The organism is Microbulbifer salipaludis, assembly GCF_017303155.1.
GTDB lineage: Bacteria > Pseudomonadota > Gammaproteobacteria > Pseudomonadales > Cellvibrionaceae > Microbulbifer > Microbulbifer salipaludis.
Window position 1 is genome coordinate 1 of record NZ_JAEKJR010000002.1, and the last position, 57,671, is coordinate 57,671.

General features: G+C 58.6%; 34 protein-coding genes and 1 rRNA gene. 21 read left to right on the top strand and 14 right to left on the bottom strand.

Translation table 11 applies throughout. The features are described from left to right. Window positions 1–114: ribosomal RNA gene (gene rrf, locus JF535_RS05785) — 5S ribosomal RNA — on the top strand; the annotation flags it as partial. 192 nt (window positions 115–306) lie between these two features. Here the strand turns inward: rrf and JF535_RS05790 are convergent. After that, entirely contained in the window at window positions 307–585 is a 279-nt protein-coding gene (locus JF535_RS05790; RefSeq protein ID WP_207000276.1) for a hypothetical protein, read from the bottom strand. 246 nt (window positions 586–831) lie between these two features. Here JF535_RS05790 and JF535_RS05795 point away from each other — a divergent pair, with 246 nt between their 5' ends. From JF535_RS05795 to JF535_RS05815, 5 genes are all read left to right on the top strand, one after another. Then, window positions 832–1,821: a hypothetical protein gene (locus tag JF535_RS05795; protein WP_207000277.1), complete on the top strand. Its 990-nt coding sequence runs from the start codon at window positions 832–834 to the stop codon at window positions 1,819–1,821. 17 nt (window positions 1,822–1,838) lie between these two features. Then, window positions 1,839–2,318 (top strand): DUF11 domain-containing protein, encoded by a 480-nt coding sequence (locus JF535_RS05800; protein ID WP_207000278.1) that lies wholly within the window; start codon window positions 1,839–1,841, stop codon window positions 2,316–2,318. Window positions 2,319–2,377: 59 nt separating this feature from the next. Next, entirely contained in the window at window positions 2,378–3,415 is a 1,038-nt protein-coding gene (locus tag JF535_RS05805; protein WP_207000279.1) for a DUF11 domain-containing protein, read from the top strand. Window positions 3,416–3,481: 66 nt separating this feature from the next. Next, entirely contained in the window at window positions 3,482–9,595 is a 6,114-nt protein-coding gene (locus tag JF535_RS05810; protein WP_207000280.1) for an OmpA family protein, read from the top strand. Beyond that, window positions 9,592–12,039, top strand: a complete 2,448-nt coding sequence (locus tag JF535_RS05815) for a prealbumin-like fold domain-containing protein (RefSeq protein WP_207000281.1) — start codon at window positions 9,592–9,594, stop codon at window positions 12,037–12,039. Before JF535_RS05810 ends, JF535_RS05815 begins: the two co-directional genes overlap by 4 nt. A gap of 178 nt (window positions 12,040–12,217) precedes the next feature. Here the strand turns inward: JF535_RS05815 and JF535_RS05820 are convergent, their stop codons facing one another. The 3 genes from JF535_RS05820 to JF535_RS05830 all read right to left on the bottom strand — a co-directional run bounded on the left by JF535_RS05820 (window position 12,218) and on the right by JF535_RS05830 (window position 14,925). Next, complete coding sequence (locus tag JF535_RS05820; protein WP_207000282.1) at window positions 12,218–12,934, bottom strand: outer membrane beta-barrel protein; 717 nt, start codon at window positions 12,932–12,934, stop codon at window positions 12,218–12,220. 100 nt (window positions 12,935–13,034) lie between these two features. Further along, on the bottom strand, window positions 13,035–13,688 hold the full coding sequence (locus JF535_RS05825; RefSeq protein WP_277987235.1) for a replication protein P: 654 nt from the start codon (window positions 13,686–13,688) through the stop codon (window positions 13,035–13,037). Then, the gene (locus tag JF535_RS05830) at window positions 13,600–14,925 is read right to left on the bottom strand and encodes a DnaT-like ssDNA-binding domain-containing protein (protein ID WP_207000284.1); all 1,326 of its coding nucleotides are present in this window, start codon (window positions 14,923–14,925) and stop codon (window positions 13,600–13,602) included. The genes JF535_RS05825 and JF535_RS05830 overlap by 89 nt, the downstream gene beginning before the upstream one ends. A 222-nt stretch (window positions 14,926–15,147) precedes the next feature. Between JF535_RS05830 and JF535_RS05835 the strand changes: the two genes are divergently transcribed. After that, window positions 15,148–17,400 carry a heavy metal translocating P-type ATPase gene (locus JF535_RS05835; protein ID WP_207000285.1) on the top strand — a complete coding sequence of 751 codons (2,253 nt, stop codon included), beginning with the start codon at window positions 15,148–15,150 and terminating at the stop codon, window positions 17,398–17,400. Next, the gene (locus JF535_RS05840) at window positions 17,400–17,768 is read left to right on the top strand and encodes a cupredoxin domain-containing protein (protein ID WP_207000288.1); all 369 of its coding nucleotides are present in this window, start codon (window positions 17,400–17,402) and stop codon (window positions 17,766–17,768) included. The genes JF535_RS05835 and JF535_RS05840 overlap by 1 nt, the downstream gene beginning before the upstream one ends. 69 nt (window positions 17,769–17,837) lie before the next feature. Here JF535_RS05840 and JF535_RS05845 read toward each other — a convergent pair whose 3' ends face one another. From JF535_RS05845 to JF535_RS05860, 4 genes are all read right to left on the bottom strand, one after another. After that, a complete protein-coding gene (locus tag JF535_RS05845) occupies window positions 17,838–18,365 on the bottom strand; it encodes a DUF411 domain-containing protein (RefSeq protein ID WP_207000290.1) in 528 nt (175 codons plus the stop codon). Between the two features lie 59 nt (window positions 18,366–18,424). Then, window positions 18,425–20,305, bottom strand: a complete 1,881-nt coding sequence (gene nqrF, locus JF535_RS16940) for an NADH:ubiquinone reductase (Na(+)-transporting) subunit F (protein ID WP_207000292.1) — start codon at window positions 20,303–20,305, stop codon at window positions 18,425–18,427. Next, entirely contained in the window at window positions 20,302–21,033 is a 732-nt protein-coding gene (locus JF535_RS05855; protein ID WP_207000294.1) for a hypothetical protein, read from the bottom strand. The genes nqrF and JF535_RS05855 overlap by 4 nt, the downstream gene beginning before the upstream one ends. A gap of 108 nt (window positions 21,034–21,141) precedes the next feature. Beyond that, complete coding sequence (locus JF535_RS05860; RefSeq protein WP_422880002.1) at window positions 21,142–21,912, bottom strand: 4'-phosphopantetheinyl transferase family protein; 771 nt, start codon at window positions 21,910–21,912, stop codon at window positions 21,142–21,144. A 225-nt stretch (window positions 21,913–22,137) separates the two neighbouring features. Between JF535_RS05860 and radA the strand changes: the two genes are divergently transcribed. Next, the gene (gene radA, locus JF535_RS05865; RefSeq protein ID WP_207000298.1) at window positions 22,138–23,532 is read left to right on the top strand and encodes a DNA repair protein RadA; all 1,395 of its coding nucleotides are present in this window, start codon (window positions 22,138–22,140) and stop codon (window positions 23,530–23,532) included. A gap of 54 nt (window positions 23,533–23,586) precedes the next feature. Here the strand turns inward: radA and JF535_RS05870 are convergent, their stop codons facing one another. The 4 genes from JF535_RS05870 to JF535_RS05885 all read right to left on the bottom strand — a co-directional run bounded on the left by JF535_RS05870 (window position 23,587) and on the right by JF535_RS05885 (window position 27,185). Further along, entirely contained in the window at window positions 23,587–23,961 is a 375-nt protein-coding gene (locus JF535_RS05870; RefSeq protein ID WP_207000300.1) for a hypothetical protein, read from the bottom strand. After that, window positions 23,958–24,941 (bottom strand): hypothetical protein, encoded by a 984-nt coding sequence (locus JF535_RS05875; protein WP_207000302.1) that lies wholly within the window; start codon window positions 24,939–24,941, stop codon window positions 23,958–23,960. The genes JF535_RS05870 and JF535_RS05875 overlap by 4 nt, the downstream gene beginning before the upstream one ends. Window positions 24,942–25,191: 250 nt before the next feature. Further along, the gene (locus JF535_RS05880; protein ID WP_207000304.1) at window positions 25,192–25,572 is read right to left on the bottom strand and encodes a DUF6249 domain-containing protein; all 381 of its coding nucleotides are present in this window, start codon (window positions 25,570–25,572) and stop codon (window positions 25,192–25,194) included. Window positions 25,573–25,739: 167 nt separating this feature from the next. Then, entirely contained in the window at window positions 25,740–27,185 is a 1,446-nt protein-coding gene (locus JF535_RS05885) for a coniferyl aldehyde dehydrogenase (protein WP_207000306.1), read from the bottom strand. Between the two features lie 468 nt (window positions 27,186–27,653). Between JF535_RS05885 and JF535_RS05890 the strand changes: the two genes are divergently transcribed. From JF535_RS05890 to JF535_RS05940, 11 genes are all read left to right on the top strand, one after another. Then, window positions 27,654–28,754 carry a sn-glycerol-3-phosphate ABC transporter ATP-binding protein UgpC gene (locus tag JF535_RS05890; RefSeq protein WP_207000308.1) on the top strand — a complete coding sequence of 367 codons (1,101 nt, stop codon included), beginning with the start codon at window positions 27,654–27,656 and terminating at the stop codon, window positions 28,752–28,754. Then, complete coding sequence (locus JF535_RS05895) at window positions 28,748–30,997, top strand: extracellular solute-binding protein (protein ID WP_207000316.1); 2,250 nt, start codon at window positions 28,748–28,750, stop codon at window positions 30,995–30,997. Before JF535_RS05890 ends, JF535_RS05895 begins: the two co-directional genes overlap by 7 nt. After that, window positions 30,994–31,878 (top strand): sugar ABC transporter permease, encoded by an 885-nt coding sequence (locus JF535_RS05900; protein ID WP_207000318.1) that lies wholly within the window; start codon window positions 30,994–30,996, stop codon window positions 31,876–31,878. The genes JF535_RS05895 and JF535_RS05900 overlap by 4 nt, the downstream gene beginning before the upstream one ends. Before the next feature lie 371 nt (window positions 31,879–32,249). Continuing rightward, entirely contained in the window at window positions 32,250–35,213 is a 2,964-nt protein-coding gene (locus tag JF535_RS05905) for a TonB-dependent receptor (protein ID WP_207000320.1), read from the top strand. Window positions 35,214–35,325: 112 nt separating this feature from the next. Next, window positions 35,326–36,888 (top strand): tryptophan halogenase family protein, encoded by a 1,563-nt coding sequence (locus tag JF535_RS05910; RefSeq protein ID WP_207000321.1) that lies wholly within the window; start codon window positions 35,326–35,328, stop codon window positions 36,886–36,888. Beyond that, window positions 36,888–37,898, top strand: a complete 1,011-nt coding sequence (locus JF535_RS05915) for a cupin-like domain-containing protein (protein ID WP_207000323.1) — start codon at window positions 36,888–36,890, stop codon at window positions 37,896–37,898. The genes JF535_RS05910 and JF535_RS05915 overlap by 1 nt, the downstream gene beginning before the upstream one ends. A gap of 32 nt (window positions 37,899–37,930) precedes the next feature. Next, entirely contained in the window at window positions 37,931–39,424 is a 1,494-nt protein-coding gene (locus JF535_RS05920) for a tryptophan halogenase family protein (RefSeq protein ID WP_207000325.1), read from the top strand. A 174-nt stretch (window positions 39,425–39,598) separates the two neighbouring features. Beyond that, a complete protein-coding gene (locus JF535_RS05925; protein WP_207000328.1) occupies window positions 39,599–41,149 on the top strand; it encodes a glycoside hydrolase family 16 protein in 1,551 nt (516 codons plus the stop codon). A 202-nt stretch (window positions 41,150–41,351) separates the two neighbouring features. Beyond that, window positions 41,352–46,814: a di-heme oxidoredictase family protein gene (locus JF535_RS05930; RefSeq protein WP_207000330.1), complete on the top strand. Its 5,463-nt coding sequence runs from the start codon at window positions 41,352–41,354 to the stop codon at window positions 46,812–46,814. Between the two features lie 84 nt (window positions 46,815–46,898). Beyond that, window positions 46,899–47,993 (top strand): serine hydrolase domain-containing protein, encoded by a 1,095-nt coding sequence (locus JF535_RS05935; protein WP_207000332.1) that lies wholly within the window; start codon window positions 46,899–46,901, stop codon window positions 47,991–47,993. 211 nt (window positions 47,994–48,204) lie between these two features. Next, window positions 48,205–51,681, top strand: coding sequence for a glycosyl hydrolase (locus JF535_RS05940; protein ID WP_207000334.1), 3,477 nt, complete (start codon window positions 48,205–48,207; stop codon window positions 51,679–51,681). 127 nt (window positions 51,682–51,808) lie between these two features. Here JF535_RS05940 and JF535_RS05945 read toward each other — a convergent pair whose 3' ends face one another. Then, entirely contained in the window at window positions 51,809–52,975 is a 1,167-nt protein-coding gene (locus JF535_RS05945) for a helix-turn-helix domain-containing protein (RefSeq protein ID WP_207000336.1), read from the bottom strand. A 450-nt stretch (window positions 52,976–53,425) separates the two neighbouring features. Between JF535_RS05945 and JF535_RS05950 the strand changes: the two genes are divergently transcribed. After that, window positions 53,426–55,966: a glycoside hydrolase family 3 protein gene (locus tag JF535_RS05950; protein ID WP_207000338.1), complete on the top strand. Its 2,541-nt coding sequence runs from the start codon at window positions 53,426–53,428 to the stop codon at window positions 55,964–55,966. A 138-nt stretch (window positions 55,967–56,104) separates the two neighbouring features. Here the strand turns inward: JF535_RS05950 and JF535_RS05955 are convergent, their stop codons facing one another. Beyond that, window positions 56,105–57,265, bottom strand: coding sequence for a helix-turn-helix domain-containing protein (locus tag JF535_RS05955; protein WP_207000340.1), 1,161 nt, complete (start codon window positions 57,263–57,265; stop codon window positions 56,105–56,107). Window positions 57,266–57,671: the final 406 nt, after the last annotated feature.

The window sequence follows — 57,671 nt, forward strand, 5'->3', positions numbered from 1 at the left end:
TGACGACAATAGAGTTGTGGAACCACCTGATCCCTTGCCGAACTCAGAAGTGAAACGCAACATCGCCGATGGTAGTGTGGGGCTTCCCCATGTGAGAGTAGGTCATCGTCAGGCTTCTAAATAAAAGAAAGGGCCACCCATTTGGGTGGCCCTTTTTTTATTTGGGATACGGTGAATTACTGCCACTACCTCGCAGCGCAAAGCGCTGCCATGTGAAAGCCCATTCTCCGAAGGAGCAGAGGCTAGGGCGCCGAAGGCGTCGCGCCGCGATGGCGAGCGGAGCTCGACACCCAGTGTAGGTCATCGTCAGGCTTCTATTCCAAAAGCCCTGATCGCTAACGCGGTCAGGGCTTTTTTATTACCCGATTTTTGCAAAAACAAGCGTGGCGTTTTTTTAGTCGTTTTCTCAAGGTCAGTAGCCACGCCACTCGCATCCAATATCCCGTAGTTATCCCCAGGTATATCCATGGAAACTGTGGGAAAGTCGGTAATCCACAGGCTCTGAATTGTGGAAGTTTGCATACCGGAAGTGGCCAGCCGGGGGATGCAGCTTCCAACAAGAATGGTGGCTAAAAATAGATCCAAGCGTGGTTTCTGGGGTGTCAGGTCTTCTTCGCAACTTGCTGCTGGAAAATTGATCAGGTGTTACTTGCAACCCAGGCTTATTGGCGGAACGCGTTCTTTTCAGGCTTTTCTTCTTTCATTAGTGTCTTGGAGCGGATAAAATCTGTGTCTCAGGTCACAAAAATTCAAAAACAAGGCGCATGGGTGAACGGATCCAGAGTGTTTCCACAGCTAGCGCACGCCGGTGAGAGTTTAGGGAAAGTAGGGATGTCTTTACAAAGATGGTTTTTTGGGGGAGCTGCGCTGCTTCTTTCGGCCCAGGCGTTGGCGGTCGGCACCGGTGCCGGTACCACCATCAGTAACACCGCCTCCGCCACCTATACCGATACCTTGGGTACTCCCCAGTCCGTGAGTTCCAATACCACCAGCCTCCGTGTGGATGAGTTGCTGGATGTCACTGTCGCTTCCAATGATGCGGGCTATATCCCTGCTTCATCGCCGGAGAGCGGCGCTGTGTTGTCCTTCACCGTCACCAATACCGGGAACGGGGGTGAGGCCTATGACCTCGCAGTAAACTCTGCGCTTACTGGTGACCAGTTCGACCCTCAAAATACGCTGATATACATCGATAGTAACGGCGATGGCCTCTACGACGCCGGTGACGCGCTGTATGACTCAAGTACGCCCCTGCAACTTACTGCGGATGAATCAATCGCGGTCTTCGTGGTTGCCGACATTCCCGATGCACAGTCCAGCAGTGACCTGGGCCTGATAGAGCTGACTGCGGAATCTATTACCGCACAGGCTAGTGCCGGTAGCGATGCACCGGGTACCGTGTTCGCGGGGCAGGGTGATGGCGGCGGCAATGCGGTGGTAGGTAGCAGCGGTGCCGCAGCGGCCGCCCAGAATGGCTACCAGATTATCCTGGTGCAGCCCGCCTTCACCAAGAGTCAGAGCGTGGTCGACCCCTTCGGGGGCAGTGCCGCGGTCCAGGGCGCGATCATTACCTATACCCTCACCTTTTCTGCCAGCGGAGTTGGCGACATTACGGATGTGATCCTGAGTGATGACATCCCTGATAATACCAGTTACGTGGCAGGCTCCATCACCCTGAACGGTGCAGGTAAAAGCGATGCCGCTGACACTGATGAAGCGCGGTTCGATAGTAGTACGACTCCGCCGTTTGTCGAAATCAACATTGGCACGGTCACCGCACCGGCCACCTACACGGCCACTTTCCAGGTGGAAATTGACTGATTGCTAGTGAGGTTCAGATGAAAAAAATCTTTGGGGCTTTGGTCCTTGCTGTCGGGTTGGTGACGGCGGCGGTGCCGGCTTTCGCTGCAGTAGAGTTGGAAACCCGCGCATTTATTGAGGTGGCTATCACCGATACGAATGGTGTGCAAAGCAAAGAGCTGCAGCCGGTTGAACGTGCGCAGCCGGGGCAGGAAGTGGTATTCGTTATCACCTATCGCAACACTGGTGAAGAGCCAGCGGAAAACCTGGTAGTAAATAACCGGGTACCAAAAGAGATGGTGTACGTAGCCGATAGCGCTCAGGGTGAGAGTGCGCTTATTCAGGTTTCCGTAGATGGCAACCGTTTTGGCTCTCTGCAAAGCCTGCAGGTCACAGAGGCCGACGGTTCCGTTCGCGCTGCGAAGGCATCGGATGTGGTGGCGCTGCGCTGGACTTTACAGGGTGCGGTTGCTCCTGGTGATTCCGGCAGTGTGCGGTACCGGGCAGTTTTGAAATAATCCGCGCTAATGCGGTGGCTCATATCAAGTATTAAAAATGGAATCGGGGTGGAGTGAAAATGTTTACCAAAAAATTAACGTTCTATTGGGCTGTAATCGGGTTACTTGCGGTGGGTGTGTCTCCACTGGCGTTTGCCGCGGGTACTACCGCAGGTGATACGGTTTCCAATACCGCGACCGTCTCCTACCAGGTGGGTGGCGTGGATCAGGCAGATGTTGACAGTAATGAAGCGACATTCACTGTGGATAGAGTGATCCGTATGACGCTCGATCAAAACGATAGCCCCGTACTCACTGTCCCAGGTGCGACGGCGATTGTGACCAGTTATACGCTTACAAATACTTCGAATGACATTTTGGATTTCAGCCTGAGTGCAGCGAACGTCACTACCGGAACATCGACCGGATTCGGGGCAGACTCCATTGATGGCGCTGCTGTTGCGGTGTATGTGGACAACGGTGATGGTGTTTTCAATGCCGCTGACGATACAAGTACCAGTGTTGATAACCTTGATGAGGATGGTACTGCCACCATTTTTGTGGTGCTCAACGTGCCGTCCACCGCTATAGATGGGGATATCCTCGGTGTCCTGCTAGGAGCTACCGCACTGGATTCAGATGGCTCTGTGCTGAGCGAAACTAGCGGTGCGAACACGGCTGGGATAGATACCGTATTTGGCGACCTGAGTGGCGCGGTTGACAGCAATGGTGATGCACAGATTACTGTATATGGCGCTTATGAAGTGGGCAGTGCGACCCTGAGTGTAGCAAAAAGCTCTACGGTAATTAGTGATCCGTTCAACGGAACCACCGATCCCAAATCTATACCGGGCGCAGTCATTGAGTACTGCATTGTGGTAGAAAATAGTGGTAGCACTGACGCCGATACTGTTGAAGTAAACGATCCTCTTCCAACCGAAACTACTTATGTGGCTGGCAGCGTTATGACCGGAACTGGTGCTGCTTGCGATAGTTCCGCGACAGATACCGGTTTTGGTTCTACCTCTGGCACGCCGGTTGACACCGTTACAGCATCGTTCGGTACTGTAACTTCTACCAGTGCTGTATGGGTCAGCTTCCAGGTAATCCTGAACTAGTCACCTCGCACCGGGTGGCATTAGCCACCCGCTCCGCTTCCCAGCGGTGCGCGATGTATAGCCGTCATGGTTGATACCCTCCTGGCCCAGCACTCACTCGTGCCCGGGGGACGTAAGTCCGCCGGGCTTTGTTGCGCCCGGCGTTTTCTGTTGGGGCTGGCAGCGATACTGTTGCTAGGGTTAATCCTTCCGTCCACTTCTCTGCGCGCTGCGGATATCGAAGTGGTCAATACCGCCCGCGCCGGCTGGGTATACCCGGGCGACTCGGCCTCCCGCTGGCTCGACTCCAATAGCGTTAGCCTGGGCGTATTGGAAACCCCAGCGTGTACCCCCTCCTCGGTCGCCTTTTACCAAAATGTCCCGTCCGCGTTTTCGGCCCCCGACAGTGTCAGCCGTAACTTCACAGGTGGCAGTTATGTTGATGCCTCGGGAGCACGCTTATCCTTGCCGGTACCCACCGCACTGGATGGCAGTGCGCTGTCGCTGCAGGCTTTAGAGTCTCGTGCTGCGACGGTATACCACGGTGGTGAGCCGGTACTGATTGCGCTCGAAGATGGCAACCGTAATATTGATGCCTCGGTGCGGGAATTCGTGGCGGTGGAACTGTCTGTCGATTATTCGGATACCGTATCCGGCGCAGATACTGGTTTGCCTGAGCGAGAACAGCTATACCTGTACGAAACCGGCCCGGATACCGGTGTCTTCGCGGCTGCCGTCAGGAGTAGTTTTTATCGCGCTGATCGACGCCCGCAGAGCGGCGATGGTCAACTGGTACTGGGTGAAAACGCACAACTCTCGCTGAGCTACCAGGACCCCATGTGTTCTGGAGAAGTTGCACGCGCCGGCGCATTTGCCGATCCGCTTGGCATGGTATTCGATTCCGTTGATGGAACACCTCTTGCCGGTGCTACGGTATCGCTAGTGAATGCCGGCGATGGCTCGCCGGCCATCGTTTATGACGATGACGGTGTAACGCCGTTCTCCAATACCCAGGTTACCGGCGGCAGCGGTAACCCGAGTTTCCGTTTCCCCTATGTTCCGCCGGGTAGCTATCGCCTGACGGTGGTACCCCCCTCGGGCTACACCGCGCCTTCCACCGTTGCCGACAGCGAAATGCCACCAGCGCCTGACGGTTTTCCTTACCGGGTAGTGACCGGTTCCCGGGGTGAGACATTTTCTGTTTCAGTGAGTCCGGCTCTGGCCATGGACGTACCTGTGGATCCTTCCGCGGCGGGCCTGCTATTGGAGAAAAGCGTCTCGAAAAGCGCCGCTGCCGCTGGTGATTACCTGCAATACCGCCTGCAGCTACAGAGCCTGATTTCTGCTCCCGCCAGCGAGGCATTGATTGTCGATCGCCTGCCGGCGGGCATGCGCTACCGTGCGGGATCCTTGTACCTCGATGGCGAAAAATTAGTGGAACCAACGATTGGCGCCGATGGCCGCACGCTTGAGATTCCCTTGGGTGCGCTGGCGGCCGATGCCCAGTTGGAAGTGCGCTATGTCGTTGAGGTGACCGCCGGCGTACCGACCGGTGAGGCGGTCAACACCGCTACCGCCACTGCTCTCAATCCGGGCGGTGGTGCTATGACTTCTAACCTGGCGCAGGTAGCGGTAACGATTAGCGAGCCCTTCATCAGCGACCGCTTCACCCTGGTCGGCGGTGTTTACGGGGGGGGTTGCGACGTCCCTTGGAGCGAACGCAAAGGCTTGGCGAATGTGCGCGTGCTGCTGGACGACGGCACCTATGTGGTCACCGATGCGGATGGCCGTTACCACATGGAGGGGCTGCGGCCGGGTACCCACGTAGTCCAGCTGGATATCGCCAACCTCCCGGCAGGCTGGGAGCCGGTCTCCTGCGTGGACAACACCCGCTTTGCCGGCAGCGCTTATTCCCAGTTTATCGATGCCCGCGGCGGCAGCCTGTGGCGCGCCGATTTTCAATTGCGTCCGTCCACTGCCGGGTTGCGTCTGCAGACCCAACAGGAACAGGTGTTGCCGCTGCTGGAAGAAGTGGCGCCGACCAAGTACACGTTCCGCGGCCGTTTCGCTTCTGGGGACGACCAACTGTTGCCTGAGTCGGCGGCGGAGCTGCAGGCGCTGGTGGAGACGTTAAAAGGTGGTGAGGTATTTGGGTTGGAAATTGTCGGCCACACCGACAGCCAGCGTCTCTCCCGCCGCGCCAGAGCAAAATTCCGCGATAACAATGGGTTGTCCATGGCCCGCGCCAGCACGGTGGCCAATGTGCTGGGGGATGCGCTGGGCCTTTCCGCCGAGCGGGTCACCGTGGGTGGCATGGGTCCAAGCTTGCCGCTGGCAGACAATTTCACCTGGGAAGGGATGGCCCGCAATCGGCGGGTCGATGTTCTTGTATATGGCCGTACTGGCCCGGCGAAAGTTGAGGTAGGCAAGCGCCTGCAACGTACTCACACGGTGGCGCTGGATACCAGTGGCGGCACGTTTACCAATCTGCGCGTTACCGCCATGTTACCCGCGGGGATGCGCTATCTCCCCGGCACCGCGCGCCTGGACGGGAAACCCGTGGACGACCCCCGTCAGAGTGGTGTGGTGCTGATGTGGCGTCTCCCGGACGACACCGAAGCGCCGCAGCGCAAAAGCGCGGCCTACGCTCGACAATTCACGTTTGAAACGGAAGCGCTGCGCCGGGATCAGGCCGATGCCGGCCACTGTGAGGCCGGAAACACCATCAAGGTCAACGCGCTGGTGGATACCGCCATTGGAGAAAACCTGCGCCTGCCGGTTGCGGAAAACCGCCTCGATTGCAAATCAGCGGCGGATAAAGAACCTGGTGCGCCTGAAGCTGCAAGTGACAGCGGTCGCCTCACCGTCAACCTGACCGACCCGGCCACTTACTCGGCGCCCGATGACCGCGCAGCGGGCGAGAACGAAAAGGCCTCTTCCGCAGCCGCAGCGGGTGCGGGCGTGGACTGGCTGGCGCAGGCGGCGGGTGAGCAGGGCTTTCTGTTTCCGCAGGAAAGGCACAACCCGCGGGCACCGGCGGTGCGCGCGGTGGTCGCCCACGGTGTCGGTGAGCGGGTGGAGCTTACCGTCAACGGCAAGCCCGCCCCGGCACTTAGTTATGAAGGTATTGAAACAGCGCCCCGCAGCGGGGTTGCCATCAGCCATTGGCGAGCACTGCCACTGGAGGAAGGTGATAACCAGCTTCTGGCAAAGGTGTATGACGATAGCGGCCAATTACTCGCCAGCTACCGCCGTGTGGTGCACTTCGCCAATACCCCGGCGCGGGCCGAGCTGTTGCCGGAGCGCTCCGATCTGCGCGCCGATGGCGTGTCGCGCCCGCGTATCGCGGTGCGCATTCTGGATCGCGATGGGTTCCCGGTGCGCGACGGCATCACCGGGAGTGTGGCCATCAGTGCCCCCTATGAGGCGTGGCAGAGCCAGAGCGATAAACAACAGCGCAAACTGGCGGGGCTGGGTGAATTCCAGCCCCAGTACCGGGTGGAGGGCGACGAGGGTATTGCCTGGATCGAGCTGGCCCCCACCACCCGCTCCGGCGCATTTACCCTGGACTTCCGCTTCCACACCGGCGTCGACACCCGCCGTGAGCAACAGCTACACGGCTGGATGTCGCCCGCTGCCCGGGACTGGGTTGTGGTTGGCTTTGCCGAGGGGACCCTCGGCTACAACACCCTCAACGAGCGAATGGAATCTCTGCCGGTGGGGGAGGACGAAGGCGTCTATACCGATGGCCAGCTGAGCTTCTACGCCAAGGGGCGCGTGCTGGGCGAGTGGCTGTTGACCATGGCTTACGACAGCGATAAGCCGCGTGAGCAGGCGCTGATGTCGCCCATCGACCCGTCCCGCTATTACACGCTCTATGGCGACGGTACCACCCAGGTTTATGGCGCCGCCAGCCGCGAAAAACTTTACGTAAAAATGGAACGGGGCCAGTTCTACGCCCTGTTCGGTGACTACGAAACCGGCCTGGTGAAAACCCAGCTGTCCCGTTATAGCCGTACCCTGAGCGGTTTCAAGGCGGAAGACGGCGACGGTCCGTTGGTCTACACAGTATTTGCCGCAGACACCGAGCAGAGCTATGCCCGCGATGAAATTCAGGGCGACGGCACCTCAGGCCTCTACCGCCTCAGTTATCCGGGAATCCTGCTCAACAGTGAACGGGTGCGTATCGAAACCCGCGACCGCGTGCACCGCGAGCAGGTATTGAAAACCGAAACCCTGACCCCCTACATCGATTACGAGATCGATTATGCCGCGGGCACCCTGTTTTTCCGCGAGCCGATCTTCAGTCGGGACCTCGACTTTAATCCGGTGTACATCGTCGCCGAATACGAAACCAGTGGCGGCAACAACCGGGCATTCACCGGTGGTGGTCGTGTTGGGCTCAACCTGCAGGATGAGACGCTACAGGTAGGTGTCAGTGGCCTGCGCGACGAAGGTATCGACGGGAGCGTGGACCTCGCCGGAGCCGACCTGCGTTGGTTCTTTGGTGACGACAGCGAGCTGCGCCTGGAAGCCGCGCAGACCCGTGGCGACGACGCCGCGCGCGACGGCGAAGCGTGGCTGGCGGAAGTGGAACACCACAGCAGCCGCTACGATCTACTCGCCTACAGCCGCCAGCAGGATGCGAAATTTGGCCTGAATCAGCAAACCGCGGGGCAGTCCGGCCAGCGCAAGTCCGGCGTGCAGGGGCAGGTTCATTTGGGCGAAGAATGGTCCCTGCAGGGAGAGGCTTACCGACAGCAGAACCTGACCAACGACGCGCGCCGCAATGCCGCCGAGGCGCGCATGCGCTATGAAACCAATGCAACACGGATCAGTTTCGGTGCGCAGCACGCCGCCGATGAGCTACCGGCAACCACCGCCGGCGAGGCACCGATTGAGGCGAATTCCAGTCAGGCACTATTTGCTGCCAGCCGCCAGCTACTGAATGGCCGCGCCGACCTGTCGCTGCAAACCGAGACCTCCCTCGGTGGTGGCCGCAATGAGAGCGCCGACTACCCGGATCGCTATCTGCTGGGCGCCAGCTACGCGCTCACCGACTATGCCCGGCTACTGGCTGGACAGGAATTCAGTGACGGCGATAGCGGTAATACCCGCGCCAGTCGTGTGGGCGTCCAGCTCACGCCGTGGTCCGGAGGTCTTGTTACTTCCACCCTGAATGAGAGCCGGGCCAGTGGCTATGGCCCGCGTCGTTATTCCCAGCTGGGGCTGAGCCAGGCGGCAAACCTGAGTGAGCAGTGGCGCCTGGATCTGGGCCTGGATGCCAGTCATTCCCTGGACGAAGACACGTCATCCCCGGATTTGAATACGACTACCGGCAACAGCGCCTTCGGCCAAGCGTCTGTCAGCAATATCACTGAGGACTTTGTTGCCCTCAGTGTCGGCGCCGCATGGCGTGGCGATGTGTGGGCCTGGCGTGGGCGGATGGAATCCCGCCGCGCAGACAGTGGTGATCGCGTGGGAATGAGCAGTGGCTTCCTGCGTCAGGCGCAGGCGGGTATTGCCTTCTCGAGCACCCTCGAGGCATTCCATAACGATACGGAGCAGGGCGCCAGCGGTGATCTCGCGAGCCTGGACCTTTCCTGGGCGTGGCGGCCGCTGGACAGCCACTGGTCGATCCTCAACCGCCTGGAATTCCGTTACGAGCGTGTTGAAAATACGGCCGTCGATGGAGGCCTGTTCGGCTTCGATAGCCTCGCCGCCGACAATGCCCGCAGCCGCCGTGTGATTAATAATTTTGCCCTCAACCGGATTTCCCGCCCCTGGAGCGGTGAAGACCGCACCGGCAACCTGTTCCAGCGTTACCAGCGCAGCCAGCTGTCGCTGTATTACGGCGCCAAATATGCGCAGGACAATTTCGACGGAGTTGAATACGACGGATACACCGACCTGCTCGGCGTCGAGGCGCGCTACGACCTTAATGACTGGATGGACCTGGGACTGCAAGCCAGTGCGCTCAATTCCTGGGAGGCCGGCACGCACCTTTATTCCTTTGGCCCGCAGCTGGGCTTCTCTCCGGTGCGGGATGGCTGGATTACCTTGGGGTGGAACTTCCAGGGGTTCCGCGACCGGGATTTCGAGGCCGCCCGCTACACGGCCCAGGGCCCGTACCTGCAACTGCGGTTCAAGTTTGACCAGAGCACCCGCTTCGGCAGCGGTAGCGAATCGGGAGAGCAATGATGTTGGCGAAGACAACGCGTAAACGGATCGCCGTTGGCGCACTCGCGCTGCTGGCTATGCCGACGGCCGCTCAGGTTATCACCACCACCAACGCAGAGCAGGGGCTGTCGTGCGCGGGTACGCGCTATGGGAGTGACCTGAACTGCAGTGCCGGCGAATTTACCGTAGAGCCGATATTCAGCGCTGAACCCGGCACGCCACCATTTTGCGTGGCCGGCGAAGAATTTTTGTTCCGGGTGGATGTCGGCCTGTCCGGCAGTAATGCCGACCGCTACGATGTCGGCTTTTTTGTGGGCGAAGCGGGTAACGATCCCCGCTTAAGCGACGCTTCTCAATCCTGTTCGGTAGCATCATTCCCCACCAGTCCCCTGCCGTGGTTTGATAAAAATCCTGCGAATACGGCCAACAGCTGTGGTGACTACACCGCACGTGGAGACGACGACGTTCGCGTGGATAAAATCCGCGTGCTGTGTCAGGGGGATGCCGCCACCGGCGCGCTCCAGGTACCGTTTGTTCTGACCTACAACCAGAATGAACAGGCAGCCTGTGCGGTGCCGTCCGATGTGCAGCCCGGCTCGAAGTCGAAGTGTAACAGTGGCGTCAGTCTGGTCAGTGGCGACGTCCAGGTGTTTTCCGGGGCGCATGTGGACGTCACCAAGCAGACCGAGCCGGATGGCGATGGCCAGGAATTCACTTATACCGCGAGTGGCCCCAGCGGTTCCAAGGTGATTGTGCGACTCGCCGATGGCACCTATACCGACACCATTGCCAGTGCCGGCAACACGGCCAGCTTTACCCTGAGCGACGGCGAGACTGCGCGGGTTTTTATCACTGCATTGCCGATCGCACAGCGTCTGGTGATCCGCGAACAACTGGAGACCGGCTGGGACAGCACTGCACTGATCAACTGTTCCGACCAGCGCGGCGATCCGGTCGTCAGCGTGGACGAGGCCAACCGCAGTATTACCGCGGACCTGGATGAAGATAACTCGGCCGCCGCCTGCACCATTACCAACCGCAAATTGCCGCAGGTGACCGTTACCAAAACCAGCCTCGGTGACAGCGGCAGTTTTACCTTTACCGGCTCCAATGGCTGGAGTGACCAGACTATCAGCACCCCATCTGCAGGTGCATCGGTGAGTAGCACTGCGCAGTACCTTGCCGCACTGGGGGTGGCTACGGATCTGGTAGAGACGCCTCAAGCGGGCTGGCGCCTGGCGAGTGTAAATTGCAGTGGGCTCGGCAGCGGTGGCAGTGCCAGCGCGGACCTGGCAACGCAAACCGTTACCCTGGATGCCGCGGCGGTGTCTGAGCCGGGGGCTGAAATCGGTTGTACCTTTACCAATGTGCGCCAGCGCAGTCTTACCGTTACCAAACAACTGACTCCGATCAGTCCCTGGCCCGGTGGCGACAGCGGCCTGTTCGTGATGAATGCCAACGGCACAACAGGCAGCGAGGGTGGCGACGGTGCCAGCGCCAGCGAGCTGGTGGATGTGGGTGCGAGTGCGACCTTCGCCGAGAGCGCGGGCTCCGGTACCGATCTGGCCAATTACACAGCCAGTTACCGCTGTGACACCACGCCGGTCACCAGTGGCAGTGGCACCAGCGGCACCCTCACCATGCCCAACACGGACGTGGACTGTACCTTCACCAACACCCGTCGCTCCGCCACATTGACCTTACGCAAGACCTGGCAGGACGGTGCCAGTGGCGATACCGCGACGGTGATCACCAGCGGATTCAATAACAACGCCAGCACCGGTGCGGTGGTTTCTGCGGGCAATAACAGCGTTGATGGCATCCCGGTGACTGTCTACGCGGGGGAGAGCGGCACCATTGCCGAGACGTTCTCGGTGGGCGACCCCGGGCTCTACAGCCTGGCGATCGATTGCAGTGGCGGCAGTATCTCCGGCAGTACTCTCACGGTGCTGCCGGGCGACACCAGTATCCTGTGTACCGCCACCAATAGCCGGGTGCTGCCATCCCTCAGTCTGCTGAAGTGGGTTGTTACCCTGTGGGATCCGGTGAATGGCAGTGTCAATCCCAAGGCGATCCCGGGTGCGGTGAGTCAGTACACCCTGCGCCTCAGCAATAGCGGCGACGGCAGCACCGACAGTGACAGCCTGGTTCTGGGCGATGCCTTGCCTGATCATGTGGATCTGTATGTGGGAGATCTGGGGGCGGCGGGTTCCGGGCCTGTCGGCTTCAGTGATGGCACACCGGCAAGCGGGCTGAGCTGGGTGTATTCCGCGCTGGACAGCGACACAGACCACGTGGAGTTTTCCCAAGATGGTATCGACTGGGGCTATGTGCCGACACCGGATGCCGATGGGTTTGACCCCTCGGTGCGCCATATCCGCCTGAAACCCGCGGGACGGATGAATGGACAATCCGGCGGCAATGACACCTGGGTGGAATTCACGTTCCGGGTGCGTGTGCGCTGACGTTTTTTTAGGCTTCTTCAGCGAGGCGAACAGTCACGTGGTTCAAGGCATCTATTCGCAACTTATACACAGGACTGTCCCAAGTTTCTGTGTGTAATCCCGGTTGTGGAAAAGTGTGGAATCACTATTCAAATCAAGTTCGGACCACCGGTGTTGCCTCGTGTCCTTGATCTGCGCGTTAGAAATGTACGCTCCAGCCCAGTGAGGCTGACTCTACGTCGTGCTTCCCGAGAAGCGCATCACTCCCGATTTCCGGGAACCATTCCCACTCTGCCCGCAGGGACCAGCGGTTCCTGAAGCTGTAACTGACACCCGCACCATACCCCCAATGGAAACCGCTGGTGCTCTCCGAGAAGGTGCCGTCCACAGGAAACAGGACGGGCTGCAGGGAGCCGTCTTCCAACTGGAACACGGCGAGCGCATCCCCTCGCTGTCTGGAGCGCAGCTGGCCGAGCCAGAAACCGCCGCCGACCTTGCCGAAGACACTGACACCGGATCTTCCGACGGGCAGATGCCCCACAACGAACGCATTACCCATGCGGGTGGTGAGTGTTTCCTTGATGTTCAGATAAGGCAGCTGTGGATTGCTTATGCTGAACTGCGCCGTTGTGGTAGCGGCCTGACGCAAGTCTGCCTCCACGGCAAAGCTGGGGCTCCAGCGCCAGCCGGCATAGAGTTTTGCGCCCGGCCCACTGTCGGTGCAGTTCGCCAGCTGCGCCGTTTGTTGTTCGCCGTTCAGGCCGTCAACAAACGCTCGTGCGTTGTGGCACAGCGGATCCTGGGCCGTGTGTTGCAGGCTGATACCGCCATAGCGGTGGGAATAGAAGTCGGCACTGGCGAGGCTGCTGCCCAGCAGTGAAAGGGGTACCACAAGCAGAAGGGGAAGCCTGGCCATGGCGATACCTGCTCTGGAGTCGAAGAAAGGTTTATGCAGGCCCGGTTCCTAACACCCCAGGAAAGTGACCTTAGGGCTGGCACACAAGCCAGCCCTCACATCATATTTTGAATTGCGCGCGCAATTCCGCCAACTTCTTGGCATTTTCGGCTTTGGACAGTGGTTTGGCTGGCTGATGCTCCAGTTGAACCTGCTGCGGCGCGGGCAGGCTCTCACCGGCCATCAGTTTTTCGCAGATTTTCTTATAGTGGCTGGCGAACACCGGGTAGGCCGAGGATTCCGGGTTGTTGGCGAGGAAAAACCAGTCTGACGCACGCCCCGCGTGGTATACCGCCGGGTGGCTCCACTTGTTATTTGCTTTTGGGCTGGGTGCGTTACAGGCTTCGCGATAAGCGGCGCGCGGGTCGGGCAGGCCGTGCTCCCCCTCTGCGCAGAATTGCAGCATCTTGTGGATGGTGGGCAGGTACTCGGACTGTTTGATGGCGCGCTTGGCGCCAGCGACCATTTGCTCGGGCGAGAAGCCCGCGAGGGATTCCAGCCACAAGCGCTTGGCGTGGTTGAGTGTCTGAACATCTTGGAAGGCCGAGTTGAACTGGTTGTGATAACTCAACTTGAGGAGACCGAACACCTCATTGAGTGCGCGTTTGCGCGCCTCAAGCTCCGGACTACCAGTTTGTGTCTGTGACGATGTCCCAGACCGGTGTGTCCCTGGTTCGCTGGTTACCTGAGTGCCCGGATTCTTTTGGCTTGCCATGATTCTGTCCTATCGCGAATTTATTGCGCTCAGCCCACTGGTAGCGGGCGTGCCGTACGAATACCGAATCCCAGCTTTTGCGGGCAGCACCCTGCTCGCGCCAGTAAAGTCGAAATTCCGGTACCAGGCCGAGAACAAATTCGCGGTCGATTTCACATTGATTCAAAAGGTGGCCGAGGCAGTCCGTGGACGGCTGCCAGTTGCGCGAGATGGGCTTGGCCACCGGGTTTTTCTCGATACCCTGGCAGTAGTAAGCCCACTCGGTACGCGCGTAATCGATAAACTGCTCGCCCCAGCGTGCGCTGTGGCCACCGCGCTCCAGCCATTTATAAATAAATTCCGGCAGCAATTCTGCGGCAAAATTGGGGTTGATAGCCAGTCGGCGCAATTGCTCCCAGGTATTTTCACTGGGTTGCCAGTCGCGTGTCATCGGTTCCGGCTTGCGCTTTTCAATAAATGGGGTGTCCTGCTTTTCCCAGTCTTCCGTTACCCAGTCATTGAATTCCAGGTCCCAGGAAACGGACTGCTTGCCGCTGTTGCGGTGGTACTCGACAAACCGCTGCAGGCAGCGCCGTACAAATGTGCTCGGCACTCCCTCATCGGAGAGTCTCCGCAGGGTCTCCTCACCCGGATGCCACTGCTCGGGAATGGGTTGCTTGCGCCCCTGGGTCGCACGAAAAGACTCCCACTTGGTCTTCACCTGCTTCAGGAACAGGGAACCAAAGGAGTGCCGGCTTTCGCCGCGGTCCCGCCAGTAGGTGACGAACTCGGGCAGTTGCTCGCGCACGAAATGTTCCGGCACACCCAGCTGCGCGATACGCGCCATGGTCTCGGAATCTGGCTGCCAGCTCGGAGAAATGGTGTTGGCTGCCCGCGGTGCCGGGGCCTGGGGTGCTGGGGCAGTTGATTCCGCGGCGGTCTGTTGCCCGGAGGCGCCACTCAGTGCAAATTTGAGCATCGCACTGCTGCCGTAGGGCGCTGCGCCCAGCAACAGGGCACCCTGATTGCGCAGGCTGGTGGAAACCCGCTGAATGTCTGCCGGCTCCCAGAACGGCAACAGCCGTTGCAGTTGATCGCCGTCTGCGGTGTACCAGTCCCGGCCGGGATGTGACTCCACGGGCAAGAAGGGTATCAGGTCACCCAGTGCCGCCAGCAATACCGCCTCCTCCAGGCCGAGGGTGGCGGCCAGAGTGGGGGAGATGACGAGGGGACGTTCCGGGAGCAGGGGGTGTTTCATGCCGCGATGATACCACCCGGGAGGAGGCTACCGGGAGTGGATTTGATACGGTGTGCCCGGCAGGCGGCTGACCTTCTGGTCGACGCGCATGCGCCGGCAGACAGCGGGCCGCGCCGCTAGGCTGAGGGCAGTTCTTCCCCGGCCTGGTTTACCCGGCCCCCTGGAACCCTTTCACCTGAAACCCTTTAAAATGCCGGCATCTAACCCCTGGTGGAGAGCAATATGACTGAAACATCATCGATGTCCCCACAGACCTTCCGCCTGCAGGGGGTGAGCTGTGCCGGCTGCGTGAAAAAAATCGAGTCCGCACTGGGCCGGGTGTCCGGTGTCGAAGATGCCCGCGTAAACCTGGGCGACAAAACCCTGGTGGTCCAGGGTAGCGCGACTGCGCAGGCATGCATTGCCGCGGTGGAGTCCGCCGGTTACGGCGCGGAGGCGGTGCAGGTGAATGCCCGGGTGTTGCGCGCGCAGCAGCGGGAGGAGGAACAGGCGCACTACCGGCAACTGTTGTGGCGCTCGGGTATAGCGCTGGGGCTCGGAGTTCCCCTGATGATCTGGGGGCTGGTGACCGGCGAGATGGGGGTGCACAACACCGCTCAGCAGATAGCCTGGGGCAGTGTCGGCCTGTTGACACTGGCGGTGCTGGTTTTCTGTGGTGGGCACTTTTTTACCGGTGCCTGGCGAGCCTTCCGTCACCACAGTGCCACCATGGACACCCTGGTCGCGCTGGGTACTGGCACCGCGTGGCTATTTTCCATGCTAGTGGTATTGCTCCCGCATGTACTGCCGGAGTCGGCACGTCACGTGTACTTTGAAGCCAGTGCGATGATTATCGGCCTGATCAACCTGGGGCAGGCGTTGGAAGTGCGTGCCCGCGGTCGCACCAGTGCCGCGGTGGAAAAGTTACTGCAATTGCAGGACCCCAATGCGCGTGTCATTCGCGACGGCGAAGAAATAGATATTCCCATTGACCAGGTGATGGTCGGCGACAAGCTGCGCGTGCGGCCCGGAGAAAAAATCCCGGTGGACGGCCGCGTGATCGAGGGCGAGAGCCTGGTGGATGAAGCCATGCTTACCGGCGAGCCGCTACCAGTAAAAAAAGCGGGAGGTGATGCGCTCACCGCCGGCACCCTGAATAAAAATGGCAGCCTGGTATTTGCGGCGGAAAAGGTGGGGGCGGATACCCGCCTGGCGCAGATTATCCAGATGGTAAAAAACGCCCAGAGCTCGCGGGTTCCCATCGCGCGCCTCGCGGATACCATCTCATCGATTTTTGTGCCGAGTGTCATGATCATCGCGGTGGTCGCTGCACTGGTCTGGTACAACTGGGGCCCCGATCCGAAAATCGCGCATATGCTGGTGGTGCTGACTTCGGTGCTGATTATTGCCTGCCCCTGTGCCCTTGGGCTGGCCACGCCCATGTCGGTGATGGTGGGCGTCGGCAAAGGGGCGGAAAATGGCGTACTGGTACGCAACGGCAAGGCCCTGCAGCAGGCCACGGATCTGGACACTCTGGTGGTGGATAAAACGGGCACGCTGACCGAGGGCGCGCCGAAACTGACCGATATCGAGTGCGACGGCGATGCGGATGCGCTGTTGCAGCAGCTCGCGAGCCTGGAAAGTCGTTCCGAACATCCGCTGGCAGAGGCGATTGTCAGTGCCGCCCGGGAAAAACAGCTGTCGCTCTCGGATGTACAGGGCTTCGAAGCCATTACCGCGCATGGTGTCCGTGCTGAGGTCGACGGCAAAACCGTGCTGCTCGGCAACCGTAAATTGATGCAGCGCGAAGGTATCGACCCGGGCAAGTGGACAGAAAAGGCCGAAGCGCTGGCGGAGCAGGGGCGTACCGCCATGTATGCGGCAGTGGATGGCGCCATGGCCGGCATCATTGCGGTGGCAGGCCCCATTCGTGAGGATGCACAAGCCGCAGTTGCACGTCTGAAAAAGCTCGGGCTGCGCATCGAAATGCTGACCGGGGACAACCGGGCGACGGCCGAGGCCGTGGCCAGGCAGCTGGGTATCGATCACGTACATGCGGATCTGCTGCCGGAGGACAAAGAGAAGATTGTCGCGGATCTGCAGAAAAACCACGCCAAGGTGGGCATGGCGGGCGATGGTATCAACGACGCCCCGGCACTGGCGCGGGCAGATGTGGGGTTTGCCATAGGTGCGGGCACCGATGTTGCCATCGAGTCTGCGGATGTGACCCTGATGCGCTCGTCGCTGCACGGCGTTGCGGATGCTGTGGAGCTTTCCCGCGCGACCCTGCGCAACATCAAGCAGAATCTGTTTGGTGCGTTTATTTACAACACCCTGGGTATCCCCATTGCCGCCGGTGTGCTTTATCCCATCACTGGCATGCTGTTGAGCCCGGTCATCGCCGGTGCGGCGATGGCGTTTTCTTCGGTTACCGTGGTGAGTAATGCCAACCGGTTGCGGTTTTTCAAACCGTCACAGAACGGAGGTACCGCATAATGGAATCCGTAGTGATTAACGTGCTTGGGCTTGCCGCGATTGTATTGACGGTATGGTGGTTTTGGCTTGCGCCCAAGGGCAGCAGGCAGCCTGCGGCGGGTGTCGCCGAGGCGCTACAGATACTGGTCAAGGATGGCGTATACGAGCCCGACCGGATTCGCATTGCTGCCGGAAAAGCAACGGTGCTGAAATTCCGGCGGGAAGACGCATCACCCTGTGCGGAGTGGGTATTGTTTCCCGATCTGGAAATCAGTGCACAGCTGGCGGTCGATCAGGTGACCGAGGTGCAACTTCCCGCAGCGGATGCCGGCGAGTATCCGTTTCACTGTCAGATGCAAATGTATCGCGGCACCCTGATCGTTGAGTAAACGCCTGTGAAAAAAGGCCCGGATGACCGGGCCGGCGAGTCATCTGGGCTTCTCGGACTCACGAATACTTCAGTGTTGTTGCTCAAAGTGATCGATACTCGCGTACACAGAGGTGCTGCCGTCCCGGTTGAGCTGCAGTACCTTGTATGGCGTAAAACGGTCACCCACTTCCATGCCGGGGCTGCCCAGAGGCATGGCCGGCACTGCCAGGCCGCGTGCACCGGCCGGCGGATTCTGCAGGAACTGGCGAATCAGCTTTGCCGGAATATGCCCTTCGAATACATAACCGTCCGCTGACACACTGGTGTGGCAGGACTGCAATTCCGCGGCAATTTCGTATTTGTCCTTGATGGCGTTCAGGTCAGAAACATCCTGGGCGTCGATCTTAAAACCATTGTCCGTTGCGTGTTCCACCCACAGTGTGCAGCAGCCACAGGTGGCACTTTTATAGGTGGTCAATGTCGATGCCGCCTTCGCGGCGACGGTGCTGGCTCCGTCTTCACGCCCATCGTGATCGCGGTCGCTTTTGGCACAGGCGGTCAGGGCGAGCAGTGCAGAAATGGCGAGGCCACGCAGGAAAACTTTCTGATTCATCATTTTTTCAACCTTTTGCTCACAGTATTCGTGACGGGAAACATGGAGTAACGAGCGTTGGATCAATTCCCAAAATCATCAAACGCAATCTGTTCTTCCTGTACACCGAGTTCCGTCAGCATCGCGATGCAGGCGCGCAACATGGCCGGTGGGCCGCACAGGTAGAACGCGCAATTGCCAATGTCCGGGTGCTTGCGCAGGTAAGTTTCGGCGGCAATATCGCTGATAAAGCCGGTGGCTCCTTGCCACTGATCTTCTGCACGCGGTTCCGACAGTGCCAGCTGCCATTGAAAGTTGTCGTGTGCCTGTGCCAGCGCGTCGAACTGATCTGCATAGAATACTTCCCGCATGCTGCGCGCACCGTACCAGAAGCGGATTGACCGGTTGGTGCGATGGTTGTGCAGTTGATCCAGAATCATCGAGCGCAGTGGCGCCATGCCGGCACCTCCACCGATCAGGACAATTTCACGGGTGCTGTCCTGCACGTGGAAACTGCCAAACGGTCCGTGCAGTTGTAGTTGGTCGCCGGGCTTCAGGTTGAACATGTAGCTGGAACCGGCGCCGGCGGGCAGCCCTGTGCGGCCTGCGGGCGGTGGCTGGATGCGCACATTCAGCAGGATCTCTTCACCGCGCTCCCCGGCAATGGTTTCCCCCGGTGCGTTGGCCATGGAGTAGGAGCGACGCAGTGCGGTACTGTGACTGGCGCCTGCGGCAGTCAGCCAGGGTTGCCAGTCGTCGCGGAAGCGCGCGTCCACCGGGGTGTCGGCCAGGCGCAGGGTGTGCGGTGGCACCTCCACCTGCACGAAGCTGCCAGCGCGGAATACAAACGGGCGCGGCCCCAGCGGCGCCAGACGAATCTCCTTGATGTAGGGGGTGAGGAAGCGGGTTTCCCGCACCTCTGCGCGGTATATCTCCGCCTGCAGCACACTGTGATCCAGCGTAAGCTGGGTGGCCGCGGTGGCCCGTTGCTGGCAGGCGAGGCGCTTGCCCAAGGCCAGCTCGGCGGCCGACAGCAGGGATTTTTCGCTGCCGGTGATGGGGGCCTCCGGTGACAGCTGCACCAGGCACAGGCCGCAACTGCCACCGCCGCCGCAGTTGGAAGGCAGCTGCACGCCCTGGGCCGCAAGGCCGTCGAACAGGTTGGCACCGCTAGGCAGCGCCAGCTCCTGCACCGGGTTGGCGGCGGGGTCGAGCAGGGTGACGGCGACCTTGCTGCGGCGCAACTTGGCCACCAGGTTGAAGTCGTGGCGGGAGAAACTGGAAAACAGCATCACGCAACCGGAAACGGACAGCAGCAGGGCGCCGATACCGAAGATCACCACGAACGGATTGTTGAAATCCTGGCGCTCGGTGTAATCCATGATGTGCAGCATCCAGAAGATATCGAACAGCCGCCAGGTATCGTTGCGCCGCTCGAGCAAGCGGCCGTCCTGCGCGGAGATGTACAGGCTGGTATTGCCCTGGTCCGCGATATCCACACGCCATACGGGCCCGTGGTGACGACGGGATTCCAAATTGGGTTGCGGCAGGTGTTGTGGCGTGCCGATCAGACGATCGTCGCCGGCGTAGTCGTGTGCCGCGATAGCCGCCGCCAGCGGAGCATCGATCACCAGCAGGTTGCCGGTGCGGGCATCGCGCAGCTCCACGCGGTCGCCGGTCTGAACCCGGTAAACCGGGCGGTCGAAACCCGGCTGCAGGCGAATATCCACAAGCGGCCTGTCGGTGTTGTGGTACAGGCTGGCGATCTCGGCGTGCGAGCGCAGCAAAGCATGGGCGGACTGGTCCGAGGAAAGGGGCCCGGCCGGATGGCGCTCCGCCAGATGGCGGCCGCCGACCACGTTGGAATCGAGCAGGGCAAAGCCGAGGCCGCTGACCAGCCACAGCACCAGCTGCAGGCCGATTACCAGGCTCAGCCACTTGTGTGCAGCTTTGATGAAAATCACCCTGCACCTCCCGCTGTGGCGGCGTTGCCAGGGGCCTTGCCCCGGCGCGCAAAGCTGTAGAACAGCAGGATCAGGCCGGCCAGTACGCCGGTCAGGCTGACGATGGAAATGACCAGCAGCAGCGGGTTGTGGATATCCGCACGCTCCTCGTAGTCCATGATGTGCAGCATCCAGAAGAAATCGAAGGCGCGCCAGTAATTGTGGCGGCGGGTGGCCAGCGCGCCGGTGCTGGGGTCGATGTACAGGCTGGTGCCGTAGCGGTCGTCAAAATTGACCCGCCACAGGGGCAGCGCGCGGGACGGTACTTCGGTAGGTGGGTTGCTGGTAATCAGCTCGGCAGAGGCGGCGGGCAGTTCGCCAGAATAGTAGTGCTCCGCCAATGCGCGTGCGCGCGTGCTGTCGACGGGCGGTACTTCGCGGCCGCTGCGGGCGTCAACCAGGTGTGCGCCTTCGCCAGTTTTCACCACATAGTAGGGGTTGCCCTGCAGCGCCTTGAGCTGGATGTGTTTGACCCCGCGGTAGCGCTCAAGTATTTCCGCGGTGGGCGCCAGTTGCTCCAGATTTGCCGGCAGTGGCTCGCTCAGATTCTTGACCAGGTGATCGCCGTGGATGAAGTCCAGATCCATCACCACCATATAAACGCCGCTCAGGGTCCACAACAGGGCCTGAATGCCGACAAACAGAAACAGCCATTTGTGGATTTTTCTGGAAAGAGATGCGCGCCCCATTATTATCGCTCGCCGGATGCTGCTGGATATAAAGTATACGAATGGCGCCAGTTTATCGGTGCGATGGGAAAAAGTCTTGCGGCGCTTTTTCGGGGGGTAGTCTTGGGATTAGTCAAAACCCCGGTGTATACCCGCCTGTTGCAGTTCCTCCAGCGCCGGGTCGGTGCCCGCCAGTGCCACATGCAGTTGCGTGGTATCCGGTAGCGGGTGCATGGCGTAGTAGAACTGCCAGGGGGCGTCCCGGTCGGCGAGGGTTTCGTCGAAAGAGACACCCTCCCCCAGGTGGTAGCCCGCCAGGTTGATCCGCCCCAACCCCTCGGAGATGCCGGTCCCGCGGGCCTTGAAAAAGGCCTCTTTCATGGTCCACAGCCGGTAGAAATGCATGGGCATCAGTTCCAGCGGCGGCGATTCCAGCAAGGCGCACTCCTGGGGGTGGAAGTAGTGGCGGGCGATCCGCAGGAAGTCGCGCGGTTTGCGCGGCTGCTCGATATCAATGCCGATGGGCGCCTCGCAGGAAACCGCCAGCGCGATCCACTGGCCGCTGTGGCTGAGACTGAAGTGCAGTTCCGGAAAATCCACTAACAGTGGCTTGCCGCTGGGCAGGCGATCGAACTGCAGCTGTGCAGGCGGCTGCCCGCTGATTTTTCCGAGTACCTTGCGCAGCATGCCACGACTCAACAGAAACTGATGTCGAGCCTCCGCGTGCCTGTAACTGCACTGGCGTCGGAGTTCTTCAGCCGATAACAGGGTGGCGAGCGCCAGAGCCTCTGGGCTGTCAGGAGCTATTTCATCGCTGCGTAGCAGCCAAACTGCGGGAAGTGTCATAGAGCCAACAAAACGTGTGCTTTGTATTAATGCTAATCGTTGCGCACTCGGCATGCCACCGGGGGAGTGCTATGCAGCTCACCGCTGGGGATTGGCTTGAGGTGCTTGAGGTATGCTTGAGGTAGAAGTAGCGTGAGATAAGCGCGGCTTGAAGGCAGGGGCATTGGGCTGGCCATCAGGGAAGGGTAAACTCTGCGGCTTCCGCCGGGCGGCGTACGGTCCGTTCTGCGGCCACTCGTAGACCCAATTTAATTCAAGAGTCCCGCAAGGGGAGAGCCTTTGGCCAAAAAAACCAAAACCGCATTTGTGTGCAATGAATGCGGAGCCGACTACAGCAAATGGGCAGGCCAGTGCGGTGCCTGTGGGGCGTGGAACAGCCTGAGTGAAGTGCGGCTGGGGCCAGCGCATACGGACAGCCGTTCCGCCAACTTTACCGATGCCCAGGCCGGCTACGCTGGTGCCGCGGGGCAGGGCAAGGTGCAGAAGCTGTCCGAGATTGACCTCAGCGAGCTGCCCCGTATTCCCACCAATGCCAGCGAGCTCGACCGGGTACTGGGGGGCGGGCTGGTGCCCGGGTCGGTGGTGCTGATTGGTGGCCATCCCGGTGCGGGCAAGTCCACGGTGCTGCTACAGACCCTGTGCCACCTCTCGCAGACTCTGCCGGCGCTCTACGTGACCGGTGAGGAGTCCCTGCAGCAGGTGGCTATGCGCGCCAAGCGTCTGGGCCTGCCGGCAGACCACCTGCAGATGCTGTCGGAAACCAATGTGGAGCAGATCTGCCTCACCGCTGGTGAAGTAAAACCCAAGGTGATGGTGGTGGACTCCATCCAGGTCATGCATATGGCCGAAGTGCAGTCTGCACCGGGCTCGGTGGCGCAGGTGCGCGAGAGTGCCGCCTACCTCACCCGTTTCGCCAAGCAGACCGGCACCGCGCTGATTCTGGTCGGGCACGTCACCAAAGACGGCAGCCTCGCCGGGCCCAAGGTGCTGGAACACATCATCGACTGCTCCATCATGCTCGAGGGGACCCACGACTCCCGCTTCCGCACCTTGCGCGCGCACAAAAACCGATTTGGTGCGGTGAACGAGCTGGGGGTGTTTGCGATGACCGAGCAGGGGCTGAAAGAAGTCTCCAACCCCTCCGCGATTTTCCTGCAGCGGGCGGAAGAAATTGCCGCGGGTTCGGTGGTGACTTCCGTATGGGAGGGCACCCGCCCGTTGCTGGTGGAACTGCAGGCGCTGGTGGACGACAGCAGCCTCGGCAATCCCCGTCGGGTCGCGGTGGGCCTGGACCAGAACCGTTTGAACATGCTGCTGGCTGTATTGCACCGCCACGGCGGTGTGCTGGTCGGCGACCAGGATGTGTTTATCAACGTGGTCGGCGGTGTGAAAGTGATGGAAACCAGCGCCGACCTCACCCTGCTGATGGCGGTAGTCTCCAGCTTCCGCAACCGCGCGCTGGATCGGGACCTGATGATTTTTGGTGAAGTGGGGCTCGCCGGTGAAATCCGCCCGGTACCCTCGGGGCAGGAACGGTTGCGGGAAGCGGCCAAGCATGGCTTTAGAAAAGCGATTGTGCCGGCAGCAAATCGCCTAAAAGCTGATATCGAGGGTATGCAGGTAATTCCGGTGAAGAGCCTGTTGGAAACGCTTGATGCGCTGGGAATGCATTAGATTGATATGGCGAAATAATTGGCTCGTCCAATAGCTTGACTATCAGGTAAGTGGCTAGGAAAAGAAATTTAATTTATCTAACCCGATCAACGCTAGCATGCTCATCGCTGATCCCATGAACGACCAGAAAAATATAATGGCGATGATTTTATCAAAAAAATTTGTGTGCTTTTTGATGAGATCTGAATTTGCATGTAAAAATGATAGTTGACCGCTTTCCAGTACTTTGTGAATTTTACTCGGTGTGGCGAGAGCCTGAGCTACATTTAAGATGTCCCAACCACTCGCGAATTCAAGGCCGAGATCGCTCCTTGTTTCAGGGTTTTTTCGTAGTTTTCGTACAGTTACCTGTCCGAAAACTACATATAAAAATAGGCTGAAAAACATAACTGCAGCGCAACAGCCAAGTAGGAATGTAAATGTACTCATGATTCGACGCCGCTGATTGCACCCATTATTCCTTCATACCACGCATCGGCGTTTGACTGCGTAACCTCATTCACGGCCATCGCTGCACCCGCTGATGCTCCAGCTATTGCCAGCCCACCAATGACCAGTCCAACCCAGCCAATCGGTGTGGCGACAACTAGTATGCCTAGAACGGCAGCGCCAATTTTTGCTGTCGCCACTCCAGTCCCGGCACTTAGTCCAAAACTCAGTGATTCTCTAAATAGATCCTTCTCCCACTCTCCGCCAGTCTGATAGCTATTGTGGACCTTGCCCACACGAGACCCAAAATCAATTACTGCCAACCCATTGCCGAGTAGCTTGGTGTGCTGGCTCAACCTTACCAGTCTGTGGGCGTCAATCTCACTACTGAGCTGTAGTTTCGCCACATTACGGCTGCTACCAGCGATATTGGTGCCGCGTTCAGCGCTGGTCAGCGGGGTGCCGCGGCGGGAGCGAATGTGACTGGTTACCATATGCAGCTCGGCGCGGAACTGCGCCTGCATACGGTTGAAGGCATGGTGTGCCCTTTGCTTCAGTTGTGCCTGATAACCGGCTTTGCTCTGTTTCGCCTCGCGGTAAGTGAGTAGCGCTACTTGGTACTCCTTGACCGACTTTGCAAAACCACTGATACGCTCTCCGTAAACGCTGGTTGAGGCACCGGTCAGGGCAATATTGTAATCCTTGAGTTGCTCCATCATCGCGGCGATGGCCACGGTGTTGTCTTCACCAAAGGTAAGCGCCAGCTCGGTTACCGGTTTTGATATGTGTTTCGGTGCCAGCAGTGACTGAATACGCTTGCCCTGGGCATCGTTATGGCCGTTCAGCAGGTAGGGGGTATTGGCTTTGGCAGATTGGGGGGCAGAGCTATGGAGTTCGGAATACTGTTGAAAATTGGCGTTGCAGGCCAGCTGGATAGCTGGCGCACTGAGCGGCCGATTGCACAGGAGAAGCGTAGTCACTTTCAGGTCCTTTTGAAAAGTGCGTGAAGCGAAAGCGCAAATTCTACTGATGATGCAGACGATCTTGAAGTGATATTCGGAGTATGAACGTACCAGTTAGGTTGGGGCTTGTCGGAATAGACCATTCCCTGTGGGCAGGATTTCTCAGCACGGAATGGATAAGCAGTTTTTTCAGGTCTGAGTGGCTGCGGATGTGGATACGGATGCGGCGATCGGCGGCCACCCAATACCTTGGGGGCCGCCCACCTGGTTAGTGTGCTTGCGGTTTGGCGAGGTAGTGCATTGCAAAATACGCGACGCCGATCGCGAACGGAATTGCGGCGGCCGCGAGTGTTCCCATGAACGCATGGTTGCTCGGATCGGGAGTAAGCAGGCCGATCAGTCCGAGGCCTACGGCTACCGCGGTCCAGACGATGCCGCGGCGCAGGTCTTCTTGCGGGTGCGAATTGTTGGCGCTCAGGCTTTCTATCAGTTCCGCAGGTACATCGGCGCCTTTTTCCAGGGCCAGGCGCAGGGTTTGCTGTGTCTCACCATTTTTTTTCGCAAAGTAACCGAGCAGCATCCGTAGGGACAGACCGATGAGCAGGAAAAGACCAAAAGGCACCAGCAGTGCAAGGGTGGATTCGTTCATTGTGTTCTCCAGTTGTTGATACGCATCTTGATGTGTTGCCGATAGGATGCGTTGGCCGGCGACTTTGGATGCAACTGGAGTGAAAATTCGAACGGCCAGGGCTTACCCACCGAGCGCACCGGCGATGCCGGAGCGCTGGGTCACAGGTTAGTAGCGCCGACGTTTACCTATTTGGTCAGGCGCAGCATCAACTTCATCATACTGCTTGCAAGCTTGCCGTAAGGCGGCATCAGCAGTTTCAGTGGATCCAGCGGGCCCTGGTAGAACACCGGGCGCAGTTTGGAGAAGGTGAGGAACCCCTCGTAGCCGTGGTAGTGACCCATGCCGCTCTCGCCCACGCCACCGAAGGGAATGTCGTGCTGGCCCACATGTAGCACCGCGTTGTTGACGCTGACGCCCCCGGACATGACGTGGTCGATGTAGTAGTCCCGCAGGTCGGCGTCTTTGGTGAACGGGTAGATGGCCAGTGGGCGGTCACCGCGGTTGATATAGGCCGCAACTTCCTCGCGGTTCTTGTAGGTCTTGATCGGCAGCAGTGGGCCAAAAATTTCCCGCTGCATGACGGTCATGTCTTCGGTCACGTTGATCAGCAGGTGTGCGGGGAATTTTTTCAGCGTGTCGCCGCGGTCGCCCTGGCCATCGGTAAGGTCGATGGCGGTGGCCCCTTTTTGCGAGGCGTCGTCCAGGGTCTGCCAGATACGCTGGAAAGAGCGCTCGTCGATCACCGACGTATAGTCCGGATGGTGGATATCCGGGTAGCGCTTCTTGAATACCTGCTTGGCTTTGTCGATAAACTCAGCGAGTTTTTCTTCGGGTAACAGTAGATAGTCTACCGTGGTGCAGATCTGGCCGGCATTGAACAACTTCCAGAACAGGATGCGTTCAACGGCGGTATCGGTGTCGTAGTCGGGGCCGACAATGGCCGGGGATTTGCCACCCAGTTCCAGGGTGACCGGGGTGAGGTTGGCCGCGGCCGCAGCCATGACTTTGCGGCCGGTGGTTCCCGATCCGGTAAAAATCAGGTGATCAAACTTGAGCTTGGAAAACTCGACACCCACGTTGCCGGTTTCTTCGAGGAAAACCAGCTTGTCTGCGGGGAAATAATCCACGCTGATGCGCTTCAATACCGCCGTGAGGTTGCGGGAATTCTCCGACATTTTCACCATGGCGCGGTTGCCGGCAGCGAAAATGTTGATCAGCGGACCGATGGACAGATTGATTGGAAAGTTCCACGGCACGATTACGCCAATCACACCCAGTGGCTGAGGGATGACCTTCGCCGCCGAGGATGGGAAGGCCGTAAACTCCACATGCCGTCGCTGCGGCTTCATCCATTTTTTCAGGCGCTTGATCGTATCTTTTATGCCATCAAGTGCCGGAAATATTTCCGCGAACAGGGTTTCATGGTGGGAGCGATTGCCGTAGTCCGCGCTGACCGCCTGTACCAGCTCGTCCTGGTGTTCGCGAATCATGCGCGCCAGGGCCTGCAGGTCACTGATGCGTTGAGCGCGGTCGGGCACCGGGTTGGCCAGATACGCCTGGCGTTGCTGGTCTAACAGGTCGGTCAGGTTCTCTGTGGTGTGGTGGTCGACAGCTTCGGCGATCTGGTTCATGGGCGTGGCTCGGTATTTGTTTCAACAGTGTTTATTGGTCGCGTCGGTAGCGCCGGCTCCAAAATTTTTCGCGACGACGGATGATTGTACGACAAGGGGACTGCGTACTCTGGATGTTTGCGGACGTAATTCGATACCGTGCAAAAAAAGTCCCTTACTGCCAGCATACTGTATTTGGCATACGCGGCGTTGACCGAACAGTTCACTGGATTGACTTTTTGCGGCGAAGACCACGTATTTTGTGGGTGTTTTGGGGGAGGGTATCCCTTAGCCGGCCGTGTGGTTGGCATGCATTGCCTCAAGATGAGAACTGACGCTGGTTGCAGCAGAATACCGCCGTATATCCTATTGATGTTCCTCTGGTAACGCGGGCAATTCCATTTGTGCGATGGCTCGTCTATTGTGAGTTCTCGCGTCAGCTGTATGCAGCGGTGCCCGGACGCGCGGATGATCGAAGAGACCTAGCACGTGGCGAATATTGAATTCAGAAATGTCAGCAAGCGTTATGACGATGGCCCGCTTACCGTGCCGGGGCTCGATCTGGACATTCGCGATGGCGAGTTCATGGTGCTGGTGGGCCCGTCCGGCTGCGGCAAGTCCACCATCCTGCGCATGATTGCCGGGCTGGAATCCATCTCTTCCGGCGACCTCTATATCAGCGGTCACCGGGTCAATGACCTGCCCCCCAAAGACCGGGACATTGCGATGGTGTTCCAGAACTACGCCCTGTACCCGCATATGACCGTGTTTGACAACATGGCCTTCGGCCTGCGGGTGCGCAATTTTCCCAAGCTGGGTATCGAGCGCCGGGTGCGTGAGGCGGCGGAGACCCTCGGGCTCGCTGATCTGTTGCAGCGCAAACCGGCCCAGTTGTCCGGCGGTCAGAGCCAGCGGGTGGCCCTCGGGCGCGCCATGGTGCGCGATCCGCAGGTGTTTCTGTTCGATGAGCCCCTGTCCAATCTGGATGCGGAGCTGCGTGTGCAGATGCGCAGTGTGATCAGTCGCCTGCACCGCCAGCTGGGCACCACCTCGGTGTACGTCACCCACGATCAGGTGGAGGCTATGACCCTGGGCACACGTATCGCCATCCTGAATCAGGGGCGCCTGATGCAGGTGGGCACGCCCCTGAGCCTGTACAACGATCCGGACAACACCTTTGTGGCCGGCTTTATGGGCTCGCCGCCGATGAACCTGCTACCGGTAACCAACGATGGCCGTCACCTGACTTGCGCCTTGCTGCAGCTGCCGCGGGCGGATCTGGCAGGGCAGGGCGCAAAGCTGTTGCTGGGGCTGCGCCCGGAAAAGCTGGTCTACGCCGCCACCGCACCCGCCAACTGGCCGCGCCTCAGCGGTGAAATCGAACTGGTAGAGAGCCTCGGCGCGGAAATGTTGGTGCACCTGCAGACAGGTGGCGCGCAGCTGGTGGCGCGCCTGCCCGGTTTGCGAGTATTCACTCCCGGAGAAACCCTGCAGCTCGCCTTTGATCCTGCCGCGGTGTATCTGTTTGAGGTGGAAAGCGGGCAGCGTATCCGCACGGACATCAATCCTGCCGGGGCCGCCTCGTGCTGAAGCGCCTGAGTGCCGCCCTCTGCCTGCTGGTGCAGTGGGCACTGGCGTTGGATGCGTGCGCGGTGGAAACGCTGACCCTCTGGCACGGCTACCGCGGCGCCGAGCGCGCCGCCTTCGAGCGACTGATTGAGGACTACAACCACAGCCAGGTTAATGTCGAGGTCAAGGCGCTGGCGGTCCCGTTCGGGGGCTACGCCGACAAGCTCTCGGCCGCCTTGCCCCGCGGCCAGGGACCGGACCTGTTTGTATTTGCCCACGACCGCCTCGGCGGCTGGGCCAGTGCCGGCCACACGGTGGCGCCGATCGACCGCTATGTGAGTGAGCGGGTACTGCGCCGTTTCGCGCCTAACCTGATCGATGCCATGACCTTCGGCGGTGACCTCTATGGGCTGCCACTGGCGTTCAAGAGTCCCGCGTTGATCCTCAATACCGACCTGGTGCACACCGCGCCCGCCACCACCGACGCGCTGGTAGCCGAGGCCCGTCGCCACACCGACCGCAACCGCGGGCGTTTTGGGCTCGCCTACAGCTATACCGAGCCGTTCTTCCATGGCGCGCTGATGAACAGTTTTGGCCGCGGGCCCTTTGATCGCGGCGGCAACCTGGACCTCGACAGCGAAGCCAATGTCCGCTCGATCGAGATGCTCGCACACTGGGCGCGCGATGACCGGATACTGCCGGAGGAGCCCACCAGCACACTGGTGACCAACCTGTTCAACCAGGGGCGTGCGGCGATGGTGATCAGTGGCCCCTGGATGCTCGGGGAAATTGCCCCCGAGGTGAACTATCGCGTGGTGCCACTGCCGATCAACAGTGAGAGCGGCCGGCCGCTGGCACCCTGGGTGGCAGTGGAGGGGTTGTTCCTTTCCCCCTGGGCGGAAAACCCGGCGGCGGCGGTTGAGGTGATGGACTTTCTTACCCGCCGCGGGTCTGCGGAACGAATGGGCATTGACGGCGGGCAGTTGCCGGCCAATATCAGCGCCTTTGCGCATCCGCAGCTCGCGGCCAATGACGCTGCCATGGCGTTCCGGCGCCAGCTGGAAGTGGCGGTACCCATTCCCAATCTGCCGGCCATGACCCTGATCTGGGTGCCGCTGGAAAACGTGCTGAAGAAAGTCGTGAAGGGCGCGGCGCAGCCGGAGGCGGAGATGCATCAGTTGCAGCGACAGCTGAGTATCGACCTGGCGCGGCTTGAACGCTCGCGGGTGCGGGGCGAGTCGCCGGCACAGATGCCGGCGTGGCTGTGGCTGATTCCTGTTGCGCTGGTGCTGCTGGCGCTGTGGGCCTGGCGGCGCTACCGCCTTCAACTGGCCGCCGGCTGGCGGTCCAACCGCACCGCTTACCTGTACCTGATGCCCGCGGTGCTGGGCATGCTGGTGCTGGTATTTTTCCCGCTGCTGTACGGTCTGCTGCTGTCGTTTACCGATACCACCGTGTTCAATGAACAGGCGCCCCTGTGGTCGCGCTTTATCGGCTTGGACAACTATGTGGCGATCCTCGGTGACTTTGACCTCTGGCGCGGTCAGGGCGGCGAGCGCAGCCTCGACTTCGACAACTTTTACTGGACCCTGCTGATCACCATTTTATGGACCGCCTGCAATGTGATGGTGTCCGTGGGGCTGGCGCTGGTACTGGCACTGGCGCTGTACAAGCCGATTCCCGGCCGTGCCTGGTTCCGCCTGATCCTGATCCTGCCCTGGGCAATTCCGAATTACATCACCGCGCTGGTGTGGAAAGGCATGTTCCATCCCCAGTTCGGAGCCATCAATCAGGGGCTGCAGGTGCTGGGTCTGGCCCCGGTGGCCTGGTTCGACACCATCGGCGCGAGCTTCTTTACCGGGGTGGTGACCAATGTGTGGCTGAGTATCCCGTTTATGATGGTGGTGATCCTTGGCGGCCTGCAGTCGATCCCGCGGGAGCTGTATGAGGTGGCCCGGGTAGAGGGGGCCGGACGCTGGTTCCAGTTCCGCTCGATTACCCTGCCACTGCTGAAGCCGGTGCTGATTCCCGCGGTCATCCTGTCGGTGGTGTGGACCTTCAATATGTTCAATGTGATTTACCTGGTCAGCGACGGTGCGCCCGCCGGGGCCAACGATATCCTGATCACCCGGGCGTTTCGCATCGGCTTTGAAAAGTACCAGTACGCCTATGCCGCCGCCTATTCCATGGTGATCCTGGCGTTGCTGTTCGGCTACGCCATGTGGCAGATGCGTATCAGCCGCACACTGGGAGCGGTGCGATGAATTTCCGTTTGCCGCAGCGATTGGCTGGCCTCATGAGCTGGCGCTTTGCCCTGCTGGTGTTCGCCTCGCTGATTGTGCTCTACCCGATGCTGTGGGTGGTCAGCCTTGCGTTTTCCGGGCAGCAGTCCCTGATCGTTGGCCTGCCACAAGACGCCAGTCTCGGTCAGCAGCTGCAGGCGCTGATCCCGCTGCCGGAGCGGTGGACCCTCGACAACTTCCGCGCGGTGCTCACCGAGCAGCCCTTCCTGCGCTGGCTGCTTAACAGCCTGGTGGTGGCTGCTGCCACCACGCTGGTGGGTCTGTCGCTCAGCTGTACTGCCGCTTACGCCTTTTCACGCTTCCGCTTCGCCGGTCGCCAGCGGGGCATGTTGCTGTTTCTGATCTCGCAGATGTTCCCCGCGGTGCTGATGCTGATTCCTCTCTATGTGATCGTGGTGCAATGGCTGGGGCTGGGGAATTCCTGGCTGGGGCTGATACTGGTGTACTCCATCACCGCGCTGCCGTTCTGTGTGTGGATGCTGAAGGGCTACTTCGACACGCTGCCGTATGAGATCGAGGAGTCCGCGCTGCTCGACGGGGCCAGTCACTGGACCATTTTCACCCGGATCATCCTGCCCCTGGCGCGCCCGGCCATCGCCGTGACCGGGCTGTTCGCCTTTATGACCGCCTGGAACGAATTCATCCTCGCCTCGATATTCATGGACGATGAGTCACTCTACACCGTGCCGGTGGGGTTGCGCTTCTTTGTCAGTGACTACGCCTCCGAGTGGGGATATTTCGCTGCGGGCTCCATTCTGGTTTCCCTGCCGGTGATGCTGCTGTTTCTGGCATTGCAGCGCTTTCTGGTTTCCGGGCTTGTTGCGGGTGCCGTGAAGGGCTGAGTCCGGCCTGGGGTACTGAATCTTCCTGCCGGCGGCATAGCCGGTGTCTGTCGGGTCACAGAATATGGTTGGCTACTTTTTGTTCTTTCTGTAAGGTCGCCCCTTTCATCCGGCGCATCGTGCACTTTTCTGGAACATTTTTGGGTCGGAAGTTTAACTCATTGAAAAATAACGATTTTTTTGTTCCCGCTTTGTAGGTGGGAAGGTGGGAAAGTCCATTTTTCAGTAATTTTGAAAGGTGGGACGACTCAATTTGGTACACCGGCGGAGTATACGTTTGCGCCAGAGCGGGTCGTTTGTTTGTGTTTTCAGGGGCCCCCTCATGGCGAAACCAATAAATAAAATGACGTGACGATGGGGGAGACAACTCCATGAATAGAACAGCCGGATTCAAGAAGAAGTCCATTGCTGTGGCGATTGCCGCCATGGCAGGAATCAACAGCCAGGCATTTGCCCAGAGCGAGGGTGATGCCGCTCTGGAAGAAGTGGTGGTAACCGGTATCCGTGGCAGCCTCGAGCAGTCAATGGATATCAAGCGCGATGCCCAGGGGGTGGTGGATGCCATCTCCGCGGAAGATATCGGTAAGTTCCCCGATACCAACCTGGCGGAATCTCTGCAGCGTATCACCGGTGTGTCAATCGACCGCCAGAACGGTGAAGGCAGTCGTGTGACCGTGCGCGGTTTTGGTCCTGACTATAACGTCGTGACCCTGAATGGTCGCCAGATGCCGGCGGCAAACCTGGAAGGTGGAACTGCCTCTTCCTCTCGCTCCTTCGACTTTGCCAATCTGGCAGCTGAAAGTGTGAGCGGCGTTGACGTGTTCAAGACCGGTCGTGCGAACCAGCCAACGGGCGGTATCGGTTCCGTGATCAACGTGCGCACCCTGCGCCCGCTGGATCAGTCCGACACGGTCCTGAAGCTGAGCGCCAAGAGCATGCACGACACCTCCAGCGAGGAAGGTGATTCCGTGACCCCGGAGCTGTCCGGTATTTACAGCGGCAAATTCGCGGACGACACCATCGGTGTTTCCTTCGCCGGCTCCTTCTCCGAGCGTCATTCCGGTCAGGCTGGCTCCGAAACGGGCCCTGGCTGGTACACCATCCCGGGCGGCCAGTGGGACTGGGGTTCGGTTAACCCGGGTCACCCGGCTTTTGACAACTTTGAAAACGTACCTCAGGAAGGTGACATCTACTCCATGCCGCGTGGTATCGGTTTCAGCTTCTCCGAAACCCAGCGTGAGCGTACCAACGCCATCCTGACCCTGCAGTGGGCACCGTCCGACGAGTTCGAAGCGACTCTGGACTATGCCTACGCTGAGCAGGACGTTGAGCACCAGTACAATGCCATGGGTGCCTGGTTCAATGGCAACCCTGAATCCGGTTCCTTTACCGAAGGTACTGGCAACGGTAGCGTCGTGGCTCCCATTGTGTATGTGGATAATAATCCTTGGACCAACAATGATGACGTGACCTTCAATGCGGGCGAATGGGGTACGGTCAACAAAAATGACTCCATCGGCCTGAACCTGGTCTGGACTCCCCGTGAAGATCTTACCCTTGCGTTCGATTACCACAATTCCAGCGCCGAAAATGGTGCCAAGGACGACCGCGGTACCAACAACAATATCGCCGGTGTGCAGTACAACCGTGACGCCACTATTGTCAACTACGGTTATGACCTGCCAACCGTTAACTTCGTGTTTGGCGACGGTCAGGGCTTTGATCCTTCCCAGATGCTGACTTCCGGTAACGTGTTTAACAACGCATACATGAAGCACGATATCGAGCAGGCGCGCTTTGACGGTACCTTCGACGTGGATGCCGGTCCGGTGAAGAGCATCGACTTTGGTATCGGCCGTAGCGAATCCACCAACCGCTCCGCATTCGCCAACGTGCAGAATAACTCCTGGGGTGGCTATGGCACCGCTGCCGACTACGACGATTCCCTGTTTGTACAGAAGAGCATGGCGGACGCGTTGCACGATTTCGGCAGCGCCGACAGCTCCGAAATGACCCCGTACTACTACGCCTCTGACTTTGAAGGCATGCGTGCTGCCATCGCTGCCATTGCGGCTGCGAACGGCGACGTACTGAGCCCTTGCGGCACTGTGCTTTGTGCCAGCAACGACTTCAGTACCGATCGTACCGCCATCGAAACCCAGCAGTCTGTTTACGCACAGGTAAACCTGTCCTGGGATGACGCTGCTATGCCAATGAACCTGGCTGTGGGTTTGCGCATGGAAGACACCAAGGTAGATGCCACGGCGAAAGTGCCGACCTATGAGTCCATTTCTTGGGTGGGCGACAATGAATTTTTTGCCAACGCCAATGGGGAAACCTTTGAGCGTCGTGAGGGTGCCTATCTCAACTGGCTGCCGAACATCGATTTCGATATTCAGGTTAGGGAAGACGTGGTTGCACGTGCCTCTATCAGCAAGACCATTACCCGTCCAGGTTATGGCGATATTCAGGGTGGGCAAACTATTGCACCGCTATTGAGGGCTGAGGGTGGCACCTCGAATCTGGGTAACCCAGATCTGGATCCGTTTGAGTCCACCAACTTCGACCTCTCTGCCGAGTGGTACTACGATGAAGGCAGCTATGTCTCCTTGGGTTACTACAGCAAAGACGTAGACAACTTCATCGGTCAGACTTCGTATCAAGAGCCTACCTTCGACTTGGCGCATCCATTTAATGGTCCGCGCTACCAGGAGGTTGTTGCCGATTTGGGGGCCGGTGCGACGACGCAGGAAATTCGTGAAGAGTTAAACGCACGCTACGGCGATCCTTTCACCGGTTCCGCGGACGCGGGCGATGCATCAGCCATGTTTACTGTTATCACTCCGGTCAACGCTAAGACTGCCGGGATTGACGGCATCGAATTCGCGGTACAGCACATGTTCGCGGATACAGGCTTCGGTACGCAGTTCAACTTCACCACGGTTGATGGCGACATCGCCTACGACAACTTCAACACCAACAAGGGTGAGGGTGTCGAAAACCAGTTTGCACTGCTCGGCCTGAGTGATTCCGCGAACCTTGTCGGCTTCTATGACAAGAACGGAATTCAGGCGCGTATTGCCTACAACTGGCGCGATGACTTCCTGGCTGGTACGTTCGACGGTAACGGCGAGCGCAACCCGGTATACGTTGCGTCTTACGGCCAGTGGGATGCCAGCGCAAGCTACGACGTGCAGGACAACCTCACCGTGTTCTTCGAAGGCATCAACCTGACCAACGAGACCAAGCGTCTGTACGGTCGTCATGAAAACATGATGATTGGCGCCTACCAGACCGGTGCTCGCTACAACCTGGGTGTGAGTTACAGCTTCTAAGGCTGTACTAGGAGTGGCGGCAAGCCGCCACTCACGTCTCGCAGGATGCAAAGGGCGTGAGCAATCACGCCCTTTTTTTTGAATTAAGTCCTTGAAGTGGGGGGGCTCCACAATGCAACAGGCACCGTTATCCATCTGCATACTGGGCGGCGGCGCAGCAGGCTGGCTGACCGCAGGTGTGCTGGCGGCGGAGCATGGCCGCGTTGCCGGCGGTGATTGCACCATTACCGTGGTCGAGTCCCCGAAGATTCCTACGGTTGGAGTGGGTGAGGGTACCTGGCCTTCAATGCGCGAAACCCTGCGCCGTATCGGCCTCAGTGAACAGCGCCTGTTCGCGGAGTGTGATGCAGCGTTCAAGCAGGGGTCACTGTTTTTAGCCTGGAAGACGGCTGATCGCAATGACCAGTATTACCATCCGTTCTCCCTTCCTCACGGTTACTTTGAACAGGACCTGGCGCGTTTCGTTGAACGGGAATACGCCTATGCCGTGACCCCGCAGGCGGCCGTTTGTGATGAATATCTAGCGCCCAAGCAGCTGGCGACACCCGAGTATGCGGGCGTGCTTAATTACGGTTACCACTTTGACGCGGTGAAATTCGGGCTGTGCCTGAGTGATCACTGCACCCGGAATTTGGGTGTACAGCACGTGCGTGCCGATGTGATATCGGTAGAGAGCGATGCAGAGAACAATATCGCGGCGCTGGTGACGGATGCCGGCGAGTGCTTCAGCGCGGACCTGTTTGTGGACTGCTCCGGCAGCGCCGCGCTACTTATTGGTGAGCATATGCAGGTCCCCTGGGTGGACCGCTCGTCAGTTCTGTTTAATGACCGCGCTTTGGCAGTACAGATTCCGCATGCCTCAAATGATGCGCCGATCGCTTCGGTCACCCGCTCGACCGCGCGTAAGAACGGCTGGATTTGGGATATCGGATTACCGACACGCCGCGGTATGGGGTATGTCTACTCCAGTCAGTTCACGGATACCGATACGGTGGAATCTGATTTTCGTGAATTTCTCAGCGCAGAATTGCCGCAGAGTGCATTACTGGATCTCAGTTTTCGCGAGCTGACGTTTCAGCCGGGGCACCGTGAAGTCATGTGGCGGGGCAACTGTGTGGCAGTGGGTATGGCGGCGGGCTTCATTGAGCCGCTGGAAGCATCGGCGCTTGCTCTGATTGAACAGAGCGCGGGGTTGATCCGCGACTTCCTTCCAGCAGGTAAGGAGCAGATGGCGCTAGCAGCGAAGCGCTTTAATCAGCAGATACTGTCCCACTGGGACAACATTATCGACTTTCTCAAATTGCATTATGTGCTCTCGCAGCGCACAGACTCGGAATACTGGCTGGCGCATCAGGCGAATGAAAGTATCCCCGATGCGCTGCAGGAAAACCTGGCACTGTGGCGTCACCGAGCACCTGCAAAGCAGGACTTCCCGCAGGCGCAACCACTGTTCCCGCCGGCCAGTTATCGCTATGTCCTCAACGGTATGGGATATGTGTGCGATCGCTTGCGCGCACCCCGCAAAGAAGCCGACGAGGCACGCGCAAAGATGCTGCTGGCGCAAGTGCAAAAGCAGCTTGCCAGTTTCAAGCAAGGACTGCCGACGAACCGTAAACTGCTCAGTCAGTTGGTTGAGCGCGCTCAGGCGTACGGTAATACAGGAGGAATAGGCTAGTGAAGTACCCTGAGAATATTCCCTCAGTAGAAACCCTTACCGACGTTACCGCTGAAGAAATCCCGACGTCTATCAATGGCCGTACTGAGCCGCTGTTGTTCAAAGGGGTAGCTGCGCACTGGCCGATGGTTGCGGCGGCGAAAGCCGGTGAGCTGTCTGACTATCTTGCGTCTTTCGATCAGGGCCGCCCGTTGATGGTGTTTCGCGCCGGAGCCGAAAGCGAGGGGCGAATTTTTTACAATGAGCGCATGGATGGCTTCAATTTTGAGCGCACCGCGGGACAGCTGGTGCCGACTATGCGTGCGCTTGAGAGCGGCGGTGTTGGTGAGGAGTGCTGCTATGTCGGCTCGACCCCCGTGGATCACCACCTGCCAGGCCTGCGTGAAGCGAACGATATCCCTGTCGGTGAAGAGAAGCCGCTGGTGTCCCTTTGGTTTGGTAACCGCACCCGTGTCGCTGCACACTTCGATCTGCCGGGAAATCTGGCCTGTGTAGTGGCGGGGCGCCGCCGCTTTACTTTATTTGCCCCGGACCAGGTGAGTAACCTCTATCCGGGGCCTTTGGACTTCAATCCCGCGGGGCAGGCTATTAGCATGGTCGACTTTTATGCCCCCGATTTTGCGCGTTTCCCGCGCTATCGTGAGGCGCTGCAAGCCGCGTTAGTGGCAGACATGGAGCCCGGGGATGTGCTCTACGTGCCGAGCATGTGGTGGCACCAGGTAGAGGCACTCGATGATCTCAACGTGCTGGTGAATTACTGGTGGCGCTCCACCCCAACTTGGAGTGGCCTGCCCCAAGATGCATTGATGCACGCATTGCTCTCTATCGGAGGTCTGCCGGAGGCGCAGCGCAAGGCCTGGGGAGAGCTGTTTCAACACTTTGTGGTGAACAAAGATCAGGCTTGCGAACATATTCCGGAAGGCAGGCACGGGGTACTCGGTGATCTGAACCGGGACGCCTCGGCTCGACTGAAAAAATTACTCATAGAAAAACTGCAGCGCACGCTGTAAGCCTGACAGCAGACGCTGAAGCGGAGAGAGATATGGCTCAAGCGATTAAAAAAGTAGTAATTGCCGGTGGTGGCACCGCTGGCTGGATGACCGCAGCGGCACTTTCCAAATTGATGGGTAGACAGCTCGATATCACTCTGGTCGAGTCTGAGTCCATCGGCACCATTGGTGTCGGTGAGGCTACGATTCCAACCCTGGTTTTTTTCCACCGCCTGCTGGAAATTGATGAAGCCGAGTTCCTGCGGGAGACGCACGGTACTTACAAGCTCGGCATCCAGTTCGAAAACTGGCGCGATATGGGTAAAGACTACATTCACGCGTTCGGGGTTACCGGTAGGGACTGCTGGGCGTGTGGTTTCCAGCACTTCTGGCTACGTGCAAAAGAGCTCGGTCTTGCCGGCGACTTCGGTGACTATTGCCTAGAGCGTCGTGCCGGGGAGGCAAATAAATTCTCCCACCTGCCCAATAACGGTCTCAATTACGCGTTTCATATCGATGCCAGTCGCTATGCCGCCTACCTGCGAAAATTCAGCGAAGGGTTTGGCGCAAAGCGTGTCGAGGGCAAAATCGACCATGTACAGATCCATCCGGAGAGCGGTTATATCCGGTCATTAAAACTGGATTCCGGGCAGGAAATCGAGGGCGACTTCTTCATCGACTGCACCGGTATGCGTGCGCTGCTGATCGAGCAGGCGTTGCACACAGGGTTTGAATCCTGGTCGCACTGGCTGCCTTGTGACAGTGCCATGGCGGTGCAGACGGAGGCCGTTGAGGCACCCATCCCGTATACCCGATCGATCGCCCATGAAAGTGGCTGGCAGTGGCGTATCCCGCTGCAGACCCGGGTCGGCAATGGCCTGGTCTATGCAAGTCGCTACCAGAGCGACGAGTCGGCACGGACACAGCTGCTGGAGAATATTGAGGGCGAAATGCTGACCGATCCCCTAACTATTAAGTTCCAGACCGGCCGGCGCCGCAAGCAGTGGCACAAGAACTGCCTGGCGGTGGGGCTTTCCAGCGGGTTTCTCGAGCCGCTCGAATCCACCAGTATCCATCTTATCCAGCAGAATATCGTGCGCTTCCTGCAATTCTTCCCACAGCAGGAAATTCACCAGCGGGAAGTCGATGAGTTCAACCGCCAGTGTGAGTTTGATATGGAGCGTATTCGCGACTTCATCATCCTGCACTACAAGGTGACTGATCGCACCGACACCGAATTCTGGCGTCACTGCCGGCAGCTGGATATTCCGGATACTCTGGCGGCGAAAATCGACATGTTCCGTGAAACCGGCCATGTCTTCCGCGAAGGTGGTGAGCTGTTTGTGGATTCCTGGCAGCAAGTGATGATCGGCCAGGGGCTGATGCCGGAACGCTATCACCCGCTGGTGGACAGTATGTCCGAGCAGGAGCTGGCTGGTTTCATTCAGCAGATCAAGCGGGGTGTCGACCAGCAGGTGGCGTCCCTGAACGGCCACAACGAATACCTGAAGGACTTCCTGGCGGGCCGGCGTACACTGCCGCGCTGAAAACACATGCGAAGAAATAAATGAATACGGACTAGCGCCCCACATTGTGAAAATTTCCAATATGGGGCGATTTGCATTCCCTGCACGCGATAAAACCTCCTGCTGATACGCCAAACCAGCGTATCGATAATGGCGATTGCCAGAAGAACAATAATTTTCGGTGAGGGATTATCCATGTTTCAATGTTTTACAAAAAAACACCTGCCAGCCTGTGCCCTCGGGTTGTCGTTGCTGATTAGCGGTTGTGGCGGTAGCAGCGGTGGTGGCAACGATGTAGCCGACGTTCCTGTGGCGCCGGTGCTCCCTGAGCGCCCGGAACCATGCTTGGAGGATCCGCTCAACTCGGGCTACTGCCTGGTGTGGGCGGATGAATTCTCTGGGGATGCCATTGATGCCGGCAAGTGGTCGCACGAAAAGAATTGCGTGGGCGGCGGTAACAATGAGGCGCAGTGCTACGTAGAAGCTACCGAAAACGCCTGGGTCGCCGACGACCTGTTGCACATCAAGGCGATTCGCAAAGACGCCGAGGGGCCCAATCGATTTGATGATGACCCCGCCTACGATCCCAATGACACCAGCGGCAGCGGTACTTATACCTCGGCGCGTTTGCGCACCAAGGGGCTGGGAGACTGGAAATACGGCCGCTTCGAAATGCGGGCGAAATTACCGCAGGGGCAGGGCAGTTGGCCGGCATTCTGGATGCTGCCGACCGAAGGCGTATACGGCGGTTGGCCACTCTCCGGCGAAATCGACATTGTTGAGGCGGTGAACCTCAAAGTTGGTGGTGAAGACAAGGTGCATGGCACCCTGCATTACGGGGGCAGCTGGCCCGGCAATAAATATTCCGGTGAGGCTTATCAAATTCCCGGTGGCGTGAATCCAGCGGATGACTTCCACACCTACGCGGTGGAATGGGAGGAGGGGGAAGTGCGCTGGTATGTGGATGGCGACCACTATGCAACGCAGACCAGCGCGGGGTGGTACACCACCGCGGATCTGGAAAACCCGCTGGCTCCGTTTGATCAGAGCTTCCATCTGATCCTGAATCTCGCTGTGGGCGGCGATTGGCCTGCGAACGTGAATGACACGGGTATCGACGAAAGCGCGTTTCCACAGGAGTTCGTGGTCGACTATGTTCGTGTTTATCAGTGCAGTGAAGACTTTACGACGGGCAAAGGCTGTGGCTCGAGTGATGGTGACTTCGTACTAAACCCCGGTACTCAACCACCTGCGGCGCCGGATAGCGACAACAATGCGCTGGTCCTCTTTGATGGAGAAGCGAAAGCTCCATACTCCTGGTTTACCTGGACGGCGAGTGGTGACATCGATTACACGGTGATCGATGCCGGTGATGACTATGGCGACGTTGCCCAGCTGACCTACAACACCAACCAGGGCATCGGTTATCTTCAGTCAGAAGCAGCCTACAATCTGAGCGCCTTCACCTACGTTGAATTTGACCTTCGGGTGCAGGCGGAACCATCCGATCCAGGCTCCGCCTCCCTCACGTTTCGCGCAGATTGTGTCCACCCGTGCTCGTCCGGTGATTATTCCCTCGATATGCCAGCACTGGGGGTATGGACGCATTTTCAAATTCCGGTAATGGATCTGGCCGGTGGTGGACTCAACACCGCCAGTGTAAACACGCCGTTTGTCATCTCTCCCGGGTGGGACAACCAGCTCGGCGCCGTGCTGCAGTTGGACAATATCCAATGGGTTAAGTAACGCGCCAACAGGTTGTAAGTCCCATTCTTATTTCATCGTTTTTATAAGGCGGAGTGTTTCATTTTTGGCAAATGCTAAATGTGGGACGATCTGAGAAGGCCAATTCCCTACAAACGAGGCGGACGAAGCCGGACCTGTCAGCAGGTCCCGCGCGAATGCATTACGTCACTGCCTCAATAAAAATAATGTAGATGGAATAGCGATGACACAAAAACAATCGAATGCTGTGCGGTTGCGCAGCGCTCTTGTATTTTCAGGTTGCCTGCTGGCTGCAGGTGTTTCTCAGGTCTCCACAGCCGGTGTTGACTACTCCGACGTTGGCGAAATCCTGTGGGAAGAAAACTTTAATGAAATTAGTGCCTCGACCTGGAATCTGGTTGAGGGAGACGGATGTGCGTACGGTGCCGATCTCTGCGGCTGGGGCAACCAGGAGTTGCAATGGTATGCCGCGGAAAACGTTGCAGTAGAAGATATCCCGGGAGAGCCGGGAAACAAGGCCCTGACCCTCACGGCGCTCAATGAGTCCGTTGCCAGCAGTGCCTTTACCTCGGGCAAAGTGGACTCAAAGGGCAAGCTCGCCATTCAGTACGGCATGATCGAAACCCGCCTGCGCGTGCCCCAGGTGGGAACCGGTTTGTGGCCTGCTGCCTGGTTACTTGGTACGAGCACGGCGACCTGGCCGGCGAATGGCGAGATCGACATGATGGAAATGGGCCATCGTGCACAAGCCATGGTCGATGCGGGCCACCCCGGTGCGGATGTGAACAGCTATGTGGGCTCCAATGCGATTTTCTATGCGGAGGCGGCCTGCTCCGAGGGTAATCCGACCTGTGCCGCAAGCACGGCCTGGCAAACGGACAATGCTTATGTAGCGGAAACGCCGCTATCAGACCGTTTTGTCATCTATCGCACCTATTGGACCGACACCGAATTGCGCTTCACCGTGGTGGACAACGGTGTCGAGCATGACCTGTATGCTGCGCCAATCAATATTGGTGAGGGGATGGAGGAGTTTAAGGCTCCCTTCTATCTGTTACTCAACCTGGCGGTGGGCGGCAACTTTACCGATGCGGCGACCGCCGGCGATGTGACCGCGCCCTTGCCCGGCAAGATGTACGTGGACTATGTGCGCGTCTATGAATTGAGCGGTCTGGGACAGGTCACCTTCGGGGGCAGCGCACCCGAAACCGGTGACTTCGGCGTGTTTACTGACACAACGCCGGTTGATGGCGGTCTCGAAGCTGGTGTCAGCGCCGATATCTATGTATGGAATGCGGCGTCGGTTTCGGCAGGTACGGAAGCTCCCTTTGAAGGAAGCAATGTCATCGCCTGGGACTACACCACACCGGGCGCCTGGTTTGGCGGCGGTATTGACAGCCGACAAGCGCTGGATATGGGCAACTACGAAGATGCGGCGTTAAATTTCCGTATCAAGATTCCGGCAGAGGTTGCGTTCAAGGTGGGCATTAAAGACACCCATGGCAACGAAAGCTGGGTGAGTTTCCCGGCACAAACTACCACCCATGGGCTGGTACGTGACGGTAGCTGGGGTGCAGCCAGTATTCCGCTGGCACAGCTGCGCAGCGCTGAACTCGATCTGACCTCGATGCAGGGAATGTTCTATCTCGCCAGCGAAGATGAGAGCCTGCCCACCGCGACATTCTCCATGGCGGTAGACGATATCGTCTGGGCCGGCGGCGCACAGCTGCCTGCGGACAGTGATGGCGATGGTGTGAATGACAGCCTCGATCAATGCGCGTCTACGCCGGCAGGTACAGTCGTCGATGCCAGTGGCTGCCCGTTGCCAACGCAACTGCGTATAGAGGCAGAGGATTACGCGCGCTTTTTTGATACCACCGCGGGTAACACGGGCGGTGCCTGTCGCAATGACGATGTCGACCTGGAAGCCACTACGGACATCGGCGGTGGCTGTAATCTCGGCTATGTGGCTGCCGGCGAGTGGCTGGAATACGACTTTGCCCTGGCGGCTGGAACCTACCGTATGACCAGCCGGGTTGCTTCACAAAATGGCGGTGCCGGCTACTCCCTGTCGATCGACGGTAACAGTGTGGCGAACGGCAGCGTGCCTGCCACCGGCGGGTGGCAGAGCTGGCAATCCCAGGACCTCGGTACACTCAGCCTGGACGGCAATCACAGTTTGCGGGTGTCCATTGATGGTGGGGAGTTCAATCTCAACTGGATTGAGTTTACGCCGGTCGCGGCAGATACCGATGGTGACGGCGTTGCCGATGGTTCCGATCTATGTCCAAACACACCCGCGGGCGTGAGTGTCGATGACGACGGCTGCGAATTGCAGTCCGGCGCCTACGGCGTACGTCAGACCAGCGCGAACACCGCGGAATTCTTCGTCAATAGCGACTACTGGGCCATTGTGCATTACAGCGTAAACGGCGGTGCCGAAAACAATGTAAGTATGGTGCAGGCGAGTGGTATCAATACCTATTCGGTGACCGGATTACAGGCCGGTGATCAGCTCACTTACTGGTTTACCTATAACACGCCTACCGGTGCAGTCGATACCTATCCGGGTGAACCCAAGGGTAGTTTCACGCTGGCTGCGGGCACTACAGATTCTGACGGTGATGGCATTGACGACAGTGCAGACCAGTGCCCTGGCACCGCGCAAGGTGTCGCCGTCGACAGCAGTGGTTGCGCAATACCACCTGCGGATTCTGATGGGGATGGTGTGGCCGATAGTAGTGATCAGTGTCCGGGCACCGCACAGGGTGTCGCGGTGGATGCCACCGGCTGCCCACTGCCTCCGTCGGATAGTGACGGGGATGGCGTGGCCGACACCAATGACCTGTGTCCGAATACACCACAAGGTGCCAGCGTTGATGGTGATGGTTGTGAAGTGGTGTCCCAGAGCTTTGGTATTACCCAGATTGATAGCAGTCAGGTTCGCTTCTATGTCAGCGATGCCGCTTGGGCAGTCGTGCACTACAGCATTAACGGCGGTGCCGAGCAGAACGTGAGCATGAACGCGGATGGTGCGGACCAGATCCTGAATGTAGGAGGCCTCGCCGTTGGTGACACTATCAGTTACTGGTACACCTATGATAGTGGCACCGGTGCCGTCGATACTTTCCCCGCAGATCCAAAATATACCTTCACGTTGACCGGTGCTTCCGATGTGGACGGCGATGGCGTGATGGATAGCATCGATCAGTGCCCCATGACGCCGCCCGGCACGCCGGTGGATGCCTCCGGCTGCCCGTTGACGACCTCTGACAGCGATGGCGATGGCGTGGTCGATGCCAGTGACCTGTGCCCCGAAACACCGACAGATACCGCAGTCGATACTGATGGTTGCCCTGTGGCTGTGGCCGATAGCGATGGCGATGGGGTGGCAGACACCGTAGATGCCTGCCCGAACACCCCGGCGCAAACCCCTGTGGATGCGCAAGGCTGTGCATTGGCACCGGCATCTGAAGAAGTTGCCGTGAACGGTAATCTGCTGGTTGGCGGTGCCGACTCCCCATTACCCGGTTACGCCTTGTATGTGTTCGACAATGATGTGGGTAGCAGTAGTTGCTACGACAGCTGCGCCAGCAACTGGCCGCCGCTACTTGTGTCCGATGGTCTCGCCTCCGGTGCCGCCGGTCTCGGCAGCGTGCAACGGAATGACGGCAACTGGCAGGTGACCTACGACGGCCGGCCGCTGTACTTTTACGCCGGTGACAGTGCGGCCGCACAGACCAACGGCGATGGTATCGGTGGTGTTTGGTGGCTGGCTGTCTATAACCCGCAAACACTGTCGGTGGTACCGCTGTTTGATGCGACTACTGCGCTGGAACCTGCCATCAAGTTCGATCGCGGCGACGCTTTGATTACGCGCTTTTCCGACCGTGCACGCGACCGTCATGCCAAGGAAGACCATTTCCAGGCCTACGATCACTACCTGAGCTTCTACTGGGAAGACCGCACCGCGGGCATCGAAATTATCGACGAGGTTGCCAACGGTGGTGATACGGTTCGCATGAACGTGCGCACGGAGTTTCGCCTGAGTGATACCGAAGCGGAGAACCGCTGGTTCTATCGCGGCGTGGGCACCGTGGCCGAGTATTGCGACAACGGCGTGATGAACGTGGTGGACCAGTACAATTATTACAAGGAGCGCAGTTTTAATTGCCGGGAAAATCGCCCGATACAGGTGGGTGACCTGCTGGAATTCGAGATCAGCCAGTTCCTGGATCCCAGCGTACCCAATGGTCGTGCGAACTACTACGGCACCACTTTCCTGTACATCGTGGGTGAAGGCCTGGTGCCCTGGGATGTGGGTGGCGCGACACCGTTCGGCGGGGTTAAGGACTCCTTTAAAATTCCCGAAAGTGCCTGGCTGGGGGGCGACACCACGATTCATGCGCTGACCTCCGGTGAGACCGACAACCACTTTATGCAGATGGCAACCAATACGGGTTACGACAATGCGCAGCCTTTCATGCGTGGTCGCCGAGTCCTGCATACGTCGGCCATTGACGGTGTGCACGATGAAAAGCCACTTGAAAACCCACCGCTGCAGGACATGGTTGGTCTTGCGGGTCCGCACTATGTGAATGACAGCTGTGCCAGCTGCCATGAACGTAATGGCCGCGCCGCACCTGCCCCTGTTGGTGAGCCGCTGGACAAGTGGGCATTTAAAGTGGCCGATGCCAACGGCAACCCACACCCCTTCCTTGGCAGTGCGCTGCAATCCAAAGCGCGGGATGGCGCTGTGAGTGAAGGCGATGTCTCCATCGCATTCTGGACCGAGCAAGACGGATTGCGTTCGCCTAACTATGCCTTTACTGGTATCACCCCGGAGCGCTTCTCGGCCCGTATCGCACCCAACCTCGTCGGTATGGGGCTGCTGGAAGCCATTGCAGAGTCTTCGATATTGACCAACGAAGATCCCGAGGACAGCAATGGCGACGGGATCTCTGGCCGTGCAAACCGCGTGCTGGACCCCGAAACCGGTGATCTGCGTCTGGGGCGCTTCGGCTGGAAGGCGGGGGCAGTGAGTATTCGCCATCAGTTGGCCCGCGCACTCAATACCGATATGGGCGTGATGACCGCGGTACTGCCGCAGCCAGATTGTGGCGACAGCCAAACGGATTGCGGCACGCCCGGTGCGGAACTGGCCGACGAGCACCTGCGTGACCTCACCAAGTACATTGCCTTGTTGGGTGTGCGTCCTCAGCGCGACTATGACAACCCGGTAGTACAAAACGGCGAACAACTGTTTACCAGTATTGGCTGTGCGGATTGCCACACGCCCACCCAGCAAACCAGTGCATTCCACCCCCTGGCGGAACTGCGCAACCAGACCATTCATCCCTATACGGATCTACTGCTGCACGATATGGGGCCGGGTCTTGCGGACAATCTGGGTGAAGGCGAGGCCAATGGTGCGGAATGGCGGACTACGCCCCTGTGGGGCCTGGGGCTTTCCGCCTGTGTGACGGGTGGCGTGGAGAACCCGACCGGCGGGCAGGGCAATGAAGTGTGTACGCCGGTACACAGCTACCTGCATGACGGCCGCGCACGCACAATCGAGGAGGCAATCCTGTGGCATGGCGGTGAAGCGCAGAGCGCGAACACGGCCTACCAGAACTTGTCAGCCCAGGATCGCAATGCCGTGCTGGAATTCCTCAAGTCACTCTAGTGACACGGCAATAACGGCTTTCTCCGGCGCCTTGACCTTGGGCCCGGAGAAAGCCCCTTCCTATTTCTTCGCCTGTGTCACCCTATGATTTCTTTCCTTTTTTATTCTCTTGTTTCTACAGGTGCGGCGCCGTCGGTGTTGCCTGCAGAGCTTGATTACTTCGACCCTGCCCAACGATCGCATGCGCTCGGTCCTTTGATTGAGAGCCTGGGAGAGGGCAGTGATTTTCAGGAGCTTCACAGCTTTCTGGTATATCGGCATGGCAAGGTCGTAGCGGAACAATATTATTCGGGCAATGCGGATTACATCGATTTTCCCGGCGGGTTAGAGCGTATCGCGATAGCGGATCGCAAGCAGTGGTCGGCTTCAGATCCGCACTATGTCGCATCGGTAAACAAAAGTGTGACTGCACTGCTCACTGGCATATGGTTGAGCGAACAGGGAAGAACAACGAAGCAGACGCTTGCCCCTTTGTTGCCGGAATATCAGGCCTATTTTTCCGGTTCTAAAAAATCTGCATTGTCGGTGCACCATATTCTATCGATGCAGACCGGTTTTTCATGGGATGAGTGGGATGGTGATGATTTGGTGCAATTGTGGCGATCCAACGATTTCGCCAGTTTTTTATTGAGCCAAGAAAATTCCGGACCCGGAAGAGAGTGGCGCTATAACAGCGCGGCCCTGAACCTGCTGTTTGAGGCCATTCAAGGGACACTTCCGATACCACTGGACGAGTGGGCCACGCGCCGGCTCTATCATCCCATGGGCATTACCGACTTTGAGTGGGGCAGGCAACCCAACGGTGTTGCGGAGGCTTCGGCTCGGCTGTTTCTGCTCCCGCGGGACATGTTGAAGCTGGGTGTGCTTATTTTGCAGGAGGGGTACTGGGAAGGTAAGCAACTCGTGCCCTCACTGTGGATTCGGCAGATGTGCTCGGTTCAGGCTGAGGGGCCAGCGGGTTTTTATGGTTATGGAATTTGGTTGCGAGAAATCAATGGCATCCCCGTATGCACTGCCGAAGGCGACGGCGGGCAGTACATCCATGTCATTGCGGAAAAAGAGCTGGTTGTAGTGATGACCCAGGGAAACTATCTGCAGTGGCCACTCTATCGCGAGCAATCAGACACAATTTTGCGCAGGCTGCTGGAGGCCCTGGAAGGGCCTGCGCCTGACTCCTAGAAAATGTATGCCCTGATCGCAATTTTTCAGGGCAAAAATAATGGATAAGCGAAAAATGGAAATCTACTCAAATTCGATAGCTTTGCTCAGGCAAAGTTGGAACGTCATCTTTAGCGTCGTTTCGCTATGTTTTTTAAGCATAAGTACACACCTCTCAGCCCAGGACTGGGAAATCGAACAGGTCGGTGCCGGCTCTATCAGCCATGAAAGGGTGGGGTCGCAGTTTTTCAACTGGGTCGAAGGAGATCGGGCAGACCGCAGCCCACCCACACAAGTTTATCTCACAGACAATTTTTCCGGCCCGATCCCCAGTAACGACTGGGCCAGTTCGCTGATTGTCGATCGCTACTCCAAGGCGCTGCACGCACATCCGTTAGCCTACCGAGCAACCGCCGATGGGTTTGAAGTTTCAATGCCGCCGGTGACCATAGGCCCAGTAGATACCATGGGGGAAACCTCGGTGCGACGTACCCATGGTGAACATGTAGACCTGTTGATCCAGGGTAATAATTTCCAACCACAGGATGCGCGTGTCGATCGCGTTACGGATTGGACCTACGATATCGTAATGGCCACAGACAGCAGGGCGATGGCGGTGACGATCGGGCATGGCCTGCCCTATGCCTATTTCAGTTTCACAAACACGCAGCCCGTGATCGAACTACTACGAGGCACCCAGCGCGAACTTATGCTGGATGAAGGTAACGCATTGAAGTTGCGTCTGCTGGACCCGGTAGATAATCAATTCAATTATTACGGTGTATTTCTTCCGGACGGTGCCACGTATACCTGGAATGGTTCCAGCCTGCAGTTGAGCCTGCCAGCCGGACGAAGCTACCTGACCGTTGCCGGGTTGCCCGACGACAGTGCAGCAACCTGGGCGCTGTTTAAAAGCCGCGCATATAACGTGGTTACCGATACCCAAGTGAGCTGGGTGTATGACGAAAGTGACGGCCGCTTGCGGACCACCTACTCGGTAACGACGCAAAATCAGGCAGAAAGTACCGCGGCCGGTACCGTCTTCGCCCTGTTGCCGCACCAGTGGCGCCATGCCAGTGAACATTACGCGGCACCGGAGTTTGACAGTATTCGTGGGCAGATGAAGCTGGTGGCGGCGAGCGAGTTCAGTACGAGCATGCCTTATCACGGCATCCTGCCGGAATTGCCGCGACTTGCTACCAGCGAAGGGATAGATACACTCACGGGTCACCTGACGGATTACTACGGCTACGGATATGGCTTAACCCCCAAGTTTATCCAGCCGGGTGTGGATGGGGCCAATACCGGCTATGACACCTACTGGATGGGTAAAAACCTGAACCGCCTCTCTGGTCTGGTGGCGATTTCCGACCAGCTTGATGACGCAAATCCGGAGCTTGCGGAAATTACCGGTACCATGTTCGATGCGTTAAAAGGACAGCTCGAATACTGGTTTAATGCTGGCAAGCCAAACCCGGATAACTACTTTTACTACAACGCCCAGTGGGGCACCTTGATCGGCTACCCATCCAGTTACGACACCGATACGGACCTGAACGATCACCACTTCCACTACGGCTATTGGATCAACGCTGCCGCACAAATTGCGTTGCGCGAACCCGGCTGGGCGGCAACCGAAAACTGGGGCGGCATGGTCTATGAGTTAATTGGTGATATTGCCAACACAGACCGCAACAGTAGCCGCTATCCATTTCTGCGCAATTTCGATCCCTACGAGGGGCACTCCTGGGCGTCCGGAGTCGTACCGTATGTGGAAGATGGCTTTTATCCGGAAGGTAACAACAATGAGGCGTCTTCAGAGGCCATCAATGCCTGGGCCGGCCTGATCCTGTGGGGGGAGGCGGTCGGTGATCGCACCGTGCGCGATCTCGGTATTTACCTGTATGTCCACGAAGTAGAGGCGGCGAACACCTACTGGTTCAACCTGTATGGTGATATCGGTCATCCAGACTACCCCAATGAAGAGGTGTCACGCTTGTGGGGCGGTGGCTACGACCACTCTACCTGGTGGACCGAGGATCCGATTCAGACGCACGGCATCAATATGCTGCCGATCACCGGCGCATCCATGTATCTGGGGCGCGACCGGGAGTTTGTACAGCGCAACTACGATGCTATCTGGGCAGAGTACGCGCGCTGGGATGGTGACAACGGGATTTTTGACAAGACGCTGGTGCGAGACCGTTGGCAAGATATCACCAGTAAGTACATCGCGTTTGTGAATCCGCAGTTTGCGCTGGATACCTGGAAATCCATAAACGTGGATGAGGATCCGATCAATGGCGTCGATCCCGCTTTGGGTATCGAATTTGGCGAGTCCCGCGCGCACACCTACCAACACATAAAAATGCTGGATGACTATGGCCTGCCAGACTTTTCCGTCAGGCCGGTGGAACATGTGCTTGGTTTTGTATTGAATAAAAATGGCACTCGAACTTATGTCGCCTATAACGCGAGCGATACACCGCGCACCCTGAAATTCAGTGACGGTATGGGGCTTGTCGAAGTGCCGCCACGCGCTCTTGGTCAGGGTCCGGGTAGTCCTGTGGATATAACGCCACCCGCCGACAGCGATGCAGATGGCGTGCGCGACCGTGACGACCTGTGCCCGATGACTGCTGCCGGCACCCCGGTAAATGTCGCTGGCTGCCCGGACACCGACGGTGATGGGGTATTCGATAATCTTGACCTCTGCCCCCTCACGCCCGCGGAAAGTCCGGTGAATACGCAAGGGTGCCCGGACAGTGACGGTGATGGCGTAGCGGATAATAACGATTTGTGTGGTGCGACACCGGAAGGGCAAATAGTGGATGTGGAGGGTTGTGCAATTCTCGACGACGATGGTGATGGGATACCCGATGCAGTCGATCTCTGCCCGGGTTCTGATCCTGGTATTGAGGTTGACGCCACCGGTTGTGAAATTACCTACCCGGAACCCGAGGTAGATAGCGATAGCGATGGTGTACCCGACAGCCAGGACCTGTGCCCGGGCACCGCGAGTGGTGCCAGCGTGGATGCCACCGGCTGCGTTGTTGAGCCAGTGCTGTGGGGGCTGGCAGAAGCAGGCGAGGGGCAGGGCATACTGTTTCTTAATACAACCGGTTGGGCCGACGCCCATTACCGCATCAATGCCGGTGCGCAGCTGAATGTTCGTATGCAGCAGACTGGTATTCGTAACGAGTGGGTATTGGAGGGGCTTTCCGAGGGTGACCAGGTGTCCGTGTTCTTTACCTATCTTGATGGCGAATGCGCGTGCGTCGTTGATAGCGAGCCGGTCACGTTCACCTATGCGGCGGTCTCCCCCGGTCCTGACGATCCCGTTGATCCGCGGCCCGACAGTGACGCCGATGGCGTTGCTGATGACAATGATCAGTGCCCCGGCACCGTTGCCGGCACCGAGGTGGACAGCAGCGGTTGCCCTCTGGCAAACGAGGCGCCCTATGGCGCCAACATACTTGGCGGTGGCGTAATGGAGCTGTTTGCTGAGAACACGGCCTGGGCCGACGCTCATTATCGGGTGAATGGCGGGCAACAGCTAAACGTGCGTATGACGCAGAGCGGGGAGCGCAGCCACTATGCGATCAATGGGCTGGCAAGCGGCGACACGGTCGATTTTTACTTGACCTATTGGGACCCTGGCTGTGCCTGTGCCGTTGATTCACCCTGGCAGGGGGCCACGTATCCATAAGGCGTCGGTTGTACGCGCGGTTGCCGTACGGCAAGGGCGGTGAGCGAGGCGGGTGAGTTAGGGACGTGCATTAGGGAGATGAGTGAGGGAGGTGACTGGCAATCGATCAGCTCCCTCGTCATCAGCCTCAGGGTGTCTGCGCCTGTGGGTTTGCTGACAGGGCCTTTTTTCGAAATTCAGTCGGCGACATGCCGACCAGACGATTGAAAAAACGATGGAAGGCCGACTTGCTGTTGAAACCGGATTCGAGCAAAACATCCAATACCGTCATGTGGCTATTCGCCGGATCGGCCAGCAGGGTTTTGGCGGTCTCGATACGGTAGCTGTTTACGTACTCAAAAAAGTTGGTGCCGAAGTGCTTGTTGATGACGGTTGAAACCTCCTTTACTGGGAGGCCAATTTTTTCAGAAAATTGCTCTATGTTTATATTGCTTTTCAGGTAAAACCTTTCACGTTCCATCCCGTTTAGTACTTTCTCAATGGAAAGCTTCGAAGGCTCATCCTCTTCCGGGGCGGCCTTTCTACTCGCGGTCTCAGGTCTGGTAGCGAGTAAATGCTGCGCATACGTCACGTTGTAGGCAAAAAAGGCGTTGACCAGGACAAACGAAACATAAATATCAACGATGCCCATGTAATCGGCGATGTAGTCGCTGGTGAACTTTGCCACAATGTGCACGGTTGCCGTCCAAGCCCAGGCGATGCAGACACCCCATACCGGCACCATTAACCAGTTCAGTTCCACCTCGGAGTAGTGGGAGTATTCGTTGTTTAATTCGCGGCGATAGCGGCGGACCTGGCGAAGCGCCGCCAGGGCGTAAGCGAAGGGTGTTACGGAAGCGAGATCCCACACAAATGCAATCGCACCGGCAGGCGGCATTTCCCCGGGGGCCGTGGAATGGCGTAGATCACTGCTGGAGATATCGAACACTGCGATGCAGGCGATCGCCAGAACCGCAGGGACAGCATGCAGTGCCATATGCGGAGACAGTGAGAAATTTTGCCGAGTCAGGGCGCATATGTAGCAATAAATTGCCGGGCCCTTGAGTAGCAGAGCGGTAAACAGCAGGTATGGAATCAGGCTTTGCTGGCCCCAGGGCGCGGACCTGAACTGGTCGCTCCAGAGCACGAGTGTGCATGCGGAAGCCAGGGCCACGATGATCAGAAACGCGGTCAGCAACCGACCGTCGTGGCGGGAGCGCGTGGGCAATGCGGACTGGAAAATAGCCAGCAGCAGGCATTCCGCGGTCGTCATTAATAGAACGACATCGTGAATATTGAACAGAAAGTAGGTCATAAGCGCGTCGCCGGTGAAATTTATGGTTCTTATAGGCTGGTTACTTTAGCGTGCGATTAGTCATTGTACATTCCCTGAAGCGCCGCAGGCTCGCCAATACCCCCGCGCGTGCGGTGTTTCACTCAGGTGGGTGACGCTTACAGGGCCGCCCGGAGTGTCTTTGTAACAAACTGGGTCGATCACAAACACTTTTTGGTATCGGTTGCTGGTGCTGGTGGCCAGTGTCTAGGGCCGGTGCCGGCGTGGCATTTCTCGTCCCATTTCACGGCACTGCCCGCAGTGCAAGGTGGCCCGGGTCACTTTGACGGCGGGGATGAAAGTGGGACGAACCCCTCTGGCCGCTCCGGTAAAACAAACCCTGAGAAAAACAGGCTCGGGCACATTGTGTGTGACCGTTTGGCCGCGTTAAGTCATAGCATTAATAAAAGTTTATAGCGGGATCGGGGGTGTATGGTGTTTAAGAAGCGAATGTTACTGGGGGTCATTTCGGCTCTGGTTGTCGGAGGTGGTCTACTCGGCTGCGCGGACCAGGCGGGGGATCAGGCAGTGGGCCAACAGGCCGAGTCGGAGCATCCCAGCTGGCCGGCACTGACTTCGGGGATTGCCAAAGATCCCGCGATTGAATCACGCATCGACGCATTGCTGGCGCAGATGAGCGTGGAAGAGAAAGTGGGTCAGATGATCCAGGTGGAAATTCGTACGGCCACACCGGAAGAGGTCCGGGAGTACCACATTGGCTCCATTCTCAACGGTGGTGGTTCCTTCCCCGACAACAACAAGCATGCCAGTGTCGCCGACTGGGTGGCCTTGGCGGATCGTTATTACCACGCTTCCATGGATACCAGCGACGGCGGTGTGGCGATTCCCATGATCTGGGGTACCGACGCGGTACACGGCCACAACAACGTGATCGGCGCGACCCTGTTTCCGCACAATATTGCCCTCGGGGCCACGCACAATCCTGAGCTGATGCGCAAGATTGGTGAAGTGACCGCCGCCGAGGTGTCCGCCACCGGAATCGATTGGGTGTTTGCCCCCACCCTCGCCGTGACCCGCGATGATCGCTGGGGCCGCAGTTACGAATCCTACTCCGAAGACCCCGAAGTGGTACGCGACTACGCCGGTGAACTGGTGGAAGGGCTGCAGGGCACCCCGGGCAGTGGTGACCTGCTGCGCGGCAAGTATGTGGTCAGTACGGCCAAGCACTTCCTCGCCGATGGCGGTACCGAAAATGGTATCGACCGTGGTGATGCCATGCTCAGCGAGCAGGAGCTGATGGATATCCACGCGCAGGGTTACTTCTCTGCGATCGAGTCCGGCGTGCAGACGGTGATGGCGTCCTTCAGCAGCTGGAACGGCAAAAAAATGCACGGTCACAAGTATCTGATGACCGATGTGCTGAAGCAGCAGCTGGGCTTTGATGGATTCATCATCGGTGACTGGGCTGGTCACCAGTTTGTGAATGGTTGTAGCAATGTGAGCTGCCCGCAGTCCATCAATGCCGGCCTGGATATGTTCATGGCGCCGGACCCCAGCTGGAAAGAGCTGTTCGCCAATACGGTTGCGCAGGCCAAAAGTGGTGAGATCTCAGCCGAGCGCCTGAACGATGCGGTGCGACGCATCCTGCGTGTGAAGCTGCGCGCTGGCCTGTTTGACGCCGGTGCGCCTTCCGAGCGCGCTTATGCCGGTGACGAATCCCTGATCGGTGCGCCGGAGCATCGCGCCATCGCCCGCCAGGCGGTGCGCGAGTCCCTGGTGCTGCTGAAGAACAACGATGGACTGCTGCCCCTGGCGCGGAACCAGAAGGTGCTGGTGACCGGTGACGGTGCCGACAACATCGGCAAGCAGTCCGGCGGCTGGAGCGTGACCTGGCAGGGCACCGGCAACCAGAATGCCGATTTCCCCGGCGCCACCTCGGTGTACGGTGGTATCGCAGAAGCGGTGGAAAGCGCGGGCGGCAGTGTTCAGTTGTCGACAGACGGCAGCTTTGCCACAAAGCCGGATGTGGCCATCGTGGTGTTCGGAGAAGATCCTTACGCAGAAATGCAGGGCGATGTTTCCAATCTTCGCTACCAGGGCGAGCAAGACCTGGCCCTGATGCAGCGCCTGCGTGCGCAGGGTATCCCGGTGGTGGGACTGTTCATTACCGGCCGCCCGCTGTGGGTCAATCCGCAGCTCAATGCGAGTGATGCCTTTGCCGTGATCTGGCAGCCGGGTACCGAAGGCGCGGGTGTGGCGGACGTCATTTTCCGCGATGCGCAGGGTAACGTGCAGTACGACTTCACCGGCAAACTGACCTTCTCCTGGCCGGATGATGCCACCCCGGTGGTGCGCAACCGCGGTGAAAACGAAGCCCAGGCGCTGTTCCAGTACGGTTACGGCCTCAGCTACAGCGATAGCGTGCAAATGGCCGCGCTTTCCGAAGAGAGCGGACTGCAGCAGGCGGAAGGCCGCGAGTCCCTGGCGATCTTTAACGGCCGTGCGCTCGACCCCTGGCACTTTCAGGTGGTGGATGCGGCTAACCATCAGTCGGTCATCTCCAGCAGTGTGACCAAACTGAACGGTATCAGCGTCAAATCGGTGGACCGCAATGTGCAGGAAGACAGCCGCCGTCTGCAGTGGACTGGTGAGGGCGATGCCACCGTTGGTTTCTTCGCCAACAGTCGCACCGACCTGTCCCGCTATGCGGCCAACGGTGGGGCGCTGGTATTTGATGTGAAGATCGACCGCGCGCCCAGTGATGCGGTGAATATCGGTATCAACTGCGGTATGGACTGCGGGGCAGAGCAAGCGATTACCGAAGTCCTCAGCGGCATGACCGCCGGCGAGTGGAAAACCGTGGCGGTGGACCTGCAGTGTCTGGCGACTGACGGGGTGAAAATGGACATGGTGCTGTCGCCCTTCTATGTACGTACCGCTGGTGCGCTGGATATGACCGTACACAACATCCATGTCGCCGCCGATGCGAAGGCCGATATCCATTGCGGGTAATGCCGCCGACGTTGGGCGGTGAGTAATACCTGTGAGCAACAAAAAAGCACCGACCCAGTCGGTGCTTTTTTTATGCCGGACGGAACATCGCGGCAGTTTGCCCTGCTTGTGGGGAGCGGCGGGATGCCGCGGCAGTGTTTAGGGTTCCGCCGGGCCCTTGGCCATAGCCTGCTTGCGAAACTCCGTGGGTGACATGCCCACCAGACGGCTAAAGAAGCGGTGGAAGGCGGACTTGCTGTTGAACCCGGATTCCAGCAACACATCCAGCACCGTCATATCCGCATTCTGCGGATCGGCCAGCAACGCCTTGGCGGCTTCTACCCGGTAGCTGTTGACGAATTCAAAGAAGTTGGTGCCGAAGTGCTTGTTGATCACCGCTGACACTTCCTTTGCGGGCAGGTCGATGCGCTCGGAAAACTGTTCCAGGTTGAGGTTCTTTTTGAGGAAGATGCGGTCGTTTTCCATGGCGCTGCGCACCTTCTCGATGGCGGGCTCCGTGGGTTCCTCGGGCTCGGACGCGGGTTCGCGGGGCTCTTCCTTGGGTTGGGTCGCCAGCAACTGGTGCGCGTAGGTCAGGCTGTAGGCAAAAAACGCGTTGATCAGGATAAATGACAGGTAGTTGTCGGCAATACCCATGTAGTCGGCGACGTTCTCGCTGGAAAATTTGGCCACCACATGCACCACCATGGTCCATGCCCAGGCGATGCACACCCCCCAGGCCAGGGCCGAGAGCCAGTCCAGCTCCACTTCCGAAAAGTGCGAGTATTCATCTTTCAGTGCGTGGCGATAGCGGCGAATCTGCAGCAGGGCGGCAACTGCGTAAATAAACGGCACCAGCGAGGCCAGATCCCAGATCAGCTCGATGACCAGGGACGGCGATGTACTGGTTGTATCCGAAGCGAGGCGCAGATCGTTGCTGGAAATACCGAAGATGGCAAGGCACAACAGGATGGCGAGGGCCGGCAGCAGGTGCACCGCCATCCTGGGATTGAAGGCCAGCTTTTGCCGGGTCAGCGAGCAGACGTACAGATAGATCGCCGGCCCCTTCAGCAGCAGGGCGGCAAACAGCAGATACGGCAGCAGTGTTTGCTCAAACCAGGGGGCGAGGGCGAACTGGTCGTTCCACAGGATCAGCGTGCAGCTCGAAGCCACCGCAATAATCAGCAGGAACGCGGTGAGCAGGCGGCCGTCGTGCCGGGCTCGGGTGGGGAGTATCGACTGGAACACGGCCAGCAGCAGGCACTCGGCGGCAGTCATCAGCAGGACTACATCGTGGATATTGAATATGTATTCTTTCATTGAGTCATCGCCGGTCGGACATGGTCGCTGTTATTTTTTATTGGTCTTGTAGGGTAGGGAGTATATGAGAATTCCCGCTGCGGTAGGAGCGCGTCCCGGCCATGCCGGCGCCCCAGCGGCATCCCATGTCCCTGAATACGCAAAGTGGACTGCCCCAGTTTGTGGCGATTAGGAAAGTGGGGCGACGCTTTGTGCAGGGTGGCGCACACTGGCTTCCGGGTCTCTGGTTCACGGTGCCCCGGCGCAGTGCATCCGATGCCGTGGCACAGTGATACAGGGAAGCTCGTATTCATCTCTCTTCTTCCGCTGAAAGGGCTTTCTCGTCGTCCTTTCTCGCTTGGTAAGACCGGCAGGGACACCTGCCGGTGTTTTTTCTCTTTCCCCGGCTTTGCCGACGCCCAGTCTC

What these genes read in the sequence shown, in the direction of transcription:
- JF535_RS05795 (WP_207000277.1), top strand. Translation starts at nt 832, where the DNA reads ATGTCTTTACAAAGATGGTTTTTTGGGGGAGCTGCGCTGCTTCTTTCG.
- JF535_RS05800 (WP_207000278.1), top strand. Translation starts at nt 1,839, where the DNA reads ATGAAAAAAATCTTTGGGGCTTTGGTCCTTGCTGTCGGGTTGGTGACG.
- JF535_RS05805 (WP_207000279.1), top strand. Translation starts at nt 2,378, where the DNA reads ATGTTTACCAAAAAATTAACGTTCTATTGGGCTGTAATCGGGTTACTT.
- JF535_RS05810 (WP_207000280.1), top strand. Translation starts at nt 3,482, where the DNA reads ATGGTTGATACCCTCCTGGCCCAGCACTCACTCGTGCCCGGGGGACGT.
- JF535_RS05815 (WP_207000281.1), top strand. Translation starts at nt 9,592, where the DNA reads ATGATGTTGGCGAAGACAACGCGTAAACGGATCGCCGTTGGCGCACTC.
- JF535_RS05820 (WP_207000282.1), bottom strand. Translation starts at nt 12,934, where the DNA reads ATGGCCAGGCTTCCCCTTCTGCTTGTGGTACCCCTTTCACTGCTGGGC.
- JF535_RS05825 (WP_277987235.1), bottom strand. Translation starts at nt 13,688, where the DNA reads ATGGCAAGCCAAAAGAATCCGGGCACTCAGGTAACCAGCGAACCAGGG.
- JF535_RS05830 (WP_207000284.1), bottom strand. Translation starts at nt 14,925, where the DNA reads ATGAAACACCCCCTGCTCCCGGAACGTCCCCTCGTCATCTCCCCCACT.
- JF535_RS05835 (WP_207000285.1), top strand. Translation starts at nt 15,148, where the DNA reads ATGACTGAAACATCATCGATGTCCCCACAGACCTTCCGCCTGCAGGGG.
- JF535_RS05840 (WP_207000288.1), top strand. Translation starts at nt 17,400, where the DNA reads ATGGAATCCGTAGTGATTAACGTGCTTGGGCTTGCCGCGATTGTATTG.
- JF535_RS05845 (WP_207000290.1), bottom strand. Translation starts at nt 18,365, where the DNA reads ATGATGAATCAGAAAGTTTTCCTGCGTGGCCTCGCCATTTCTGCACTG.
- JF535_RS05855 (WP_207000294.1), bottom strand. Translation starts at nt 21,033, where the DNA reads ATGGGGCGCGCATCTCTTTCCAGAAAAATCCACAAATGGCTGTTTCTG.
- JF535_RS05860 (WP_422880002.1), bottom strand. Translation starts at nt 21,912, where the DNA reads ATGCCGAGTGCGCAACGATTAGCATTAATACAAAGCACACGTTTTGTT.
- JF535_RS05870 (WP_207000300.1), bottom strand. Translation starts at nt 23,961, where the DNA reads ATGAGTACATTTACATTCCTACTTGGCTGTTGCGCTGCAGTTATGTTT.
- JF535_RS05880 (WP_207000304.1), bottom strand. Translation starts at nt 25,572, where the DNA reads ATGAACGAATCCACCCTTGCACTGCTGGTGCCTTTTGGTCTTTTCCTG.
- JF535_RS05885 (WP_207000306.1), bottom strand. Translation starts at nt 27,185, where the DNA reads ATGAACCAGATCGCCGAAGCTGTCGACCACCACACCACAGAGAACCTG.
- JF535_RS05900 (WP_207000318.1), top strand. Translation starts at nt 30,994, where the DNA reads ATGAATTTCCGTTTGCCGCAGCGATTGGCTGGCCTCATGAGCTGGCGC.
- JF535_RS05905 (WP_207000320.1), top strand. Translation starts at nt 32,250, where the DNA reads ATGAATAGAACAGCCGGATTCAAGAAGAAGTCCATTGCTGTGGCGATT.
- JF535_RS05910 (WP_207000321.1), top strand. Translation starts at nt 35,326, where the DNA reads ATGCAACAGGCACCGTTATCCATCTGCATACTGGGCGGCGGCGCAGCA.
- JF535_RS05920 (WP_207000325.1), top strand. Translation starts at nt 37,931, where the DNA reads ATGGCTCAAGCGATTAAAAAAGTAGTAATTGCCGGTGGTGGCACCGCT.
- JF535_RS05925 (WP_207000328.1), top strand. Translation starts at nt 39,599, where the DNA reads ATGTTTCAATGTTTTACAAAAAAACACCTGCCAGCCTGTGCCCTCGGG.
- JF535_RS05930 (WP_207000330.1), top strand. Translation starts at nt 41,352, where the DNA reads ATGACACAAAAACAATCGAATGCTGTGCGGTTGCGCAGCGCTCTTGTA.
- JF535_RS05935 (WP_207000332.1), top strand. Translation starts at nt 46,899, where the DNA reads ATGATTTCTTTCCTTTTTTATTCTCTTGTTTCTACAGGTGCGGCGCCG.
- JF535_RS05945 (WP_207000336.1), bottom strand. Translation starts at nt 52,975, where the DNA reads ATGACCTACTTTCTGTTCAATATTCACGATGTCGTTCTATTAATGACG.
- JF535_RS05950 (WP_207000338.1), top strand. Translation starts at nt 53,426, where the DNA reads ATGGTGTTTAAGAAGCGAATGTTACTGGGGGTCATTTCGGCTCTGGTT.
- JF535_RS05955 (WP_207000340.1), bottom strand. Translation starts at nt 57,265, where the DNA reads ATGAAAGAATACATATTCAATATCCACGATGTAGTCCTGCTGATGACT.